This is a genomic window from Streptomyces sp. 4N509B (genome assembly GCF_052245655.1).
GTDB lineage: Bacteria > Actinomycetota > Actinomycetes > Streptomycetales > Streptomycetaceae > Streptomyces.
The window spans coordinates 1-57,273 of the sequence record NZ_JBQQBZ010000026.1 but is presented as its reverse complement, the minus strand read 5'-3'; the positions used below and the strand labels follow the sequence as shown (position 1 = coordinate 57,273).

The following is a 57,273-nucleotide window of genomic DNA, read 5'->3' as shown; positions in this document are numbered from 1 at the left end:
CCGGGTGACGGTCTCGGCCATCGCCTCCCGGAAGGTGGCGACCCTTCCGTAGACGTAGAGCGGGATCGACTCGACGCCGACGCCCGGGGCCAGCCGGAAGGTGATCCCGGAGCCGACGGGTGCCGGTTCGACGCGCAGCCCGACGGTCGCGAGGAACGGGTTGGCGTCGCGGCGCAGGATCTCCAGGGCCTCGCCGACGCCGGCCGGACGTTCCACGTGAATCGTCGTGGTCTCGCGGAACGTGACGGCGAGTCCGTAGTCGGCGGCCAGGGTGGCCTGGATGATCTCCTTCTGCACCTCGCCGTAGAGGGAGAGGGCAACCTCGCCGCGTTCGTCGTCCTGGCGGACGTTGATCAACGGGTCCTGCTCGGCGAGCTCCGACAGCGCCCGCAGCAGGGGGCCGTGGTCGGCGGGGCGGTCCGCCACGACGACGGTCTCCCACGACGGGGGCGCGAAGGCGCCGCGCGCGGGCCCGTCGGCGGGTCCGTCAGCGGACGCGTCGCCCGACACGTCGTCCGACGCATCCCCGAGCACGTCGCCGATCCGCACGCCCGTCAGGCCGCGCAGCTGCGCGATCTCCCCGGCCACGACCTCCCGCCGCTGCCGCGCCCCACCACGGTCGAACACGTGAACAGCGGTGACCTTCGCCCGCCCGCGCTGACCGCCGCTTTGACCGAAGCGGACGAGGTCCCGCACGCGCACCGCGCCCGAGAACATCCGCACGTACGCCACCCGCTCCCCCGCCGGGCCGCGCTCCACCTTGAAGACCGACCCCCGCGACGGGCCCCGGGCGTCGCCCGTGGCCGGCGGCAGGAGGGCGGCGACGCCCGCCGTCAGCGCGTCGACCCCCACGCCCGTGACCGCCGAGCCGGCGAAGACGGGGTGGATCCGGCAGCGCCGCACCTGCTCGGCGAAGGCCGCGCGCACGCGGTCGCCCTCGCGCAGGAGCGCGGCCTCGTCCTCGACGTACGCGGCGAGCATCGCCTCGTCGTGCTCGGCCGTCGCCTCGGCGAGCCGCCGCGCGAACGCGGGGTCGTCCCACCCGTACGGCGTCACCGCCGCGTCCCGCGTGCCGGCCGCGCGCACCGCGCCCATGGGCACGACGTCCACGGCCAGCTTCTGCTCGATCTCCCGCACCACGCGCGCGACGTCGGCGCCGCGCCGGTCGACCTTGTTGACGAACAGGAGGGTGGGGATGCGCAGCCGCCGCACCGTGCGCATCAGCACACGGGTCTGCGCCTGGACCCCTTCCACGGCGGAGACGACGAGCACCGCGCCGTCCAGCACGCCGAGCGCGCGTTCGACCTCGGCGATGAAGTCGGGGTGTCCCGGGGTGTCGATGAGGTTGACGGTCACGTCGTCGTCGACGACGAACGAGGCGACCGCCGCCCGGATGGTGATGCCACGCTGCCGCTCCAGCGCGAGGCTGTCGGTCTGCGTGGTGCCGTCATCGACGCGCCCCACGGCGTCGATGACCCCGGCCGCGTGGAGCAGCCGCTCGGTCAGGCTGGTCTTACCGGCGTCAACATGGGCGAGAATCCCCAGGTTCACGATGTGCACAGGGCGTCATGTCCTCCGAACAGGCAACGATTACCGTCGTCTCGAACACGAACGCCTGCCGCATGCTCGTCTCCTGTCCGCTGCGTTCGGGGACACAACCGGGCAGCAGTGCAGCAGACGCGCACCGCCGGGGCAAACGATTTGTGGCGCTTGGCCTACACGGACGGCCTACGCGGACGGACCAGGCGCGGGCGGGGCCGACCGGAGCAGCCGCTCCCGCAGCGGGGCGAGCCGCGCGGGATCGACGCCCGCCACGGGCCCGAGCCGGTCGAGGAGGTTCGCCGCCTCCCGATACGTCCAGGGCTGCGGCGGGGCCTGGAGGAACCGGTCGAGCGCGGTCGCCGCGCCGTCCCATTCGGCCCGCAGGCAGCGCAGGAGGAAGAGGTTCCCCAGGCCGACGTCGTCCGGCTCCCCGCCCGGCTCCCCGTCCGGTCCGCCGCTGGCGGCGAACGCCGTCTCGGCCTCCCGCCAGGCGTCCTCCTCCGCCGGGTCGCCGGCCCGCCGGTGGACGAGCGCGAGCAGCAGCCGCGACCACCCGACGTCCGCGCCACCCAGCTCCGCCGCCCGCGCGAGGTCCCGCCGCGCCGCGTCGAGGTCACCGAGCAGGAGGTGGGCCTCTCCCCGCTTGGTGTGGGTCCACAGGGCACGGTCGTACCCGAGGTCGAGCGCACGGTCGTAGTCACGCACCGCCCGCTCGTAGTCCGCCCGCGCCAGGTGGACGTGACCGCACTGGGCGAGGGGCCAGGGGTCCTCCGGGTCCAGGGCGAGCGCACGGTCGTAGTCGGCCAACGCCTCGGCCCACCGCCCCATCTGGTGGTACGCCAGGCCACGCGCGTTCACGATCCACTGCCCCTCGGGACCGAGGTCGAGCGCGCGGTCGAAGTCGGCCAACGCCTCCTCGTACCGCCCGGTCTCCCGGTGGACCACGCCCCGCTGGGCGAGGGGCCAGGGGTCCTCCGGGTTCAGGTCGAGCGCACGGTCGAAGTCGGCCAACGCCTCCTCGTAACGCCCGGCCTTCCGGTGGACCCTCCCGCGCTGGGCGAGGGCCCACGTGTACCGCGGGTCGAGGTCGACCGCGCTGTTCAGGTCCCCGAGCGCAGGGTCGTACCGCTCAAGGGAGGAGTGGAGCTCGCCACGATGGGCGAAGGCCCACACGTACGCCGGATCCAGGTCGAGCGCACGGTCGAAGTCGGCCAACGCCTCCTCGTAACGCCCGATCCTGCGGTGGACCATCCCGCGCAGGGCGAAGGCCCACGTGTACCGCGGGTCGAGGTCGACCGCGCGGTCGAGGTCGGCCAGCGCCTCCTCGTAGCGCTCCATGGCGAAGTAGGCGACGCCACGGCAGCCGAGCGCCCACGCGTACTCGGGGTCATGCTCGAGCGCACGGTTCAGAACGGCGACCGCTTCGTCGTGGTTCCCCATACAGCGGAGGGCGTCACCCTGGTGGGCGAGGGCGCGTGTGTGTCCGGGCACCGTCTCCAGGACGCGGCGGTGGTCGGCCACGGCATCCTCGAACCGGCCGAGGCGCCAGTGGGCACGGCCCCGCTCGTAGTACGCGTCCACCGACTCCGGGTCGAGCGCGAGGGCACGCGACGCGTCGTCGACGGTCTGCTCGTAGCGGCCGACGGTGTTGTGGCGCCGGGCGCGGAACGTCAGGATCCGGGCTCGGGCGGACGGGCTCAGGGGCGTGTGGGCCAGCAGGTGGGTCAGGGCGACGCGGACGGCGTCGGCGGGAGGCTCACCAGCTGCGTCCCCGGTTCCGTCGCCAGGAGGGTCGCCGGCCGTCGTGGGGTTCTCGGAAAGGCGTTCTCCCCACTCCGCCAGGGTCGAGGAGTCGGCGTCGCGGCCGGCCTGGCGGAGGATTCCGGCCCAGCGGCGCAGGGTCGCGAGGCCGTGGTCGCAGGCCGCCGCCGCCTCCTCCAGCGCGGGCGTCAGCGCCTGCCGGGGCGCGGCGCACAGGCGGTGGTAGGTCTCGTTGAGCCGCTGCTCGCGCCACTCCGCGTCGCGCCAGCGCTCGTCCTCGGCGATGGCCTCCTCCAGCGCGAGGCGCCGCTCGCGGAAGGCGTCGGCGAGCCGGGTGTGCTGCTCGGCCCACCGGGACGGGGACTGGGTGCGCTGGAGGCGCAGCATCAGGTCGCGCACGACGTCGTGGTAGCGGCCCCGGCCCTTGTCGTCGCTGACGAACGGCAGGCCGCGCAGCCACGCGTACCGGTCCGCGGCGCCCTCGGGTGCGAGGACGGCGCAGACGTCCTCGTCGACGCGGAGCGGCAGCGCGCAGGAGAGGGCCGCCGCCCGCCGCGCCGGGTCGTGCTCCCACTTCAGGAAGCGCTCCACCGCCGTCTCCGAGCCGTCCACGACCTCGCCGGGGCTCGCGGGGTGGGGCTGCGCCAGCATGTCCACGAGGACGGGGAGCCGGCCGGAGAGCTGGAGGACGACCTCGACGGTCGCCTCGTCGGTCACGCCGCGCGCCGTCAGCAGCTCGCGGGCCTCCTCGTCCGTGAACACCTCCAGCGGCGTCTCGGTGACCAGGTCCGCCCAGTCGGCCCAGTGCCGGGGGTTCAGCCGGCCCTGGCCGGAGAGGACCACCACGACGTTGGCCTCCAGCGAGCCGTGTCGCTCCTCGCAGACGACGTCCCGCAGCCAGGTGTCCAGCACGGGGCCGGTGCGCTCGTAGACGTCGAAGAAGAGCACCAGCAGCGTCTGCCGGCGCGCCACCTCCGCGAGGTCGGCCAGGAAGACGGGGGTGAGGACCTTCAGCGGGGCGACGACGAGCTGCACGTCCTCGTGCCCGCGCAGGCGGGAGGAGACGGCCACGCGGGCCCGGCTGCCCAGGCGGGCGACCTGCTGCGGGTCCAGCGGCCCGGTCAGCGCGCCGACGCCCGGCACCGTCCCGAGGACGGAGAGGGCGGCCTGGGCCGCCAGCGTGCCGCCGACCGAGGCCGGGGGCGCGGCCTCACCCGGCGACGTGCCCGGGGAGGCCGCCGGGGCCGGCGTCCCGAACGTGCCCGGGGGCGCCCCGGGGTGGTCCGCCTCCTGGCCGAGCGTCGCCTGGGCGCTCTCCACCTCGTGGCGCCGCTGCCGGTAGTCCCGCAGCCGCTTCTCGAACGTCCTCAGCTCCAGGCCCTGGCGTGCGAGCTGGCCGGCGATGGCCTCCATGGCCTCGACCGGGTCCTGCACGTCGTCGCTCAACGTCACGGTCACGGCGCCCGCCTCGCGGGCCGCCTGGTCCCACTGGCGGATGAGGGAGGTCTTCCCGATGCCGCCGTTGCCGTGGACGTGGAAGAGGTAGCGGAAATCCCGGTCCTGTGGGTCGCGGCCAAGGTTCTCCCGGAACCGCGCCAGCTCGCGCTCGCGCCCGACGAACCCACTGCGCCGCCGTCGCCTGTTCAACTCCTGGCGAGTCAGCCTCCGTTGCGCCACGCCGTCCGCCCCCTTCGCGCCGCCCGTCGCACCTGGCCTCCAGCCTGCCGAGGAGCGGGCGGCGAGGCAAACGTGCCGGCGGGCGGCGAGGCGTGGCGGTGCGGGAACCGGGGTCGGAGCCGGGGTCGAGGTCGGAGCCGGAGCCGGCCGGCCCGCCGGGCCGGAGTCGGCCGTTGGCCCGGCCGCTCGCCCGGTCGTTGGCCCTGTCCCGTCACAGGCGGCTATGTGTTTTGCCGATCTCCCGCCGGTCCCCTATGCTTCCTTCGCCCCCACCAGCACCTTCGGGTGCCCAGGGCGGCCCTCCCGCCCCCGTCGTCTAGTGGCCCAGGACGCCGCCCTTTCAAGGCGGTAGCGCGGGTTCGAATCCCGTCGGGGGTACACGGAACATGGGCGCACGCGTGTGAGCGGTGTTCCGCGCCGCTCGCACGTGGTGCCGCCGCCGACGTCGTGTCGGACATTCCCCCTGGTCGCTGTGGTGTCGTCGCGGTGATCCGTCCCTCCTGGCGCCTGCCACCGTTCGACGGGCGCTTCGAGCGCCCCGGAACGCTCAGGCGGACGCCGCTGAGGCAAATCGCCGCTGCGGGGAGGCCCGTGGGGATGACCGTGACGGTTCGGCTCTCCCCCGCGCGCCGTGTTCGCGTCTCCCGCGATCGGCGGCCGGACCTCTCCCTCTCCGTCAGGTGGACAAAGGGGGCGTCCTCGCCACGTAGACGGTGTTCGTCGCCGTGCCTCCCTGGAGGGGGTTGTCGAACGTCACGACGTGCGCCTCGCAGTCCACGAAGACCTCCGCGAGCACCGAGCCGAAGTGGTCGCTCGGAGGATCGTTGGACCACAGGGCGAACACCCCGCCCGGGTGGAGGTGGGCGCGAAGCCGTCGCAGCCCGTCGGCCTCGTAGAAGGCCGCGTGGCCCGGGTGCAGGACGTGGTCCGGCGCGTGGTCGATGTCGAGCAGGACGGCGTGGAATCGACGGCCCGGGGCCTCGGGATCGAAACCGCTCTCGTCAGCCGCCATCGTGAAGAAGTCGCCCCGGACCAGACGGCACCGGGGATCCGACGTCAGGCGCGTGCCCAGCGGCACGAGCCCCCGCTCGTGCCAGCCGATCACCTCTCCGAGGGCCTCGACGACGACCAACGAGCGCACGCGCGGATTGTCCAGCACCGCCTCGGCGGTGTGGCCGAGGCCGAGCCCGCCGACCACGACGTCCGGGTCGGAACCCGGCGGCAGCCGCGCGAGGCCGAGCTCGGCGAGCGCGATCTCCCCCGCGGTGAACTGGCTGGACATGAGGAACGCGTCGTCGAGCTTCACCTCGTAGACGTCGGCGCCCGACAGGGGATCTCGCCGACGTCGCAGGCTGATCTCACCCTTCTCCGTCGGGCACCAGTCGATCTCCTGGAAACGCGCGCTCATCCGGTCCCTTTCCGTCGCCGTCACGCCGTCACGCCGTCCGGCAGGCTGGGCCGACCGCGACCGCTCGACTATCTCACCCCCTCGGCGGGGTCGTGGGCGCGCGCCTGGGCCCGGATGCCGTCCAGGGCCATGGTGAGGACCCGGTCGCGTTGGGCGTCGCGCACGAAGTTCGCGCCGCTGACGCCGTTGATCAGGAAGAGCACGTCCTCGAAGCTCACGTCGTCGCGGGCCGTGCCGGCCTCCTGGGCCCGCCTGAGCAGCGGCCTGCCGGCGGCGCGGATGAGCTGGCGGCAGGAGGCGAACATCGCCTCCTCGTGGTTGAGCGCGTCGTAGATGGCCTTCTTGGTGGTCGCGTAGCTGACGAAGCGGCGCAGCCAGGTGACGAGGGCCTCCCACGGGTCCAGCTCGCCCAACTCGGTGGCGAAGCGGGCCAGCGCCTCGACCTCGTCGAGGTAGACGGCCTCGAACAGGTGCTCGCGGGTCGGGAAGTTCCGGTAGAGCGTGGCGATGTTGACCCCGGCGCGGCGGGCGATCCCCTCCAGGGAGGCGTTGACGCCGTCGGTGGCGAACGCCTCGCGGGCGGCGGCGAGGAGCGCGTCGAAGTTGCGGCGGGCGTCGGCGCGCTGGGGGCGGCGCACGGTGACGCGCGGTTCTGCCCCCGCCTCGGGTTCGGGTGCGGGTGCGGATTCGGGTGCGGGTGCGGGTGCGGTCGTGGCCATCGGACGTCCTTCCCTCCATGCCGCCGGGCGTTGACAAACGAAGGGGGCCCTTCGTTAAAGTGAAGGCACCCCTTCGATAAGCCGAAGGAACCCCTTCACTTTAGCCCGCCGTCGTCTCGGCGGCCGTCGCCCTCGGTCGCGTCGTATCTCACGTCCCGTCGTCGCCGCCCGCCCGCTCGGGGACGGCGCTCCCCTGCCCGGGGCGGCATTCCCGTCCCCCGTCGCGCAAAGGATCCTGTCATGCCCCGAACGGGCAGAGCCTCGCCCTCGCCGCGAGTCGTCTTCGCGGCACTCGCCGCCGCCACCGCGTTGGTCGCGCTGCTCCAGGCGCTGGTCACCCCCGTGCTGCCGGAGATCCAGTCGGACCTGGAGACGTCCTCCACCACCGTGACCTGGGTGGTCACGGCCTACCTGCTCACCGCGTCGGCCGCGACACCGCTGCTCGGGCGCGTCGGCGACATGGTCGGCAAGGAACGGACCCTGCTCGTCGCGCTCGCCGTCACCGCCGTCGGGTCCGCCGTCGCCGCCGCCGCGCCGACGATCGGCGTGCTGATCGCCGGCCGCGCGCTCAACGGCGTCGGGGCGGCCGTGCTCCCGCTGGCGTTCGCCATCGTGCGCGACGAGTTCCCGCCCGCGCGTGTGCCGTCCGCCGTCGGCGCGATCTCCTCGGTCATCGCGACCGGCGGCGGCGTCGGCGTCGTGCTGGCCGGCCCGGTGGTCAGCCTGCTCGGCTGGCGATGGCTGTTCTGGATACCGGCCGTCGCGGCGGCGGTGATCTGGCTCCTGGCGCTGCGTTTCCTGCCCGCGTCGCCGGTGCGCACCCCGGGCAGGCTCAACCCCGTCGCGGCACTCCTGCTGTCCGGGTGGCTGGTCTGCCTGCTGCTGCCGGTCACGAAGGGAGACGCCTGGGGCTGGACCTCGGCGCCCGTCCTCGGGCTGCTCGCGTTGGCCGTCGCGCAGTGCGCCGTCTGGGTGTGGCTGGAACTGCGCTCGGCCGTCCCCCTCATCGACATGCGGCTGATGCGGCTGCCCGCCGTCTGGACCACCAACCTCGTCGCGCTGCTGTTCGGCGCGGTCATGTTCACCCTCTACGCGTTCCTGCCGATGTTCCTTCAGACCCCGACCGCCGCCGGCTACGGCTTCGGCACCTCGGCCACGGGCGCCGGGCTGCTCCTGCTGCCCATGCTGGTCGGGATGGCCGTGCCCGGCTTCCTCAACGGCGCGCTGAGCCGGGTGATGGGCGCGAAGGCCCAGCTGGTCGCCGGCTCCGCGCTGCTGACCCTCGGCTGCGGCTGGCTGGCGTTCCTGCACGACAGCCGGTGGGAGGTCTGCTCCGCCACGGGGCTCGCGGGTGTCGGGATGGGCCTGGCCTTCTCGTCAACGGTCAACCTCGTGGTCGGCGGCGTCCCACCACACCAGACGGGCGTCGCCTCCGGGATGAACACCAACCTGCGCACGATCGGCGGCTCCGTCGGCACCGCGGTGGTCAGCTCGGTGATCGCCTCAACCCTGCTGCCTGGCGGCACGCCGGCGGAGTCCGGCTTCACCCGGGCGTTCGCCCTCCTGACCGCGCTCGGCGCGGGGGCGCTGCTCGTCGCCCTGCTCGTGCCAACGAGCGGACGACGCGATGGTGGGCGGTGGCGGACGGGCACGACGGCCGTGGTGGCGGGGGGCGGGGGCGCGTCCGGGGTGGTCGTCCCCGGGCCCGTCGGGGTCACCAGGGGCTGAACTCCCGCCTCGGCTGGCCGAGAGCGGCGGTCGGCGGCACGCGGCGCGGCGCGCGGCCGGCGCGCGGAAGGCTCGCGTCCGCGCCTGCGCCCGCGTCGGGGGACGCGTCGTCCCCTTCGGGGCGCGCACTTGCTCCACTGCTGGGCCGGGCGACCCCGAGAGAAGAACGGTCGAAACGTCTGGAGATGTGTGGGCGGCGAACCCGGATCGGAGACAATCGGAGGGCACGGAGGGGCTGCGGCTCCTAGTCTCCGAGTTGAGGTGGTTTCACGCGAGATGACCGAAGCTAGAGAAGTCAACGGAAACTGCCCGACCCACGAGTAACGCCGCAGGTCACGCCCTGTGGTCCCCGCGCACGCGGGGGTGGTCCCCGGTCAGACCACGGACCGCCGAGCACGCACCCGTGGTCCCCGCGCACGCGGGGGTGGTCCCGTGGCCACCGCTCCGGAAGGCACCTGCAACGCGTGGTCCCCGCGTACGCGGGGGTGGTCCCCGGCTGTCGAGCTGGTGGACCTTCTTGCCCTGTGGTCCCCGCGCACGCGGGGGTGGTCCCGGCCCGACGGCTCTGGACGGACGCTCGGACCGGTGGTCCCCGCGCACGCGGGGTGGTCCCAGCAGCCCCGCGGCCTCCAGCAGGCTCGCGTAGTGATCCCCGCGCACGCGGGGGTGATCCCTGCACGAAGAACGGTTCCGGTAGCAGGGTGAGGTGGTCCCCGCATGCGCGGGGGTGTCCCGTGTCGCGACCGGGGCTCATTGGTTCATATACATGAACTACGTTCTGTATACTGACAATATCGGGACACGTCTGGTAGGACAGGCCCATGTCAATGAGCCGACGGGTACTGATGGGCGCCGTTGCGGCGGGCGTGACGATGGGAGCCGGCGTGGGTGAGGCAGCCAGGGCGGCGGGGCGGACGGGCGTGCCCGCCGGCTCCGACGCACCCGCTCCCACCGCACCGCACGAGGACGACGACTACGACGGCTCAGCCCTGTGGCTGCGCTACGTACCGATCAGCGACCCGCACCTGCTCAGGCGGTACCGGCGCCAGGTCACCACCGTCGTCGTCGAGAACGCCGACCGGAACCCCTCCTACCGCCACACACCGAACCTGACCATGGCCCCCGGCTCCACCGAGCGGCTGATGGCCTCCACCCTGGAGGCCGCCCGCGAGGAGCTGGTCCGGGGCCTCAGCGGCCTGCTGGACCACCCGGTGCGGGTGCACAACGGCCCCGGCCGCGCCCTCCCCGACGGCTCCGTCGTCGTGGGCACCCGCGACAGCTCGTGGGCCGTGCGCCGCTTCGTCCCGGCCGGGGACCTGGAGGCGGTGGGCCGGGACGGCTTCGTCATCAGGTCGGTGTCCCAGGGGCAGCGGGCGTTCACCATCATCGCGGGCACCACCGACATCGGGGCGCTGTACGGCGCGTTCGCGTTCCTGCGGCGCCTCCAGACGCACAAGCCCGTCACCGGCCTGGACATCGCGGACGCGCCCCGGGTCGCGAACCGGCACCTGAACTACTGGGACACCGAGCGCCTCTACGCCGGCAACGACGCCTCGGGCACGGGGGGCCTGAACGGCGAGAACGGCGCCATCTTCAACTTCGCCGCCACCGGCGCCAGCGCCAGCCGCAACCTCCCCCTCATCCTCGACCGCTACCTCGTGGCGGCACGGGCGATGGCCTCCGTCGGCATCACCGGCATCACCATCAACAACGTCAACGCCAACAACGCCTACCTCACGCCCGAGTACATCGCCCAGGAGGCCGCGCTGGCCGACGCGTTGCGCCCCTACGGCATCCGGCTCGCGCTCTCCATCAGGTACGCGGCGCCCATGGACAGCCGGTTCGCGCCCGACACTCTCACCGAGGAGCAGATGGCGCCGGACCACCCCGACTTCCAGGACTGGTGGGCGCGGAAGGCCCGCCAGATCCAGGAGTCCGTCCCCGACCTGATCGGCTTCACCGTCAAGGCCAACTCCGAGGGCCAGCCGGGCCCCCAGGACTTCGGCCACGACCACGGCGACGGCGCCAACGGCATGGCGACGGCGGTGGCCCCGTTGGGCCTGACGATCTACTGGCGGACCTTCGTCTACAACCCCGACGTCGACACCGACCGCCTGAAGCGGGCCTACCTGGAGTTCGGCCACATCGACGACGAGCCCCAGCCCGACGGAACGAAGGGCCGTTTCCTGGACAACGTCTTCCTCCAGACCAAGAACGGCCCGCTGGACTTCCAGGCCAGGGAGCCCATCCACCCGATGTTCGGCCGGATGGAGAACACCAACCAGGCGCTGGAACTCCAGATCACCCAGGAGTACACCGGCCAGAACCGCATGCTCTGCTTCCTGGCGCCCATGTGGGAGGAGATCCTCAAGACCGACACGTACGCGACCGACGCGCAGGGCGAACTGCTGGAGCAACGCCTCGTCGGCCACGTCGTGGACGGGACCGTCCAGAACCACGCGGACACCGCCATCGTCGGCGTCGCCAACTTCGGCAACGCGGACAACCTGACCGGCCACCACTTCTCCCAGGCGAACCTCTACGCCTTCGGCCGCCAGGCCTGGGACTGGACGCTGGAGTCGGCGGACATCGCCGACGACTGGGTCCGGATGACGTGGGGGAACAGCCCGACCGTCGTCGAGGCGATCAGCGCCATGATGATGGGCTCCTGGGAGGCGCTGGTGAGCTACCAGACGCCGCTCGGCATCGGGCACCAGTTCACGGCCGACGTGCACTACGGCCCCGGCCCGTCGGAGTCCCACCTCCCGCGCGAGGACTGGAACCCCACCTACTACAACCAGGCGGACAGCGTCGGCCTGGGCTACGACCGCTCCCCCACCGGCAGCGACCTGACCGCCCAGTACTTCCCCGCGCTCGGCGCGCTGTACGCGGACATCGACACCGTTCCCGAGAACCTGATGATGTGGTTCCACCACGTGCCGTGGGACCGCCCGATGAGCAGCGGCAGGATCTTCTGGGACGAGCTGGTCCACCACTACTACTCGGGCGTCCGGTACGTCGGCGAGATGCGGCGCACGTGGGACGCGCTGGAGCCGGAGATCGACGCCCGCCGCTTCGCGGAGGTCCGGGCGAAGCTGGAGCTCCACGAGGTGGACGCGGCGGACTGGCGGGACACGTGCGTGGGCTACTGGCAGGAGTTCAGCGGCAGGGAGATCCGCGAGACGGCGTGATGGGTGATCCGGGTGGCCCGCACGACTCCGGTTGTGCGGGCGGCTTGGTGGGCCGCACAGGGCAGGCCGAACGCTCGCCGATTCCGGGGGATGATTGGCGAGGCGCCGAACCACGGTGCTGGAGCTACGCGCCACGAAGGACGGACCGAAATGTCCGAGTCTCAGGAAGTTAGTAAAAACGGCACTCCCCGCGAGTAACGCCGCAGGTCACGACCTGTGGTCCCCGCACACGCGGGGGTGGTCCCTCGACGATGGTCTCGGGAGCGACGGGGGTGAAGTGGTCCCCGCACACGCGGGGGTGGTCCCTCGCCCACCGCCGCCCGGTCCACGCCGCAACGGTGGTCCCCGCACACGCGGGGGTGGTCCCGGTGGCTTGGTCGGTCGGTTGGTCCAGCTGCTGTGGTCCCCGCACACGCGGGGGTGGTCCCATGCCCGAGACCGGGACCCCGCTGCTGCGGGTGTGGTCCCCGCACACGCGGGGGTGGTCCCGGCGGGAGGGGGTACTCGCCCTGAATCCGGTCGTGGTCCCCGCACACGCGGGGGTGGTCCCTCAGCCCACGCCGCGCCGCGCTCGCGCTGGCCGTGGTCCCCGCACACGCGGGGGTGGTCCCCTGGCCAACCTTGTCCAGCGCCAGCGGGATCGGTGGTCCCCGCACACGCGGGGGTGGTCCCGGGGATATCGTCTACGGCCCGTTGCTCGTCGAGTGGTCCCCGCACACGCGGGGGTGGTCCCCCGGTGTTGACCGCCCCCTTCAGCTCCGCAAGAGTGGTCCCCGCACACGCGGGGGTGGTCCCCGCTACCTCCGCACCGCCGAGGAATACGACCCGTGGTCCCCGCACACGCGGGAGTGGTCCCTCGCACTTGGCGGGGGTCTTGGCGCCGGCCGGGTGGTCCCCGCACACGCGGGGGTGGTCCCCACTTCGGCTTGCCCATCTGGACGCGCCAGGTGTGGTCCCCGCACACGCGGGGGTGGTCCCTCGCCGACGTACCCAGCGCAGACAGCGGCAGGTGGTCCCCGCACACGCGGGGGTGGTCCCGAGGTCCGCGCGGTGCTGCGCAACCCGGAGACGTGGTCCCCGCACACGCGGGGGTGGTCCCTCGCGGTGGCAGTGCAGGTAGGCCCGGTTGCCGTGGTCCCCGCACACGCGGGGGTGGTCCCTCCCACGTGTCCGTGAAGCGGAAGCCCTTGTAGTGGTCCCCGCACACGCGGGGGGTCCCAGTTGGGGCGACGCGTTCCTGTCCGGCCCCGGGTGGTCCCCGCACACGCGGGGGTGGTCCCGACCTCCCGTTCTGCCGGGCGAGGTCGGCGAGGTGGTCCCCGCACACGCGGGGGTGGTCCCAGGGTGGCGTCAGGGACCTGGGCAGGCATGGGGTGGTCCCCGCACACGCGGGGGTGGTCCCGGCGCACCCCAAGACCCGCAGGATGGAGACGACGTGGTCCCCGCAGACGCGGGGGTGGTTCCGCCTTGGCCGACGCCGGGGTCCCGTTCTAAATGTGGTCCCCGCACACGCGGAGGTGGTCGCTCACGGCGGCACGTGGTCAAGGCGGTGGCCTCCGTATGGGGCTCCCGGTGTAACTGGTGTCGATGGCGGGCTCGCGGGAGTATCGCGGCATGCGGATTCTGTTGCTCGGTGGCAGCTGGTTCCTCGGGCGCTCGATCGCCCAGCAGGCGCTCGGGCGGGGGTGGGAGGTGACGGCCTTCAGTCGTGGGCGGTCGGGTCGCCACGCCGACGGTGTGCGTGCTGTGCGCGGCGACCGGACCTCGACGGACGACCTCGAACGGCTCGCCGCCGAAGGCCCCTGGGACGCGGTGATCGACACCTCCTCTGCTGACTTCGCGCCTCGCCGGGTCCTGGCGGGCGCACGGGCTCTGGAGTCGGCGGCCAGTCGGTACGTGTACGTCTCCACCGTGAACGCCTACGCGGGGTGGCCGGACGAACCGCTGACCGAGGAGTCCAGGCTTCTGGACGCGCCACCGGACGCCGACGACGAGTTCGGGCGGGAGCGGGGGCCGGCCGGCTGGTACGGCGTACAGAAGGCGGGCTCGGAGCGCGCCGTTCGGGAGACGTTCGGGGAGGGCCGAACGGTGATCCTCCGCCCCGGTGTGATCCTGGGGCCGGAAGAGTACGTGGGGCGTCTGCCCTGGTGGTTGATGCGCGCACGTCGGGGCGGCACGATGCTCGCCCCCGGCGATCCGACGCGCGGCATCCAGCCTGTTGACGTCCGGGACGTGGCGTCCTTCGCGCTGGACCGGGCGGCGGCCGAAGGCGGCGGCGCCTACAACGTCGCGGCCAGGGGCAACGAGACGATGGCTGACTTCCTGAAAGCCTGTGTGGCGGCTGTGGGCGGCGGCGGCACGTTGCGGTGGGTTCCGGACGAGATGCTCGTCCGGCACGGCGTGAAGCAGTGGACGGAACTGCCGCTGTGGCGGACCGCGCCTGGTGTCTGGGCGGTCGACGCCTCCGCCGCCCGTGCGGCGGGGCTGGACTGCCGGCCGCTGGCACAGACCGTGGCCGACACCTGGACCTGGTTGCACAGCGGGGGCACCCCGGTGGAACACCCCCGCTGGACCGAACACGGCATCACACCCGAGCGCGAAGCGGCCATCCTGGCCACCCTCGACTAACGGCCCAGTGCGAGCGGCGCCGAAGCCCCGAGAACAGCACGGCGGCTGGCCGTGAAGTCCTCACACGCCGCGCCCAGTTCACGGATCACAGGTGCGTCGAGGTGGCTACACGTGAGGTCTGCGCGCAGGCTGGCCACCCGCTGCACCAGGCCGAGGCTGCTCCACTCAGAGCCGAGGGCGAGGACCGGCTGCGCGGCCTCGGCGGCTCCGTCGAGTTCCCCTCCGGCGATGCGGGCCCGCGCGAGGTCGATGCTGGCCTTCCCTCTCAGCGTCGGCTGCTCGCCGTCGGCATCGAACAGTTCCAAGGCACGAGTGGCGGTCTCCTCGGCACCATCGGCATCACGCAACAGCAGATACGTCGTCGCGGTGGACATCGCGGCGCGGGCCGGAGGCATCCCGAACTCTCCACCCACGTCGTCATGGAGGTCGTCGCGCCGACCCGTGTCGCAACGCGTGGCGTCCTGCATCGCTCGCTGTGCTCCCTCCTGGTCGCCGACGTGCGCATGCGCCCGTGCGGCGATGACCGCCAAGCGCAGCGCGCCGGTGTCGCCCAGGCCTCCGAACGACCGAGAGGAGCGGGCCAGACGCACGGCGTCGGCCGGTCGGCCGTCCCAGTACGCGAGGTAGGCCAGGGCACCGTGGGCGTAGGCCTGCAGTGGCCCGTGGTCGATGACCTCTCCGTACAGCGCCGCAGTGCGGGCGAGTTGTACAGCGGTCGGCAGGGATCCCAGATCGAACGACGCGGAAGCCATCAGGGCGGCGGTCGCGCCGGCCTGCAGATAGAGCCGCTCTCGTTGCCGCACCCGCTGGGTGCGGTCCAACATCGCCTGGCTCACGTGGAGCAACTCGGCCCCGCGACGGTACGCCTCGGCGGGGGCGGTGTGCAGGTAAATCCGAGCCAGCGTACGAACGTCGTCCTCGACCTGGTCGATCGTCAGGTCGGGCAGACTCTGTGCGGCGGCTTCTCCGGCATGGTCAGCCGCATTGCGTGCGGTCATCCTCATCTCGCTCTCGTCTGTCGCCCGTCCACAGGGCAGGGGCGCGGCTACTTCGTTCGCCGGAGGAGCGAGGATCTCGCCCACAGGACGTCCGAACATGTGCTCAAGGATCGTGGAGGCGGGCCAGTTCGGCAGCGAACGGACTTTGCCAGCCGTCCATCGGCGATACGACTGCTCTGACACCGTCGCTGTGCCGATCGAGGGATCGCCGGTCGTCGTCGCTACCTCTCGGGCGGCCTTCTCGTACGCGCGACGGAAGACGTCGTAGGTCCACCGGCGCTGTTGGACCAACAGATGCAGGAGGGTGCGGCTTTCCATCTCCGCCTCTCTGTTGAAGAACTGGGCGTGAGCGCGTCGTGTCCACTGCCAGTGTTCCCCTTTTCGCTGACACAGCGGAGACGAGCACGCACGTGGCACCCAGGTGAGACCCCAGCGACAGGGCGTGTCGCCCGTCCGGGGACCAGGTGAGGTGTTCTGCGACATGGCCCTGATCGCTGTCAGGCGCGAGGCTCGGTGCCCTGGTTGCCGCCTGTGCGAAGGGACGGACCGTGATCGATCCGCATGCACCACCTTCTCCCACCGTCGTTGCTCTGCGTGCGTGGTTGCCGCCTGCCGACGTGAGTGTCCGGATCGTGCCGTGTCGGGTGTGGTTCGGCGACACGGCGGCGCGTCGCAGCGCGCTGGCCGGGGTCGGGGCGGGTCTGGGGTGGGGGTGGTGAGGGTGGTGGTGCCGTACTGCGGGTGGTGTTGGACGGGGGTGGTTGACCTGGTGGTGGTGGGGTTCGTCGAGACGAACTCGGGGGCGGGCTGGTCACGTCACGCCTGCGCGTCCTGCGTCGACCGTTACCGCATCGTGCCGGCCACCGAGCAGCCCGAGGGCTGGCGGGGCGAGGTCACCTACCGGACCTCGACGCAGGACACGCCGTGATCGGGGGTCTGGGTGGCGATAAGGAGGTGTTGCGGGACGTGGCGCATCCGTGGATCGGGCAGCGGGTCGTCGAGCCGCGCACCGGGAGGGCGGGGTGGCTCGGGTTGGTCGTCGAGCACGTCTCCTATGACGTGCTGGGGCGGGAGCGGGTGTTGTGGACGGAGGCGCATCTGCGGCCCGTGGACGGGTCGGGGTGGGAGTGGCGGGCCGACCTCGACAGCCTCAGCCTCAAGCCTGCCGAACAGTCGCCTCCGGCCGAGGAGAGGCCGCCGTCGATGACCTGAAGGATCCCGAGCCGCCGCCCGAAGGCCCCTGCACCGGCCAGGCGGACGGTGGTTCGGGTAAGTCCCCCGACCGGACCAGCCCCGAGCGGCAGCGGACGCTCTGCCGCTCCCGCCCCGGTCCGCCCCTTCGCTGGGGTGCCGCACCGCGGTGAGGGACAACCGCCCACCCCGGGACAGCTGATTCACACCCACACCCCGGGGTGGGCGGACGCACGTCACAGCTTTGCAAGAGAGCGCGTCCCCCCGTTGGGGTTGCCGGCCGAAGCAGGGTGGTATGTCATCACGCTGCCGACAACACGCGGGTAAACGAGGGGAGAGCCGGTGCACGGGCTGGAGGGGACGGATCCTCGGCGGATCGGACGGTACCGGATCACCGGGCGGTTGGGGGCCGGTGGGATGGGCCGGGTCTACCTGGGGCGTTCGCCCAGCGGGCGGCTGGTGGCGGTGAAGGTGGTGCGGCCGGAGTTGGCCGAGGATCCGGGGTTCCGGCGCCGGTTCGCGCGGGAGGTGGCGGCGGCGCGGAAGGTGACGGGGTTCTTCACCGCGGCCGTGGTCGACGCCGACCCCGACGGTTCGCCGCCGTGGCTGGCCACCGCCTACGTGCCGGGCCTGGCGCTCGACGAGGCCGTCGCGGCGCACGGCCCCTGGCCGGCGCACGCGGTGCGGGCGCTCGGGGCGGGCCTCGCGGAGGCGTTGGAAGCCGTCCACGCCGCCGGGTTGGTGCATCGGGACCTCAAGCCGTCGAACGTGTTGATCGCCGCCGACGGGCCCCGCGTGGTCGACTTCGGTATCTCCGTGGCGGCCGAGGCGACGGCCCTGACCCGCACCGGGACGGTCGTCGGCACGCCCGGGTTCATGGCGCCGGAGCAGCTCACCGGGGCGCCCGTCACGCCGGCCACCGACGTGTTCGCGCTGGGCGCCGTGCTGGCCTACGCGGCCACCGGCACCGGCCCGTTCGGGACCGGCTCGGCGCAGGCGCTCAACTTCCGCATCGCGTACGAGGAGCCCGACCTCGGCGCGCTGCCGACGGCCGAGCGGGACGTCGTCGCCCGCTGCCTGGCCAAGGACCCCGCCGCGCGGCCGGCGGTCGCGGCGCTCGTCGAGGAGCTCGCCCCGGCCGGGGCGGAGGAGGACGACGGACAGCAGGTCGGAGGGGCCGCCGTCACCGCCGCGCCCTGGATACCCACCGCCGTCACGCGCGCGATCGCGACCACGGTCACCGCGGCCGCCGCGCCCACCCCGACGGAGCCGGTGGTCGCGCCCGTCGCCACGCCGCAGCCCACCCCACAGCCCGCCACGCCACAGCCCGCGACGCCGCCCACCGCGGCACCCGCCGCCGCGCCGGCCGTGACCGGCGAGTCCGCGGCGCGGCCCGGCAGCGCGTTCTCCCTCCGCCTGGCGATCGTGGCCATCGCGGCCTCCATGGCCCTGCCCGCGGTGTACGGAAACGTCGCCCTGAACAGCATGGCCGAGGGCTCGTTGCCGTACGTCCTGGCCGCGGCGCTGAGCGTCGGCAGCTGCGTGGCGGCGCTGGTCACCTCACGTCCCGGCCGCACGCGGCCCGTGCCCCGGTGGCCGAGGTACCTGCTCCTCACCTCCACCGTCGTCAGCATGCTGCTCTTCGTGATACTGGCGTTCGCCGTGCTGGAGGAGGAGGGGAACCTCACGCCCCTGGGGCCGGGCGTGTGGGTCTACGTCGTCGCGTGCGCGGTCATGACCTACAGCGCGGACCGGTTCCCGGCGGCGCGGCGGGGGTCGCCCCGCTGAACCTCGGCCCTCCGAACGTGGGTGTGGTGAGACGCGCCCGTCGGCCCGGCGGTGTGGACGACCGTCCTGAACGTGGCTGTTGCCGGTTCGGCCCGCCCCCGGGCCCACCATCCCCGGGGGCGGGCCGGGCAGCTGGTGCCCGTCCTGCTGTTCGCTGTTCCGTCCTGGGCTCAGGCGCCGTTCGTAGGGCGCCGCGTCAACGCCAGGAGCCGGCGAAGATACCGCGGCCGAAGTCCCCGATCGCCTCGTTGACGCCGATCTCCGTGATGAGGTTCGTCGGGACGCAGTTGCTGAACGCGTAGATCTCGCGCGTGTCGCGGGTGAGGTTGACCGCCGAACTGGCGGGGTCGATAGCGCCGCAGACGTCGGGAGGCGCGGGGTTCGGGATGACCTGCACGTCGCCGGTGTAGTTCTCGCCGCTCCAGAAGCACATTCCCTGAAGGGCCTCGTGCTTGTTGAGCTCCGCCCGGCACAGCAACTCGGGGTCGTTCTGCTGCTGCGCCTCGGCCGCGACGACGGGCATCGTCAGCGACGCGCACGCGACCATCACCGCCACGGCGACCCTCGCCAGGTTCTTTCTCATTCAACCTTCTCCGTTCTCTCCGGTGAGGAGGGGCGGGCCTTTTCCATCGGGAAACAGAATCCGTCGCCCGCTCTTTCGCCCCCTCAGCATCCCGATGCAGCCGAGGGCCGTCATCACCCACAGGGAGGGATCTCGAAACGCCGTCACCGGCGCGTGGCGAAAGAAAGAACTCGCCTCTTCCCGCCCTCGCTCCTCATGCGCGGGAAAAGAAACGTCACGGCCCGAGGGAGAGGTTCACGCGCGCCGGTATTCCCGAATCTGTTCGCGAAGAGGAAAGAACACGAAGGCTAATGCGGTGAACGATTACCGCGGGGCTCGGTGAGACGTACTGCTTTCCGGAGAGGTCGCGCCGCCGGGTCGGGGAGGCACCCTCGACGTCCTGTGCCGGCGTGCCGCGGCGGCGCGCCGGACCGGAGCCCCACGCCCGGCGCGATGGGCGCGCCGAGGGGGTGGCGCGGACGGAGGCGGGAGAATGGGGGCGTGCTGGAGATGACGCGCGAGGCGTTCGAGGAGCTCGTCAGTGACGGGCTGGACCTGCTGCCGACGGAGCTGACGCGGCTGATGGACAACGTCGCCGTGTTCGTCGAGGACGAGCCGCCGCCCGAGGACCCCGAACTGCTCGGGCTCTACGAGGGGATACCGCTCACCGAGCGCGGCGAGTGGTACGCGGGGGCGCTGCCGGACCGGATCACCATCTACATGGGGCCGACGCTGCGGATCTGTGAGACGCGCGAGGACGTGGTGGACGAGGTCGCGACCACGGTGGTGCACGAGGTGGCGCACCACTTCGGGATCGAGGACGAGCGGCTGCACGAGCTCGGCTGGGGCTGACCGGAGCGGCGGGCTGAGGGGTCGCCGGAGTGGCCGGGCGGCCGGGGGTCACGGTGGGAGGACGGCGCGGAGGTCGTCGGCCGGGTCCGGGGCGCCGGCCAGCGCGGTGAGGCGCTGACGGGCCGTGTAGCGGCCGTGCGTCAGGCACCACCGCAGCCACGTGTCGAGCGCCTTCGCGTCGACCGTCTCCCCCGGCAGCACCGCAGGCCAGCCCAGGGCGCGGGCCTGCGCCGTCACCTTGGCGCCGCCGCGCACCGGGTCCACGGCGATCGGCGGCACGCCGACGCGCAGCGCCAGCACCAGGCCGTGGAGGCGGTCGGTGACGACGACGTCCATCCGTTCCAGCGCGGACAGCAGCTCCTCGGCCGTGCCGCACAGCCGCCCGTCGGCCGGGTCGAGGCGGGTCTCCAGCACCACCGGCGCGCACGCCGCGCCGGCCAGCCAGTCCGTCACCGTCCCGGCCACGGCGTCGTGGAGGCGGCGCCCGCCGTACTCGCCCTGGCCGTGGGTGAGCAGCACGCCGACCACGGGAGGGCGGCCGGGAGCCGGGCCGCGCAGCGACAGGTCGCGGCCCGGGACCGCGCCGGCCCGGCCGTCGCGGGCGAGGACCGTGTGGAAGCCGGTGGCCGCAGGGTCGGCCGGGTCGACGAGGGAGGTTCCGACGGCGACGCGCCGGCAGCCGGCGAAGCGGCGGTGCAGCTCGGCCAGCTGGGGTCCGTGGAGGGGGCCGCAGACGAAGAGCAGCAGCGCGTAGTCCTCGGGGCGGGCGTCGTCGAGCGTCAGCCCGTCGGGGACGAAGCGGGGGCTGAACGCCACGTCGTAGGGGACGCCCCGCTCGTCGAGGACCTGTTCGACGCGGCGCAGCGCGAGCACGTCACCGGCCGTGGCCTCGCCGTCGGCGAAGCTGAACCACCCGGTGAGCAGCGCCCGTCGCCCGCCTCCCGGCATCCCGCCGTGTCCCATCCGCAACGGGTCTCCCTGCGGCGTCGCGCGAAACGTCCCCGGCGTTTCGCCGGGCCGGTCGCGGGCACTCGCCGCGGGTGCCCGAGACGAGCCCGCCCAGCTCCCGTGTCGGGGTGGTGATCGCCACCCGGAACCGCGCCGCGCGGCTGGCCGGGACGTTGGAGCGGCTGACGGCGCTGCCCGAACGGCCGGACGTCCTCGTCGTGGACAACGCCTCCGGTGACGACACGGCGCGCGTGGTCGCGGACCGGTTCCCCGACGTGCGGCTCCTGCGGCTGCCGACGAACCGCGGCGCGCTGGCCCGCAACGACGGCGTCCGCGCCCTGCCCCACCACCCCTACGTGGCCTTCAGCGACGACGACTCGTGGTGGGAGCCGGGCGCGCTGGCCGAGGCGGCGCGGCTGCTGGACGCCGAGCCGTCCCTCGGGCTGGTCGCGGCCCGCACGCTCGTCGCCCCCGACCGGTTCCCCGACCCGCTCAACGCCGCCCTGGCCGGCTCGCCGCTGGGCCACGGCCGTGGGGCGGGCCGGCGCGACGGGCTGCCGGGGCCGCCCGTCCTCGGCTTCCTCGGCTGCGCGGCGGTGGTGCGCCGTTCCGCGTTCCTGGCCGTCGGCGGCTACCACGCGCTGCTGTTCTTCGGCGCCGAGGAGACCCTTCTCGCCTACGACCTGGCCGCCGCCGGCTGGGTCTCCTGCTACGCGCCCCAGGTCACGGCGGTCCACGAGCCGGCGGAAGGGGGCCGACGACCGGGGCGCGGGGCGCTGGTGCTGCGCAACGAGACCCTGACGTCCTGGCTGCGCCGCCCGCTGCCCGTGGCGCTCCGCGCGACCTGGCGGCTGGCGCGGCGGGCCACGGCGGACCCGGCGGCGCGGCAGGCGCTCGGCCAGCTCTCCGTGCGGCTCCCGGCCGCGCTCCGCGCGCGCCGCCGGCTGCCGCGGGACGTGGAACGCGACATCCGGCTGCTGGAGGCGTGGCGTGGGGCCTGAGGACGACCACCGGGGCGGTGCCTGGGGCAGCGACGGGGACGGCGCCTGGGACGAGTCGGTCACGGTCGTGGTCATCACGCACGACCGGCGCGCGGAGGTGCTGCGCACCCTCGACCGGCTGGCCGGGCTGCCGGAGCGGCCCCGCGTCGTCGTCACGGACAACGGCAGCCGCGACGGCACGGGCGAGGCGGTCGCCCGGCACGCCCGGCACCGGCCCGGGGTGCGGCTGCTGCGGCCCGGCGCCAACCTCGGCGCGCTCGGCCGCAACCTCGCCGTCCGCTACGTCGCCACGCCCTACGTCGCGTTCTGCGACGACGACACCTGGTGGGAGCCGGGCTCCCTGGCCCGCGCCGCCGCGCTGCTCGACGCGCACCCCACGGTCGCGGCCGTGACCGGGCGGATCGTGGTGGAGCCGGGCGGCGCGGAGGACCCCATCGTGGCGGAGCTGCGCGACTCGCCGCTGCCGAGGCCCGAGGCCCTGCCGGGGCCGGCACTCGGCTCGTTCCTCGCGGGGGCGACCGTGCTGCGCGTCGACGCGTTCCGCGCGGCGGGCGGCTTCTCGCGCCGGCTGTGGCTGGGCGGCGAGGAGGAGCTGCTGGCCGCCGATCTCATGGCGGCCGGGTGGTGGCTGGTCTTCGACGAGGGGATGACCGTGCACCACGCGCCGTCGGTGGCGCGGGACGCGACGGGCCGCCGGGCGGACGGCATCCGCAACACGCTGTGGACGACGTGGCTGCGGCGGCCGGCCGGCGTGGCGCTGGGCCGCACGGCGCGGCTGCTGGCGGGGGTGCCGAGGGACGCGGTGTCGGCCGGGGCCGTGCTGCGGGCGCTGGCCGGGCTGCCGTGGGTGGTGCGGGAGCGTCGCGTCGTGCCGCCGGAGGTGGAGAGGCGGCTGCGGCTGCTGGACCGCCGGCAGCTCTCCTCGCGGGCCCGCCGCTACGTCGGCTGAGCGGACGGCCGAGCGGACGGCCGAGCGGACGGACGAGCGGACGGATGAGCGGGAACCGCCCGCGGGTCAGGTCACAGGACGGTGGCGAGGGCGGTCAGGACCTCGTCGTGTGTGATGCGCAGGAGTCGCGCGTCCGGGCTGTCGCCGTGCGGATCACCGCCGTCGGGGCCGCCGCCGTGCGGGGCGCCGTCGTTCCCGGGGTGCCACAGGACGCGGTGGCGCGGCACGTCGGGCGGACCCCACCGGGCGGGGGACACCGGGCCGAACAGGGTGACCGACGGCGTGCCGAGCGCCGTCGCGAGGTGGGAGACACCCGTGTCGCCGACGACCACGGCCTGCGCCCCGGCCACCAGCGCGGCCAGGCGCGGCAACGGCAGCCCGGTCAGCGCCGCGTCCGGCGGCAGCCCGGCGAGGGCGGCGACCCGCCGCGCGAGGGGCGCCTCGACGGCGTCGGCGGTGACGACCACCGGCCAGCCGAGGCGGCGCAGCGCCCGCCCCACGGCGGCGAAGCGCTCGGCCGGCCAGCGGCGCGCGCCCGCGTCGGCGCCGGGGTGCAACACGACGGCGCCGGGCGCCGGGGAGGGGAGGGCGGGCGGCGTCAGGTGCAGGTCGTCCGGGTCGGCGGGGACGCCGTACCAGGCGAGGAGGCGGCACCAGCGGAGCCGTTCGTGCTCCTCGGGCCGCCAGCGGGGGCCCAGGGCGTAGGAGGACAGCCGGCGCGGACCGAGCTTCCGCAGCGGGCTGAGGCTGACCGCGTCGCGGCCGTGCATGTCGACGGCCCACTCGGGCGGCTCGCCCGTCCACGGGATGCGGCGCGGCACGGCGCGGCCGGGCGCCGCGGCGGGCAGCAGGCCGTCCACGGTGCGGGTCATCGCCACCGCCGGGGCGAGCCAGGGCGGGGCGGCCAGCAGCAGGCGGCGGCCGGGGGTGGCGCGGCGCAGGGCGCGCAGCGCGGGCACGGCCGTCAGCAGGTCGCCGAGTCCCAGGGCGCGGAGCACGAGGACCGTCATGGCGCGGACACCGTCATGGCGCGAACACCGCCCGCCGCTACGGGCGGACGCCGGCGGCGCGGCGGGCGAGTTCCGTCGTGGAGCGGCCGTCGAGGTAGGGCAGCACGAGGGTCTGCCCGCCCCACTCCCGCATCGTCGCCGCCTCCGGCAGGTCGCGGACGCTGTAGTCGCCGCCCTTGACCCACACGTCGGGCCGCAGCCGGCGCAGCAGCCGCTCGGGGGTGTCCTCGTCGAACACCGCGACCGCGTCGACGCAGCCGAGCCCGGCGAGCACGCGGGTGCGGTCCGGGGCCGGGTTGAGGGGGCGTCCCTCGCCCTTGAGGCGGCGCACCGAGGCGTCGGAGTTGATCAGGACGATCAGGCAGTCCCCGGTCCGCCGGGCGTGTTCGAGGAACTGCACGTGTCCGGCGTGGAGGAGGTCGAAGCAGCCGCCCGCCGCGACGACCGTGCCGCCGCGCGCCCGCACCGTGTCGATGAGGGTGGTGAGGGCCGACAACTCGCCGGGCGTCCCGCCGTTCACGCCGCCGTGCGGCGGCTGGAGCCGGGCGGACGGCCGGGGCGCGGGGTCCGCGCCCGCGGGCGCGCCGCCCGCGTGCGCGCCGCCCGCCTGCTGGCCGTCGGCCTGCTGGCCGTCGGCCCGGCGGCGCCAGGCCGCCTCGGCGAGGCCGCCCGCGGCGACGAACGAGGAGGCCGCCTCGGTGGCGCGCCCGACCGCGTCCGAGGGCAGTCCGCCGTCGGCCAGCACGGTCGTGGCCGTGGCGGCGAAGCAGTCGCCCGCGCCGCACGGGTCGCCGTCGCTGGCGGCGGCGACGGGGACGTAGAGCGGGTCGTCGCAGTCCGCGCGCGCGAGGACCGCGCCGCGCGCCCCGAGGGTGACGGCCACCGCGCCCGCGCCCCAGCGCTCCGCCAGCAGGGCGCCGCGGCGGCTGTGGGCGTGGAGCGTGTCGTCCCGCGCCTGGGGGGCGGCCACGGCGGAGCCGAACTGGCGGACGTAGCCGCGGGCCTCCCGTTCGTTGGGCGTGACCAGCCGTGCCCCGGCCACCGGGGGGCCTCCGCGCGGATGGGGGTCCCACACCAGCGGGACGCGGCGCGCCGCCGCCGCCAGCGCGGCGCGGACGGCCGCGACGGTGCCCTGCCCGTAGTCGGCGACGAGGATCGCGGTGGCGTCCGCGATGGCCCTCCGCACGCCCGAGCCGGCGGGCCCCGGCGTGCCGCCGCCCCGGTCGTAGCGCAGCAGCGGCCGGCCGCCGGCCATCACCCGCGACTTCACGGGCAGGGCGCCGTCCAGCGGCACCTCGACCAGCCGCACCGTGGGCGGCAGCAGGCCGCGCACCGCCTCGCTGGCCCAGTCCTCCGAGCCGCCGAGCGCGGTCACGAGCACCACCTCGCGGCCGTCCCCGGCAGCCAGCGTGGCGGCGAGGCCGGCGCCGCCGGGGCGGTGCCGCTCGGCGCCCACCTCGACGACGGGGACGGGCGCGTCGGGCGCGAGGCGGGTGGCGTCGCCCTCGACGTCGTGGTCGAGCAGCACGTCCCCGACGACGACGATCGGCTGGCCGCGCCCGCGTGACCTGCCGCGCGGGCGGTGGGAGCGGTGGGGTCGGTGGGGCGCCGTCATGACGCGCCCGCCAGCCGACGGGCGGAGGCCTCCCGGACCAGGGCGTGGTCGAACGCCTCGCACACCACGTGGACCGCGACGAGGTGGGCCTCCTGCACGGTGGCGGTGCTCGCGGACCGGATGCTGAGCACCGCGTCGGCCTGGGCGGCCAGCGGGTTCGGCACGGGGCCGGTCATCGCGCACACCCGGGCGCCGGCCGTGCGGCCGGCGGTGGCGGCGCTGAGCAGGTTGTCGCTGCGGCCGGAGGTGGACAGCAGCACGAGCACGTCGCCTGGGCGGGCGTGGGCGGCGACCTGGCGGCCGAAGATCTCGTCGAAGCCGTAGTCGTTGCCGATGGCGGTGGTGGCGGAGGTGTCGGCGTGGAGGGCGATGGCCGAGTACGGTCGCCGGTCGCCGTCGTAGCGGCCGACGAACTCGGCGGTCAGGTGCTGGGCCTGGGCGGCGCTGCCGCCGTTGCCGGCGGCGAGCAGCCGGCCGCCGGCCGGCAGGATCCTGGCCAGCTCCCGGCCCCAGGCCGCGGCCTCGGCGAGGCCGTCGTCGCAGAGGCGGGCGAGCGCCTCCTGGAGCGATCGGCAGTGCGCTCGGGCCTCCGGCGGGGCGAGGGGGGAGGTGCGCGGGTGGCGCATGAGCGTGCTCCTTACCTGTCGGCGCTTCAGGGGGTCTGGTGTGTCTGGTCGTCTCGGGGCGTCTGGGGTCGAGGGGTCTCCGGAGGCGGGGGGCCGGGGGGTGTCGGGAGGGTCAGGGGGCCAGCGGGTCGAACGCCAGGGGGTCGAACGCCAGCGGGTCGCGGGCCAGGGGGTCCGCGGCGGGGACGCCGGGGACGCGGACGGGGGCGGGGCCGTCGGCGGCGGGGACGGGAGCGCGGGTCAGGGAGGCGTAGACCCGCTCCGTCTAGGCGGCGACGGTCGCCCAGCGGTACCGGTCCAGCACCCGCCGCCGCCCGGCCGCGCCGCACGCCGCGCGCCGCGCCGGGTCGGCGAGCAGCTCCGCCGCGGCGCCGGCCAGCGCGCGCGGGTCGCCCGGCGGCACCAGCCGGCCCGTGCCGGGATCGACCGTGTCGCGGTGCCCGCCCACGTCGCTGGCGACCACGGGCACGCCGCAGGCCATCGCCTCCAGCGGCACGATGCCGAACGGCTCGTACGCCGCCGGGCACAGCACGAGGTCCGCGCCGCGCAGCAGCGGCGGCACCTCCTCGCGCCCCACCCGCCCGGTGAAGCGGACCCGTTCCTCGACGCCCAGCCCCCGGGCGACGGCGTGCAGTCGGCGGACCTCCGGGTCGGCGAGCAGCCGCTCCGGCGGGCCGGGCGGCGGGCCGCCGGCCACGACGAGCTCGGCGTCGGGCAGCCGGGCGAGCGCCGCCAGCGACACCCCCGTGCCCTTGCGGGGCACGAGCCGGCCCAGCTGGAGCAGTCGGTGCCGGTGGGGCCCCGGGGCGACGGCGGGCCCCTCGGGCGTGAAGCGGTCGGCGTCCACGCCGCAGGGCACGACGCTGACCTGGCGCGGCGACAGTCCCATCGCCATCAGCTCCGTCACCTCCTCCCGGCAGGTCGCGACCGTGCGGTCGCTGCGCAGGCCGACGTAGCGCTCCCACGGCACGCGGCCGGGCGGGCTGGTGTCGGCCGCGCCCTGGTGTCGGCGCTTGACGACGCCGAGGGCGTGGAAGGTGTGGGCAACCGGCACGCCCAGGGGCACGGCGGCGGCGAGCGTCGCCACGCCGGACATCCAGAAGTGCGAGTGGGCCACGTCGGGCCGCGTCCTCGCCCACTCCCGCCGCAGCCACCGGCCGAAGGCGGGCATGAACGGCCACAGCCGGTCCTTGGGCACCGGCTCCGCGGGCCCGGCCGGCACGTGCCGGACGACGACGCCGGGGCCGAACGGCACGGTGGCCGGCTGCGTGGTCGCGTCGGCGTCGCGGCGGGTGTAGACCGTCACGGCGTGGCCCCGTTCGGCGAGGGCCGTGGCGAGCTGCGCCACGTGGACGTTCTGCCCGCCGGCGTCCTCGCCTCCCAGGACGGCGAGGGGGCTGGCGTGTTCGGAGACCAGCGCGATCCTCATCGAACCACCTCCTCCAGCAGCAGGTCCCAGTCGTGCAGGAAGCGTTTGAGGCCGTAGTGGGCGAGCGCGGCCTGGCGGGCGGCGCGGCCGGCGGCGTGCGCCGCGTCGGGGTCGCGCAGCAGGGCGGCGGTGGCGGCGGCGAGCTCGTCGGGCCGGGTGGTGAGCACCCCCGCCTCGCGGGGGACGGCGACCGCGGCCTCGGTGGTGGCCAGGCCCACGACGGGCATGCCCAGGTGCATCGCCTCGACGAGGGAGAGGCCGAGGGAGGTCCACCGGACGGGGTGGAGGTAGACGCGGCGGCGGGCCATGGCGTCGTGCAGCGCCCGCTGCGGCAGCTCGTGGGAGCGGCACCGGTCGGGCGGCACGCCGAGGGAACGCGCGAGGTCGGCGGTGGCCATGCCGAAGACGTCGAGGGGCGCGGCGCGGGCGAGGCCCGGCAGCAGGTCGGTGCCGGTGACCCGGCCCCGGCGCAGCGGCTCGTTGACGACGACGGCGGCGCGGGCCAGCTCGCCGGTGTACCGGTGGCCGGGGTCGACGACGCCGTGCTCGACGACGGCGGTGGCGGTGGTGCCGCTGTCCCAGAAGAGGCGGTTGAAGTGGGTGACGTGGACCAGCAGCAGGTCGTCGCGGTCGGCGCAGGGGTGGCGGGTGGCGGGCACGTCGCCCACGGGCGCGTTGTGCTCGACGTAGACGGCGGGGATGTCGCGGCCGGGGCGGCGTCCGCCGAGCCAGCGTTCGGCGAGGGCCGCCTCGTGGGGCCGTTGGAGGAGGACGACGTCCACCTCGGCGTCGCGCAGCCGCTCCGGCGGGAGCTCGGTGACGGAGTCGGGCCAGTCGAAGGTGCGGGCGCGGCCCAGCCCGTCCGGGCCGCGGTCCGGCAGGACGGGGACGGTGTAGGAGTGCCCGCCCTGGACGAACGCGGTGGTCCAGGAGCCGTGCACGTGCCACAGCAGGATGTTCAGGACGCTCACGGCGTGCTCCTCCCGCTGGTGAGGGCCCCGTACCTGCCGCCGCCCGCCGCGCCGTCCTCGGGCGTCAGGGCGGCGACGGCGGCGAGGACCTGCTCGTCGGTGACGGAGTCCAGGCAGGGGTGGCCGGGGACGGGGCACAGGCGGGCGCGGGTGCCGACGCAGGGCGTGTCCTGGCGGCCGAGCCGCAGGTGGGGGACTCGGTAGGGCAGCCAGCGTTCGGCGCTGACGACCGGCGAGAACAGGCTGATGACGGGCGTGCGCACGGCGGCGGCGAGGTGGGCGGGGCCGGTGTTGCCCGCGATGACGACGCGGGCGCGGGCCAGCACGCCCGCCAGCTGGGCGAGCGTGGTGCGCCCGCCGAGGTCCAGCGCGTGGCGGCCGGCGACGTCGCCGGTCAGGCGCTTCTCGCCGGTGCCGCCCGTGACGACGACGCGGTGGCCGGCGGCGGTCAGGGCCGCCACGGCCTGGGCGGCGCGCTTCGGCGTCCACATGCGGGAGGGGACGGCCGCGCCGGGGTGGACGACGAGGTAGGGGTCGGGGCCGGTCAGGTGGGTGGCGTCCTCGACGTCGGTGACGCGCAGCCCGCCGTCGTCGCCGGGCGGCAGCCGGAAGCCGGCGGCCTCGGCCAGCGCGAGCGCGGCGGCGGCCTCGTGCCGGTAGGGCACGCGCCGGTGGCGGAGCTGGAGCAGGGAGCCGGGGTAGTGCTCGCTGTCGGCCCCGACCCACGGGACGCCGGCGAGCTTCAGCAGGAGCGCCATCGGCAGGGGGCTCTGGTGGTGGGAGGCGAGGACGAGGGCCCGGTCGACGCGGGCGGTGGTGAGCCGGTGGACCAACGCGGCGACGTCCGCCGGCCGCAGGGCGGACGGGGCCAGGCCGACCCACGGGGCGTCGTAGACCATGACCTGGTCCACCCCGGGCAGCAGGCGTCCGGCGTCCTCGCCGCGCGGCCCGCACAGCAGCGTCGTGCGGGCGGAGCCGGCGGCGACCGCGCGGACGGCCGGTCCGGCCAGGAGGACGTCGCCGGCGCTGTCGAGCCGGACCACGAGGGTGTGGGGTGCGGCGCTCATGAGGCGTCACGTCCTTTCGCCGGGGCCGGGTCGCGGAGGGCTGCCGCCGGGCCGCCGTGGACCGGGTCGCGGCCGGCCGGGTCGAGGGGAGCCGGGTCCCGGTCGGCGAGGAGGAGGTGGGCCGCGGTGAGGAGGTCGGGGGCGCAGGCTGCCGAGCGGCGCGCGGCGGCGACCTCCTCCGGGCGGGTCACGGGGGTGGGGACGAGGACGCCACGGGCGCCCGCGGCGCGGGCGGCGGCGAGGTCCGTGCCGATGTCGCCGACGACGGCGGCGCGGGCGGGTGGCACGCCGAGCCGTGCGCAGGCGACGTGGACCAGCCCGGGCGCCGGCTTCCGGCAGGGGCAGCCGTCGTCCGGGCCGTGGGGGCACACCGCCCAGACCTCGAAGGGGCCGAGCAGGGACTCCACGCGCCGCCTGATCGCCTCGACGCCCGCGCGGGAGACGCGGCCGTGGGCGACGCCCGACTGGTTGCTCACCACGCCGAGGCGGACGCCGCGCGAGCGCAGCAGCGCGAGGGCGGGGCGGCTCAGGGGGCGGGGGCGGACCAGCGCCGGGTCGTCGTTGTAGGGCACGTCCTCGATCAGGGTGCCGTCGCGGTCGAACAGGACCGCGAGCGTCGGGCCGGCGGCCGGGGCGGGCACGGCGGGGAGGGCGGGGAGGGCCCGATGGGCTGGGAGGGCCGGATGGGCCGGGAGTATCCACGGCTCCCGTCGTGCGCTCGATGACGTGGCGCTGTCAGTCATAGTGCGTCCAGTTACCCGATATGCCGGATTAAAACCGGTTTAGGGTGGCGGCTCGACGGTGGCGGAACCGCCCCGCCAGCCAGTGCGCCGTCGCCACCGGCGGTATGACGGCGCTGGTCAGCGCCATGCGGCGCAGCTCGCTGCGGGTGCGCGGGCCCGGCAGGATCCGCGCCAGGCCGAACTCGGCCGTGCCCGCCGCCCACAGCGCCGCGCACCCGGCGGCGGCGCGCGTCCGCCCGGCGACGGCGCAGGCCGCCGCCGCGAGCCCGGCCGCCGTCACCGCCAGGTGCAGCGGCAGGCGCCCGCGCGGCGCCTCGGCCCGCGCCCACCAGTCGCGGCCGTGGAGCCGGGTCATGAGGACGTCGTCGGCGTTGCCCGCCTGGCCACGGACCGACACCCAGTCGTCGGCCGGCCGCACCGGGTGCGTGGTGCGTCGCGTCCCCGTCGCCAGCGTCCAGCCGGAGGCCAGGACGCGCAGCGCGAGGTCGGCGTCCTCCCGGAACGCGCGGGGGAAGCGCTCGTCGAAGCCGCCCACCGACGCGAGCGCCGCGCGCCGGTAGGCCATGTCGGCGGTGATCCAGCGTGCGGTCGCGAGCCCGGCGGTGGTGCGTTCCCAGTCGGTGGGGCGGCGGTCGGTGGGCAGGGGGACGACGATCCGCGCCTGGACGCCGGCGGTCCGCTCGTCGACCGAGGCGAGGTCTGCGGCGAGGTCGGCGGCCCACGTCGGGCCGGGCACCACGTCGTCGTCGAGGAAGGCGATCCACTCCTGCGACACCGCGCGCCACCCCGTGTTCCGGGCCGTGGCCGGCCCGAGCGCCCGGCCGGGCAGCACCTCGACGAGGCCGGCCAGCGGCTCGGGGACGGTGAGCGGGAGCGGCGTCGGGTCGTGGGGCGGCCGGTCGTCGACGAGCACGATTCGCGCGGGGAGCGGTCCCGGCCCGTCCGCCAGGGCCGCCAGGAGCCGGCTCAGGCTGGGCCGGCCCACGGTGGGGACCACGACGGCGACGGTCCGCAGCAGCCGCGCCACGTCGTCCGGCGCGGCCCCGGCGGTCGCCCGCCGGGCGGCGCCTTCGCGCGCGGAGCCCGGCACGGGCTCGTTCCCCACGGCGCCGCCCCGCGCGGCGCCGCCCCGCGTCGTGTCGCTCATGACGCGGCCCCCTGGGGCCCGCTCCGGGCGAAGAAGTCCGCGCGGCGTACCAGGAAGGGGCCGATCGCCAGCACGTCCACCGGCGAGGAGCCGAAGCACTCCAGCGCGTCGCGCGGGTCGTCGACCATGGGCCGGCCCGCCGTGTTGAGGCTCGTGTTCACGACCACCGGCAGGCCGGTCAGCCGCTCGAACGCGGCGAGCATCCCGCCCGTCAGCGGGTCGTCGTCCGGGTCCACCGTCTGGATCCGCGCGGTGCCGTCGACGTGGACGACGGCGGGGATCCGGTCGCGCCACTCCGGGCGCACCTCGTGCACGAAGAGCATGTACGGGCTCGGCATCGGCCCCTCGAAGACGGCGGCGGCCCGGTCGGCCAGCACCATCGGCGCCACCGGCCGGAACTGCTCGCGGCCCTTGATGTCGTTGAGCCGCTCCAGGTTCCCCGACTTCCCCGGGTGGGCCAGCAGCGAGCGGTGCCCCAGCGCCCGGGGCCCGTACTCGGCCCGGCCCTGGAACCACGCCACGACCGCGTCGCCCGCCAGCTCCGCCGCGACGGCCGACGCCACGTCGGCCGGCCGTTCGAACGGCACGGCGGCCGTCTTCAGCCACGCCTCCAGCTCCGCCTCGGACCAGCCGCGCCCCAGGTCGGCGCCGGGCGGCGGGAGGGTGGGCGCCGGGTCGTGGCCGGCGGCGTGCAGCAGGGCGCCGCCCAGCGCCGTGCCGGCGTCGCCGGCCGCCGGCTGGACCCAGACCCGGGCGAACGGGCCCTCGCGGGCGATCCGGGAGTTGGCGACGCAGTTGAGCGCGACCCCGCCCGCCATGGTGAGCAGCTCGGCGTGGGTCTGGCCGTGGAGCCAGCGCACCAGGTCCAGCAGGGTCTCCTCCAGGCACGCCTGGGCACTCGCCGCGACGTCGGCGTGCCGCCGGCTCCACGCCTGGCCGGGTAGGCGCGGCTCGCACAGCTCGTGCCACGGCACCCCGGCGGCGCGGAAGCCGCCGTCGCCGGTGGGGTGGACGTGGCGGCGCAGCTCGGGCAGGTACCGGGGGGTGCCGTACGCGGCCAGCGCCATCACCTTGTACTCGTCGCTGGAGCGCAGGAAGCCGAGGTGCTCGGTCAGCTCCTCGTAGACCAGGCCCAGGGAGTGCGGCAGCTCCTGGCCGCGCAGCGGCTCCAGCTCCCGGCCGGCCCGGCCCGTGCGGCGGGCCGCCAGGTGGGAGGTGGCCTCGCCCCGGCCGTCGAGCACCAGCACGGCCGCGTCCTCCGCCTCGGGCGCGGCGAACGCGGCGGAGGCGGCGTGCGCCATGTGGTGCGGCACGAAGCGCACGCGGGCGGGGTCGAGGCCGGGCAGCGCCTCGGCGAGGAACGACGGCGCCTCGCGGGCGTAGGTCAGCCGCAGGTGGTCCCACGGGTCGTGCAGCCCCATCCGCTCGGCGGGGTGGGCGAGCTCGGGGTCGAAGGAGTAGGTGACGGCGTCGAGGTCCTCCGGCCGCAGGCCGGCCTGTTCCAGGCACCAGGCCGCCGCGCGCTCGGGGAGTTCCCAGGCGGAGAACGGCACGGGGCGCTTGCCGTGCTTGCGGCGGGAGAGACGTTCCTCCTCGGTGGCGGCGACGGTCCGCCCGTCGATGACGAGGGCCGCCGCGGGGTCGTGGAAGAGGGCGTTGATACCGAGTACGCGCATGGGTCGTCGCCTCCCGCCGCTCAACCGGCGGTCAGGCCGGGCTGACGGGCCTCGCGGGCCTCGCGGGGCCCGTGCGCCTCGCGTGGCTCGCGCGGGTCGCGCGGGTCGCGCGGGTCGCGGGAGCGGTACCAGTCGATGGTGCGGGCCAGCCCCTCCTCGGCCGGCACCCGCGGCTCCCACTGGAGCTTGCCGCGCGCCAGGGTGATGTCGGGGCAGCGCACGCCGGGGTCGTCCGTCGGCCGCTCGACGAGCCGCACGGGGGAGTCGGAGCCGGTCAGCCGCAGGATGGTGCGGGCCAGCTCCAGCATGGTGATCTCCACCGGGTTGCCGAGGTTGACCGGGCCGCGCAGCTCCGAGGCGGCCATCGCGAGGATGCCGCGGACCGTGTCCGCGACGTAGGTCAGGGAGCGGGTCTGCCGCCCGTCGCCGGTGACGGTGAGGGGCTCGCCGGCCAGCGCCTGCCGTATGAACGTGGGCACGGCGCGGCCGTCGTAGCCGCGCATGCCGGGACCGTAGGTGTTGAACAGCCGGACGATGCCGACGTCGGTGCCGTGCGCCTCCGCGTCGGCGACGGTCAGGGCCTCGGCGAACCGCTTCGCCTCGTCGTAGACGCTGCGCGGCCCGACGGGATTGACGTTGCCCCAGTAGGTCTCGGGCTGTGGGTGCTGCCGCGGGTCGCCGTAGACCTCGGAGGTGGAGGCGAGGACGAACCGGGCGCCGTGACGGCGTGCCAGCGCGAGGGCGTTGCGCGTGCCGAGGCTGCCGGTGTCGAGGGTGTGCAGGGGCATGCGCAGGTAGTCGGCGGGGGATGCCGGGGAGGCGAGGTGCAGCAGCAGGTCGACGGGGCGCTCGGCGTCGAAGGGTTGGCAGACGTCGGCGTGTGTCACCGTGAAGCCGGGGCGGTCCGCGAGGTGGGAGATGTTCTCGGGGTCCGCCGTGCACAGGTCGTCGACGCAGGTGACGGCCGTTCCCTGGTCGAGCAACGCCGTGCACACGTGCGAACCCAGAAAGCCGGCTCCTCCGGTGACGACCGCATGACGAAACGGCATGTCATCTCTTCCTTCCTCTCCGTCCCCGTGTGGTGGCACCCCAGTACCCTTGACAAAATTCACTAAACGGACGATTGGTCGCGCTCCGTTCGGGTACGCGGGGCCAGTCCGGACCACACGGACCAGAGCACCACGACCGACCGGGAGGGGTACGGAATGCGTGTTGTCGTGGTCGGCGCGACCGGCAACGTGGGCAGCGCGCTGGTGCGCGCACTGGCCGCCGAGCCCGAGGTGACCAGCGTCCTGGGCCTCTCCCGCAGACCGCCCGACTGGACGGTGGAGAAGACCTCCTGGGCCGCAGTGGACCTGCGCAGGGAGAGCGCCGACACCGAACTCGCCGAGCACTTCACGAACGCCGACGCCGTCGTCCACCTGGCCTGGCTGATCCAGCCCTCACGCGACCCGGCGCTGACCTGGCGGGTCAACGTGGTCGGCACCGAACGGCTGCTGCGGGCGGTCGCCGCCGCCCGCGTGCCCACCCTCGTGTACGCCTCCTCCGTCGGCGCCTACTCCCCCGGCCCCAAGGACCGCGCCGTGGACGAGAGCTGGCCCACCCACGGCTGGCCCACGGCGGCCTACTGCCGGGAGAAGGCCTACGTGGAACGGCTCCTGGACTCCTTCGTCCCCGACCACCCCGAGGTGCGCGTCGTGCGCCTGCGCCCGGGCTTCGTCTTCGGCAAGGAGGCCGCCGCCGAACAGCGCCGGCTCTTCCTCGGGCCCCTCGTCTTCGGGCCGATGGTCCGGCCGGAGCTGAGCCCGGTGATGCCCGACATCGCGGGGCTGCGCTTCCAGGTGGTGCGTGCCAGCGACGCCGCCGAGGCGTACCGGCTGGCGCTGCTGCGCCCGGCGCACGGGGCGTTCAACATCGCCGCCGAACCCGTCGTCGACGCGGAGATGCTGGGCGGGCTCTTCCACGCCCGGCCGATGCGGCTGCCGCAGCCACTGGCCCGCAGGGCCGCCGCCGTCGCGTGGCGGACCCGGATGGCGCCGGCGCCGCCGCAGCTGTTCGACGCGCTGCTGCGGCTGCCGGTGATGGACTGCTCGCGCGCGGAGCGCGAGTTGGGCTGGCGCCCGAAGCACACCGCGCAGGAGGCGCTGCTCGACCTCGTGTCCGGGCTGCGCCAGGGGTCGGGCGGGCGCACGCCGCCGCTGGCGGCGCGGCTGCGGCACGGCCGGCGGGACGAGTTCTCCACGGGCGTGGGGCGCCGGCCGTGAGTGCCGTGAGGCGGCCGTGAGTGCCGTGAGGCGGCCGTGCCCGTGGGCCCCGTAGGCCCCGTGGACCCCGCTTCTCCGTCCGGCCCGCCCAGCCCGTCAGCCCGCCCTCCGGCTCCGGATCCAGATCCGGCGGAGGCCGGGCGCTGACGCTCGCCCACGGGCTGTGGCGCCGTGGCTGGTGACCGTCGGTCAGCCCGGCCGGACGGAGAAGCGGAGCGCGAAGTGGTCGATCGTCGCCGGGATCGGCCGGTGGGGACGCAGCGGCGTCGGGGGCCGCGGCAGGTACGTGTGGCGGGCCAGGAGTGCCGCGAGCCAGGTGGTGGCCGTCAGCAGCACGACGTTCTCGCCGGGGCAGCGGCCGGGCCCGGCGCTGAAGGGCACGAGCACCGGATTCCGCTCGGCGCGGCCGTCGAGCCAGATGTCCGGGACGAAGGCGTCACCGTCGCCGTGGGTGGCGACCGACGGGTCGGCGCGGTGGAAGTAGGGCGTGAAGACCGCGAACGCGGTGCCCGCCGGGATGGTCGTGCCGTACCAGGCCGTGTCGGCGGTGCTCTCCCGGAGCAGCAGCGGCGTCGTGGGCCACAGCCGCACGGCCTCCAGCACGCAGGCGCGCAGCAACGGCAACGGCTGCGGCTGGTCGAGGTCCACGCCCCCCACCTCGGCGCGGACGCGCGCGGCCTCGGCGGGGTGGGCGGCCAGCAGGGCGAGGGTCCGCAGCGTGGCGGCCCCCGCCGCGTCGAAGGCGAACAGCCAGTGCGGGATCTGCCCCACGGGGTCGGCGAGCGCGTCGTCCCCGCCGCGCGCCGCCGCCTCCGCCTCGCGCGCCGCGGCCTCCGCCTCGTCTCCGAGCAGCCGCCCGGCCAGGGTGTCCGGCGGCGCCGCGAGCGCCAGGGCCCGCAGCCGCCGCAGGAACTCCGCCCGCCGGCGGCGGTGCACGGGCACCAGCAGCGACCAGTTGGCCGCCGCCCGCAGCCGGTCCAGACGGTCGGTCAGCGCCCGTTCGTCCGCCGCCGCGTCGCCCAGGACGATCCGTCGCACCGAACGCCACCACGCGTCGGAGAACTCCTCCCACCCCAGACCGCGGGCCGCCGCCCGCCGCGTCAGCCCCGTCGCCTCCCGCCGCACCCGGGCCACCACGGGCCCTGCCAGCGCGTGCATCGGCCGCCCGCTGTCCAGCGCCGCCTCGTTGACCCGCCGCCGGACGGCCCGCGCCTCGCCGCGGCTGATCAGGACGCCGTGGGGCTGGAACTGCTCCAGCGCCCCGCGCTTCTCCCGGGTGGCCGGGCTGAACGGCTCGGGCGTCGCGCGCAGCACCCGCGCCACGTCGTCGGCGGCCAGCAGCAGCGCGACGGAACGGCCCGGCACGGGCAGCCGCAGCGGGCCGTCGCCGTGGCGGGCCCGCAGCCGGCGCACCACCTCGATGGCGGCGCGGTCGGCCTGGCGGCGCTGCGCCCAGGCCATGGCGCGGGGACGCCGCGCGATCAGGCCCTCGGCGAGGGCCGGCAGCACCACGCGCGTCAGCACGCGGGCCGCGTCGCCGGGTCCCGCGCGCGGCAGCGGTGTGGGGCGTGCGGGATGTGTGGGGGGCGGCGTCGGCGCCGCGCGCTCACCGCTCATGCGTCTCCACCTCCCGTGGCTCCCGCCTCCCGTGGCTCCCGCCGGCGCCCGCAGGGGCACCCCTCGGGGTGCCCCTGGCGGAACGGCGGCGCTCCGAGGAGCCGCACCTACCGGAATATCTCCTTCTCCACCTCGTTCGGCCCGTCGTAGCGATCCCGGTTCAGGTGGGAGAACCTGTCCACCAGGTCCTGCTTGGCGTGGTTCTTCTCCGCCGTCCGCACCAGGGAGTCGCGGTCCGCCGGGTAGCTCGCGCCCTTGAGGGCCTTCTGTACCTCGATGGGGTTGGTCTTGGCCATGATCAGACCTCCAATCGAAGCCCGGGTACCCGCCGGGGCCCGCCCCTCACGCGGGCCCGGACGATCGATCACCCCGGCGGTCACCGGCGTGTGAGGAACGGCACTCGGCCGCCAACCTCCCTGCGGCGACAGGGCGTTGGCCGCCCGCGCCCCTCCGGTAACGATCTTGGTCTTCTCGGGTGGCGGGCGGTCTGTCAGGGTGGTCTGCGCACTCAGCGGAGCAGAGTCGCCCGCTTCCCCTCCGTGACCTCCGTCACCCTTCTCCGCCCGGCCGACACCAGCCGACGTCCTGCCGCGCCGCCGGCCGCGGGCCCCACGCCGCCATGCCTCTCTCCCTCCCTGCCGGGCGCTCGCCCTGGCGCTCGCTGCGGCACCGCAGCATGCGCTGGTGGTCCGTCGCGAACCTGGTCTCCAACGCCGGCACCTGGATGCAGCTCACCGTGCAGAACCTGCTGGTGCTCCAGGTCACGGACTCCCCGGCGATGGCCGGCCTGTCGCTGGCCGTGCAGGCCGGCCCGGGCCTGCTGCTCGGCGTCCTCGGCGGCGCGGCCGTCGACGCCTGGCCGCGGAAGCTCACCGCCGCCGTGAGCCAGGCCGCGCTCGGCCTCGTCGCGTTCGCCACCGCCGCCCTCGTCGCGTTCGACCTGCTCACCACGCCGACGCTGCTGCTGCTCGCCGCCGTCACCGGCACGATCGCGACCGTGGACGGCCCGGCCTGCGCGCTGCTCGGCAACGACCTCGTGCCGCGCCGGGACGTGCCCTCGGCGATCGCGCTGGGATCGACCGTCCACAGCGTGGGACGGCTCGCCGGCACCGGCCTGGCCGGCGGCACGGTGGTGCTCTTCGGCACGGCCTCCGCCTTCGTCGTCAACGGGCTGTCCTTCCTGTTCGTGACGGCGGTCATCCCCTTCCTGCGCCTGGTCAACGACGAGCAGGAGGCGCCACGCGAGGCCCGGCGGGAAGCGCCGCCGGAAGTGCCGACACCGTCCGCGCGCCGGCCGGCGTGGCGCCGCGCCCGCCGCGACACCAGCACCGGCACCAGCACCAGCACCAGCACCGGCACCCGCGAAGGGCTGCGCTTCTTCCTCGGCCGCCCCCGGCTGGTGGCGCTGGCGGCCGTCACGTGCCTCAGCTCGGTCTTCGGCCGGAACTACGCGCTGACGCTCGCGGTGCTGGTCACCGGCCCGCTGGCCGCCGGCGCGGGAGCGTTCGGCACCGTGTCCACCGCGCTGGCCGTCGGCGGCATCGCCGGGGCGGTCCTGGCCGGCGTGATGCAGCGGCCGTCCGTGCGGATGGTCGCGACGATGGCGAGCGTCGGCGCCCTGCTCCAGATCGGCGCCGGGCTCTCCCCGACCGTGTCGCTGCTCCTGCTGCTGGTCGTCCCGATGGCGGTCGTGGAGTCGCTCTCCGACACGGCGGGCACCACCATCCTCCAGACCGACCCCCCGCCCCACCTGCGCGGACGCGTCCTCGGCGTGTGGCGCAGCATCAGCACCGGGTGGGGCCTGGCGGGCCCGCCGCTGGCGGGGCTGCTGATGGAGGTGCTGGGGGCCCGGGCGGCGTTGGTGCTGGGCGGCGCCGTGATCGCCGGGAGCGTGGCGGTCTCGGCCGTGGTGCTGCGCGTGCGCCGCCCGGCCCCCGTGCCGACTCCCGCCGTGCCGACACCCGCCGTCCCGACCGCCACCGCCACCGCCACCGTCACCGTCCCGACGGGATCGACGAGCCCGACGGCGGGAGCCGCGTCGCCGCCCTCCCCGGTGGCCACCGGCCCGGAGCTCGCCACGGTCTCCTGAGGGACGTCGACGCCGCGACGCCGCGCCGACTTGCCCGATACGTACCCGTCGGGCTATGCCACACGAATGGCACCCCTACGACGCTTCCTCAAGGACAACGGACTCTCGCTCGCCTTCGGCGCGGCGTTCCTGCTGGTGCTCGTCGGGCAGAGCGTGGCCGGGCACGCCGAGTTCAACAACCAGCGGGCCACCGAAGGGCTCGGCCCGCTGTCCTACCCCAGCTACCTCACCACCGCCGACTTCGCCGTGGACGTCACCGAGAACTGGCAGTCGGAGTACCTCCAGTTCTTCCTCTACATCACGGCCACCGTCTGGCTGCTCCAACGCGGATCGCCCGAGTCCAAGCCGCTGGACCGCGCCGGGCGCGGGACCGACGAGGAGCAGATGGTCGGCCGGTACGCGCGGCCCGACTCCCCCCGCTGGGCCCGCGCGGGCGGCTGGCGGCTGTCCGTGTACGCGCGCTCCCTCGGCCTGGTGATGGGCGGGCTGTTCGTGCTGTCGTGGCTGGCCCAGTCGGTCAGCGGCGTCGCCGCGTACAACGAGCTCCAGCGCATGCAGGACCAGAGCACCATCGGCTGGGCGCAGTACGTGACGTCGGCCGACTTCTGGAGCCGCACCCTCCAGAACTGGCAGTCGGAGCTGCTGGCCATGGCGTCCATGGCCTTCCTCTCCGTCTACCTGCGCGAACGCGGATCGCCCGAGTCCAAGCCCGTCGGCGCCTCCCACGGCGCGACCGACGTCGAGGGGTAGGCCGGGGGTCAGGCCGGGGGTCAGGCCGCCCGCGCCTGGCCGTGGTCGCTCTCCGCCTCCCCGTAGGGCCACCTCAGCAACGCCCCGAGGCCGCCGACCGGCGTCGCCGTGGGGCTGTCCCCCACACCGTCGGCGTCGGGCCGCACCAGGACCACCTCGACGTCCGTGGCCACGGCCGCCCGCAGCAGCGCGTCGTCCGCCCGCGCCGCGAACGGCTCCCCCGAGCCGAGGTACGCGGCGTCCGTGCGGCGCACGGCCAGCTGGTCGGGCTCCGGCCCGGCCCACACCTCGCGGCCCAGGTCTCCCCCGCCCGGCCGCAGCAGCAGCGTGGCGAGACGGTGCTCCCGCGCCGCCTCGACCAGCGCCGGCACGCCCTCGGCCGCGTCGTTGCCGAGTCCGGCGAGGAAGCGGTCGACCACCTCGGCGGTCCGCCGCCTGGCGCGCTCCGCGCGCGCCGCGTCGACGTCCTCGTCCAGCGATCCGCTCCCCGCGCCCGGCCCGCGCCCGCCGTGCTCGGTCTCCGTGGCCGCCTCGCGCAACGAGACGGGCAGGCGCTCGTGGACGGCGCGCCGCTGGCGCGGGTCGCCGGCCAGCACCAGCACCTCGGCGCCGGTCCGCCGCGCGTCGGCGGCGATCGCCTCGGCGACGAGGTCCGCGTTCTCCTCCAGGCTGTTCGGCACCTCGTCGGTGCCCTCGCCGGGACCGCGCCCGGGGAGGTCGGTGCCCCTCCCGACGCGGCTCAGCGGCGTGGTGCCGGAGACGTGCCCCGCCGACTCGGTCCGGTCGCGTCCCTGCCAGCCGCTCGGGCCGCCGCCGTGCCGCAGCTCCAGGTCGGCGCCGCCGCGGTCGACGAACGCCACCAGGCAGGCCGGCTCGCCGGCGGCGTACTCCACCAGCGGCGCCAGGCGGGGCAGCGGGCCGAAGAAGCCGAGGCCCCGGGGCGGCGCGGTGGTCAGCGGCACCGTGAGGACCACCTCCCCGGCCGTCGCGAACAGGGCCTGGCCCTGCCGGTCGGGTCCCAGCGCGAGCATCGCCTCGTACAGGGCGCGGCGGGTGGCGTCGTCCGCGCCCTGCTCGCCCAGCAGGTCGCGGATCTCACGCGCGTGCAGTTCCTGGACCTGGGCGTCGTCCCGCGCGTGGCGGGTCGTGGCGAGGTACGCCGACGCCCACGGCCCCGGGCGGCGCAGCAGCGGCTCGAGCACGTCCAGTCTCATGAGCGGCTACCGCCAAACGCGTCGAGCATCGCCTCCGTGAAGTGCTTCAGGTCGCCCGGCTTGCGGCTGGTGACGAGGGTGTTCGCGCCCTCGTCGACGACGACGGGCTCGTCGACCCAGTCGGCGCCCGCGTTGCGCAGGTCCGTCTGGAGGCTCGGCCAGGACGTCATGCGCCGGCCGCGCACGACGTCGGCCTCGATCATCGTCCAGGACGCGTGACAGATGGCGGCGACGGGCTTGCCCGCGTCGAAGAAGGCCCTGGCGAACGCGACGGCCTTCGGGTCCGTCCGCAGGAAGTCGGGGTTGGCGACCCCGCCGGGCAGCACCAGGGCGTCGAAGTCGTCCACGGACGCGTCGGCGACGGTCTGGTCGACGGGGAAGGTGTCGGCCTTGTCCAGGTGGTCGAAGGCCTGGATCCTCCCCTGCTTCGTGCTGATCAGCTGTGGGGTCTCACCCGTCGCGGTCAGGGCCTCCCACGGCTCGGTCATCTCGATCTGCTCGACGCCCTCGGGCGCCACGAGGAACGCGACGCGCATGGTGACACCTCTTTCCTTCCTGTTTCCCGGTCCTTGTCCTGCTGTGGCTGTGCTGCCGGCTCCTGGCCCTGGCCCGCCTTCCGCCGGGCTTCCGGCCTCGGCCGGTCCTCTGCCGGGCTGCTGGCCTCGGCCCGTCCTCCGCCGGGCTCCTCACCGGTGCTTCCGGCCCGGCAGCATGTCCTGCACCATCGCCCGCAGGCCGTGGCGCACCGCCCCGCCGGCCTCGGTGTCGCCCTTGAGGATCGCGGCGGCCGTGGACTCGATCTGCTTCCAGCTGGCGTGCGGCGGTATCGGCGGCACCGCCGGGTCGGTCAGGAACTCCACCACCGCCGGCTCGCGCGCCGCCATCGCCTCCCGCCAGGCCGCCTCCACCTGCTCGGGCTTCTCCACCCGGATGGCGTTCAGGCCCAGCGTGCGGGCGAAGTCGGCGTACCGCACGTCGGGGATGCGCTGCGAGGGCAGGAACTGGGGGGAGCCGCCCATCGCCCGCATCTCCCAGGTCACCTGGTTGAGGTCCTGGTTGTTCCACACCGCGACCACGAACCGCGGGTCGCTCCACTCCTGCCAGTACTTGGCGACGGTGATCAGCTCGGCCAGCCCGTTCATCTGCATGGCGCCGTCGCCGACCAGCGCGACCACCGGCCGGTCCGGGTGGGCGAACTTCGCGCCCACGGCGTACGGCACGCCACAGCCCATGCTGGCGAGCGTCCCGGAGATCGAGCCGCGCATGGTGCCGCGCATCCGCAGGTGGCGGGCGTACCAGGTGGCGACCGAGCCGGAGTCGGCCGTCAGCATCGCGTCCTCGGGCAGCAGCGGGTCGAGCACGTGGGCCACGTACTCGGGGTTGATCGGGTCGCCGTCCATCTCCGCGCGCCGCGCCAGCACCTCGTGCCAGCGCTCCACCGACGCCACGACGCCCTCCTGCCAGGTCCGCCGCTTCTTCCGTTGCAGCATCGGCGCCAGGCGGCGCAGCGTGGCGGCGGCGTCGCCGACGAGGTTGACCTCGTACGGGTAGCGCAGGCCGACCATGTGGGGGTCGATGTCGATCTGGACAGCCCGCGCCTGCTCGAAGTCCGGCAGGTACTGGCCGTAGGGGAAGTTGGAGCCGATCGTCAGCAGGGTGTCGCAGTCCCGCATCAGCTCGTAGGAGGGGCGGGTGCCGAGCAGCCCGATGGCGCCGGTGACGTAGGGCAGCTCGTCGGGCAGCACGTCGAGGCCGAGCAGCGCCTTGGCGACGCCGGCGCCGAGGAGGTCGGCGGTCCGCTCCACCTCGGGGCGCGCGCCGGCCGCGCCCTGGCCCACCAGCATCGCCACGCGCTCGCCGCTGTTGAGGACCTCGGCGGCCCGGTGCAGCGCCTCGTCGGTGGGTGCGAGGGAGAAGTCGCTGTGGTCGAGGCTGGAGGGCACCATCCGGAACTCGTGGCCCGGCGGCTCGTAGTCCAGCTCCTGCACGTCCTCGGGGATGATCACGGCGGTGGGGGCCCGGCGCGCGTAGGCGGTGCGCAGGGCGCGGTCGAGCACGTTGGGCAGCTGCTGGGGGACGGTGACGGTCTCCAGGAAGTCGGAGGCCACGTCCTTGAAGAGCGTGTGGAGGTCGACCTCCTGCTGGTAGGCGCCGCCCATGGCGCTGCGGTGGGTCTGGCCCAGCAGCGCCACGACGGGGACGTGGTCGAGTTTCGCGTCGTAGAGGCCGTTGAGCAGGTGGATCGCGCCAGGGCCGGAGGTGGCGGCGCACACCCCGACCCGGCCGCTGAACTTGGCGTATCCGGCCGCCGCGAACGCCGACATCTCCTCGTGCCGCGCCTGGACGAAACGCGGGCGGTTGTCCGCGCGCTGCCAGGCCGCGAGCAGGCCGTTGATGCCGTCGCCGGGGTAGCCGAAGACGTACTCGACGCCCCACTCACGGAGTCGGGAGAGAACGAAGTCGGCGGTGTTGTCCGTCATGGCGCCCGAGTAACCGCCTCACTGAGCCGAAAACCCGCCCCGGCTCCTCCCGCGCCCCCGCCACGACGTTTCTCCCCGTGAGGAGGGGTACCCGGAGCGGACGAAGCTGTCAGTCGGGACGAAGCTGTCAGTCGGGACACAGTCGGGAAGAGAGCCGGTCATGGCTTACGGAGAATTCATGTCGACCGTGCGTGAGCGGGGCGGCTACCCCTCGGCGGACGCCCAGCGGGTCGTCGAGGCCGTCCTCACGACGCTCGGCGAACGGCTCCCCCACCGCTCGGGCGAGCACCTGGCGGACCAGCTGCCGAGCCCGTTGGACGAGGTGCTGCGGAACGCACCGGACGGCGAGGGGCGCGGCTGGGGGGTGGGGGAGTTCGTCCACCACGTCGCCGCGTACACGGGAGAGGACGAGGACGCCGCCCTGACGCACACCCGGGTGGTGTTCTCCGTGCTGGCCGACCAGGTCGCCGGCGGCGAGATGAACAAGCTGCTCAGCCAGCTCCCCTCCGGGTACGCCGAGCTCTTCGGCTACTCCGAGCTGGCCTGAGGCGACGAGAGAACGGGACGAGAGACGCGACGAGAGACGGGATGGAAGCCGTGGCGGTCAGACCGATCCTGATCCGACGCCCGCCCGAGCGGGTGTGGTCCGTGCTGTCCGACCCGGACAGCTACGCGCGGTGGGTCGTGGGCACCGAGGACACCGAGCTGGCGGCCGGCGCGTGGCCGGAGGTCGGCTCGACGTTGCGCTACTCCGTCAGGACGGGCCCCCGGGGCAGGGCCGAGGGCACGACCGTGGTCCGCGGCTGCGAGCCGCGCAGGCTGCTCGAACTGGAGGCGCGGGCTCCCCGGCTCGGCAGCGCGCGGATCAGCATCAGGATGCTGCCCTGGGGCGACGACACGCTCGTGATCGTGGACGAGCACCCGCTGACCGGCGCCGTCGGCTGGCTGCACAACCGTGCCGTCGACGCGGCGCTCCAGCTGCGCCACCGGCAGATGCTGCGGCGCCTCGCCCGCGCCGTCGAGGAGCCCTGACGCCGCCCAGGCCGCCCAGTCCGCCCAGTCCGCCCCGCCCGTGCCCCGCCCGCCCAAGCCCGACGCCACCCGAGCCACCCGAGCCACCCGAGCCCTCAGCCCTACTCGATCGACAGCCCGACGCCAGGAGGCACCCGATGACGCGGGTCGACCGGATCGCCGAGCCGTGGGGAACGCGCACGCCCTACGCCGCCGGACAGGCGTGGCCCGTGCGCGTGGACACCCACCTGGAGGACGGCGTCCACGAGGAGGACGTCGACCGCTGGGTGCGCTCCGCGTCGATCCTGCACTCCAACGGGGACGCCATGGACATCGCCGTCCGCGGCTCCCGGATCGTCGGCGTGCGGGGTCGGGCGACGGACCGCGTCAACCACGGCCGGCTGGGCCCGAAGGACCTCTTCGGCTGGCAGGCGGGCGCCTCGCCCGACCGCCTGACCGAGCCGCTCGTCCGCGAGGGCGGCGAGCTGGTGCCGGCGTCGTGGGACACGGCGATGGACCGGATCGTCGCGAGGACCCGGGAGCTGCTGGAGGAGCAGGGCCCGAGCGCGCTCGGCTTCTACACCACCGGCCAGCTCTTCCTGGAGGAGTACTACACCCTCGCGGTCATCGCCCACGGCGGCCTCGGCACCAACCACCTCGACGGCAACACGCGGCTGTGCACGGCCACCGCCGCGGCGGCCCTGAAGGAGTCCTTCGCCTGCGACGGCCAGCCCGGCTCCTACGCCGACATCGACCACGCCGACACCATCGCCCTGTTCGGCCACAACATGGCCGAGACGCAGACCGTGCTGTGGGCCCGCGTGCTCGACCGGCTCGCCGGCCCCAACCCGCCCGCCGTCGTCTGCGTCGACCCGCGTTCCACGCCCGTCGCGCGGGCCGCCACGGTCCACCTGGCGCCCCGCCCCGGCACCAACATGGCGTTGATGAACGGGCTGCTGCACGAGATCCTCGCCCACGACGACTGGGTGGACCACGACTACGTGGCGCGCCACACCGTCGGCTTCGACGAGCTCGCCGCCCAGGTCAGGGACTTCCCGCCGGAGCGGGCCGCGGAGATCTGCGACGTGCCGGCCGCGCGCCTTCGCGAGGCCGCCCACCTCCTCGGCACCTCCCGGCGGCTGCTGTCCACCGTCCTCCAGGGCTTCTACCAGTCCCATCAGGCCACCGCCGCCGCCGTGCAGGTCAACAACGTGCACCTGGTGCGCGGCATGCTCGGCCGCCCGGGATGCGGCATCCTCCAGATGAACGGTCAGCCGACCGCGCAGAACACCCGCGAGTGCGGCGCCGACGGCGACCTCCCCGGCTTCCGCAACTGGCACAACGAGGACCACGTCGCGGACCTGGCCCGCGTGTGGAACGTCGAACCCCTCCAGATCCCGCACTACGCGCCGCCCACCCACGTCATGCAGCTGATGCGGTACGTCGAGGAGGGCTCCGTCCGCATGCTGTGGGTCACGGGCACCAACCCCGCCGTCTCCCTGCCCGAACTCGCCCGGGTGCGCTCGATCCTGTCCCAGGAACGACTCCTGCTGGTCGTCCAGGACCCCTTCCTGTCGGAGACGGCGCAGCTCGCGGACGTGGTGCTGCCGGCGGCCACCTGGGGCGAGAAGACGGGGACCTTCACCAACGCGGACCGCACCGTCCACCTGTCGGAGAAGGCCGTGGAGCCCCCCGGCGACGCCCGCCCCGACCTGGACGTCTTCCTGGACTACGCCCGCCGGATGGACCTGCGGGACCGGGACGGAGACCCGCTCGTCGGGTGGCACGACGCCGAGTCCGCCTTCGAGGCGTGGAAGGAGTGCTCCCGCGGCCGGCCCTGCGACTACACCGGCATCACCTACGACCGGCTGCGCGGCGACAGCGGCATCCAGTGGCCCTGCGACGACGCGCACCCCGACGGCACCGAACGGCTCTACGCCGACGGCCGGTTCTTCGCCGCGCCCGCCGAGTGCGAGAGCTACGGCCGGGACCTGGTGACGGGCGCGCCGTGGGAGCCGGAGGCGTACCGCGCGCTGAACCCGGAGGGCAGGGCCGTGATCAAGGCCGCGCCGTACCTCCCGCCACACGAGCCGCCCGACGACGACCATCCCCTCGTCCTGATCACCGGCCGGACGCTGTACCACTTCCACACCCGCACCAAGACCGCGCGGGCCCCGCAGCTTGAGGCCGCCGCACCGGAGGTGTGGGTGGAGGTCTCGGAGGCCGACGCCGCGGCCCACGGCATCGCCGAGGGGGACCTGGTCGAGGTGACCACGCGCCGCGGCTCCGTCCGGGCCGCGGCGCGCGTCTGCGACATCCGCGACGGGGTGGTGTTCCTGCCCTTCCACTACGGCTACTGGGACCGGCCCTCCGGCAGCGGGCCGGACGGCGACGGGGAGGGCCGGGCGGCCAACGAACTGACGCTCACCGACTGGGATCCGGCCTCCAAGCAGCCCCTCTACAAGACGGCGGCGGCCCGGATCCAGCGCCTCGCGGCCGGCCGGGGCCCGGCTCCCGCACCGACGACGACGGCGTCCGCGCCCCTGACCCCGGGCGTGCCGGCCACGCGGGGTGGGCCGGCGGGCGGCGCCGAGGAGTCGTCGCCGACGGGGGGTGGGGAGGCGTGAGGATCGGCCTGCTCCTGCGGGAGCTGCACCACAGCGAGAACGCCCTCGTCACCCAGCTGTTCCACGTCTCGGAGCGGCACCGGGCCGACCACGACATCCACTATCTCGCCCGGGACCTCGCCGGCTGGTCGCAGCGGCACGTGCGCGAGATCGCCGACGTCGGGGACCGGTTCGGCGTCGCGCTGGACGCCGAACCGGCCGGCGAGCCGGCCCTGGCGGGGCGGCTGAGGGAGAAGGGCAGCGTGCTCGCCGGCCGTCGCGGCGAGGTGGCCCTGCTGGTCCTGCGTGACCTGCGACGGATCTACGTCGAGGCCGCCGGGGTGGTGGCCGACTGGGACATGGTCGCCCAGGCCGCCCAGGGCACGAAGGACACCGAGCTCCTGGCCCTGGCGCGTCGCTGTGAGCCGGACACCGTGCGCCAGATGCAGTGGGCCAGGGCCAAGCTCAGGGAGTCCTCCCCCCAGATCCTGATCAGCACCTGACCCATGATCCGGAAGGATTCCGGAAGTTTTTCAGCCTGACGGGCCCGCGGTCGTGATCTTCGCGCAGAGCCCTCACCCAACGGCCCCGCGTCCGATCGCAGCGGCACGACAGTGACCAGCCCCGATGGCGCCCTTCACGAACCACCTCGCCGCCTCCACACACCTCCACATCTTCCGGAATCTTTGCGGAAACCGTTGACACTCCATCGCCTCAGCTCCACACTTCAGGGCATCGACAGACGCCCCACCCGCTGTCGGTCCGGGTCGACCAACAGGACCTGGTCATCCGGTCGTTGGCCGCACGACCGCATCAACCGCCCCGGCGTTGGACGACGCCGACGTGCGGTCAGCACTGCTCTCCCAGCAACAGGCCCGAACGGGCCACGTCACGCTGCCTGGCCTCCGCCAGCCATCACGAGGAGGAAGCATGCACGAGCAAGAGAACACGACCCCCCACTCCGTGAACCGCCGGAGTCTGCTGTTCGGTGGCGCCGGCGCCCTGCTGCTCGGCGGCGCCGGCGCCCTGGCCCTGCCCGGCACCGCCCAGGCCCAGACCATCACCAACAACCAGACGGGCAACCACGGCGGGTACTTCTACTCGTTCTGGACCGACGCGCCAGGCACCTGCTCGATGGCCCTCGGCTCGGGCGGCAACTACACGGTCAACTGGAGAAACACCGGCAACTTCGTCTGCGGCAAGGGCTGGAGCAACGGCAGCCGCAGAACCGTCAACTGGTCGGGCAACTACAGCCCCTCCGGCAACAGCTACCTGTGCCTCTACGGCTGGACCTCGAACCCGCTCGTCGAGTACTACATCGTGGACACCTACGGCACCTACCGGCCCACGGGCGAGCACCGCGGCAGGGTCTCCAGCAACGGCGCCACCTACGACATCTACCGCACGATGCGGTACAACGCCCCGTCCGTCGAGGGCACCAAGACGTTCCCGCAGTACTGGAGCGTCAACACGGGCAGGCGGAGCAGCGGCTCCATCAACACCGGCACCCACTTCGACGCCTGGTCCCGCGCCGGCATGAGCCTCGGCAGCTTCAACTACTACATGATCCTCGCGACCGAGGGCTACCAGAGCAGCGGCTACTCCAACATCTGGATGAGCTGACCCCCGCCCGCTCGGCCCTCCCACACCGACCGCCCTCCGGGCCCCTGCCGTCAGGGCCCGGAGGGCGCAGCGAGAGGCCCACCACCGCGCTCACCGCGGCTTCACACCATCAGCACTCTCGCGCCACTGTAGGATGATCTCCTTTTTCGATCAGGGGAGATCGTGAAGCATCGTGTGCGAGGCACGGGCCTCGTCGGCGTCGCACTGCTGACGCTGGCCGGCTGCGCGTCGACAGACAGCGACCCACGCCCGACCGAGGGCCGCACCGAACCGTCGGCACGGCCCAGCGAGACACCGACCACGGGGGAGACGGACTCCGAGGCGACGGCGGAGGAGTGGGTCCGCCGGGCCCAGGACGCGGTCGCGGAGGTCACGGCGGCGCGAGCCACCGGCACCATGGAGTCGCAGGGCCGCGCCATCCACTCGGAGGTCGTCCGCAACGGCGACGCCTGCGCCGCCACCCTGGACCTCGCCCAACTCGGCGTCGCCGAGTTCGTGCAGATCGGCGACGAGGCGTGGATCCGACCCCCGGACACCTCCTGGCTGCTCACCGAAGGCGGCCGCGAGACCCTCGACACCTACGCCGACCACTACGTGCACGGCGACGCCAGCCACCCCGGCTTCCAGGAGGAGAGCTTCGGCTGCGACGTCTCCCTCGGCGTCCTCGACGCCGGCAGTCCCGACAGCGAGTACCGCTTCCGCATGGGCGAGGACACGACGCACGACGGACAGCCCGCCGTCACCGTCCTCCTGGAGGAGACGAACGAACTCGGGACCTCCACCCTCACGGTCCTCATCGCGGCGGAGAACGAGCCCCTCCTCCTCACGGCCAACGGCGAGATGACGTCGGAGGACGGCGAGAGGGTCACCGTCACCTCCGAGTGGACCGACTACGGCGACCCCGTCCCCGTCACCCCACCCCCCGCCGACCAGGTCGTCGACATCGACACGCTCGCCCCCGAACACAACCCCTTCGGCCCGGGAACGAGCATCGGGTCCTGACGGCCCTCACGCGCGCCGGGGATGGCCGAAATGTGACCGTAGACCGGCGGGCGTCCCGAACTTACGATCTTCGCAAGCGACACGAACGTGTGCTGATTGTGGAGCTACGAGGGAGGGGCAGTGGCGACACTGCGTGGCGGGGTGGTGTGTGGCCTGGCGCTGGTGCTGACGGCCGGCCTGTTCGGCGCGGGCACGTCCGGGGCGGTGGCGGCCACGCGGGCCTCGCTCCCGCCGCCCCAGCTCCTCGCCAGTCAGCTGGCGCTGGACTACGGCGGGCCGTGCGCGCCCCCCACCGACCCGGCCATGGCGCGTTCGCAGGGGCTCGTCCACGCCCACGACGTCGTCGACCCCGACGGCGACCGGGTGAGTGTCGAGTTCCGCGCGTTCTGGGACACGGGCGACGGGCAGGGCCACGTCGTGCGCTGGCGGTCGGGGCTGACCGACGAGAAGGCGTCGGGCTCCAGCTTCTCCGTGCGGTTTCCCGCCGCCCCGTCCGGTGTGCGCGTGCAGTGGGAGGCGCGCGCCTTCGACGGCGGCCAGTACTCCCCCTGGTCGGGAGCCGGCTCGGCCACGCGGTGCACCGTCTACTACGACGCCGACCCCCCGGCCGCTCCCAGCATCGTCTCGCCCGAGTACCCGGAGGCAAACCCGGCGAATCCGCTGGACCCCTGGCACGACGGCGTGGGCAAGTACGGTTCGTTCACCTTCGACAGCCCCGACGCGGACGTGACCCGGTACCGCTTCGGCCTCAACGAGGGCCCCGCGGCCGGCGACGAGATCGCCACGTCCAACGGTGCGGCCCGCACGGTCCGGCTCGTGCCCCCGGAGCCGGGTAGTTACGTGCTGACCGCCCAGGCGTTCGACGCGGCGGGCAACGCGTCGCCGGAGCGCACGTACCACTTCTACGTGCAGTCGGGCACGGCGGAACGCATGGCCTGGACCCTCGACGAGGACGCGGACGCGAGCAGCGCCCTCGGCCAGGGCGAGCCCTGGGACGCGACCCTCACCGGTGACGCGGCGCCCGGGGGAGGCGGCGTGCTCGGCGGCGGCCTCCGGTTGGACGGGGAGAGCGGCCACGCCGTGACCCGGGCGCCGGTGCTCGACACCTCCAGGAGCTTCTCGGTCTCCCTCTGGGCCCGGCTGCCCGAGGGCGGCGTGGCGTCCACGGCCACCGCGGTCTCCCAGGCCGGCAAGACGGGCAACGGCTTCCGCCTGGCGGTCGACCCCGACGGCGGCTGGTCCTTCTCCCGCACCGCGTCCGACGCCGGCGACGCCGAGGTGACGGCCGCCGGGCAGGGCCAGCCGGCGGCGCTCGGCGAGTGGACGCACGTCGTGGGGGTCTACAAGCGGACCGGTGGCGGCCAGCTCCTTCTCTACGTCAACGGGCAGCCGGTCGGGGCCGCCCCGTTCGCCGACGGCTGGGAAGCCCGTGGGCCGGTCGCGCTGGGCGCCGCGCTGACAGGGCAGACCGCGGAGGAGTTCTTCACCGGGGAGCTGGACGAGGTCCACTTCTACGACCACGGCCTGACCGAGGCCCAGGTCGCCGGCCTCCACACCCACGAGCTGATCACCACCGGCGGCCGCCCGGCCGTGGCGGTCTGGTCCTTCGACGAGGGCGCCGACGCCACCACCGTGGCCGGCCACGTCCAGCCGGTGCCCGCCCACGCGCAGGGCGAGGTGACGTTCGGCGACGCGGGGTTCCGGGGCAACGCGGCCTCGTTCACCTCGGGCGGCGGCTTCGCGGCCACCACGCAGCCCGTCCTCGACACCTACCAGTCCTTCACGGTCGCCGCCTGGGTGAGGCTCCCCGACGACAAGCCCAACCAGGACATGGTGGTCGCCGCGCAGAGCGCCACCACCACCTGGGGGTTCTCCCTGCTCCACGCCTCGGACGGCCGCGGCTGGACCCTGCGCCGCTGGACGACGGACGGCGACGACGCCTCGCTGGTGGAGGCCAGCGAGTCGCCCTGCACGGCCGAGGAGCCGGACTGCGCCGCGGCCAGGCTCGGGGCCTGGACGCACGTGGCCGGTGTCCACGACATCGACCGGCGGCAGATCAGGCTCTACGTCAACGGCGAGCTGGTGGCGACCGAGTCCTTCACCGGCCGCTGGACGGCACCGGGCCGGCTGACGATCGGCGCCGCCGACGGCCCCGACGGCACGACCGTCGGCGCGCTCACCGGCCAGATCGACGAGCTGCGGACCTTCGACCGCATCGCCACGGCGGACGAGCTGCGGCAGCTCTCCCAACAGCCCGCGCACATCACCGGGCGCTGGCAGTTCGAGGAGGCCGACCCCTCCGGCTCCACCACTCCCGACTCCTCGACCGTCGGCACGCCCCTCCACCTGAGCGGCGGCGGCGCGATCGGACCCGGTTGGATCGACGACGGCGCGCTGATCCTGGACGGTGTCGACGACCACGCGGCGACGGCCACCGGCACGGTGCCGCTGGACACCTCGACGAGCTTCTCCCTCACGGCCTGGGCACGGGCCGACGCCCTTCCGGAGGGCCCCACGACGGTGCTGAGTGTGACCGGTCAGCACCGCGACGCGGTCGCCGTGCGGTACGTACACGACCCGGAGAGCGGCCACGGCGCGTGGCAGCTGGTGGTCGCCGGTCAGGACACGGACACCGCCACCCCCGTCACCGCCCCCCACCGAAGGTTCCACGACGTGCGCGAGTGGAACCATCTCGCCCTCGTCTACGACGGTGTCCGCCGGCACGTCCAGCTGTACGTCAACGGCATGCCCTACGAGGCGAGCTGCCTACCGGACCTGGACCAGTACTGCGGCGACGTCTCGTCGGCCCACAACGTCACGACCTTCCCCGCCACCCACTCCCTCCAGATCGGCCGGGCCCGCACCGCCGGTGGCGCGTGGGGCGAGTACTGGGGGGGAGCGGTCGACGACGTGTGGACCATCCAGGGGCCCCTCAGCCGCGACCAGGTGAGCTATCTGGTCTCGCGATTCAACGGCATACCCACGGAGCTCCCCCCGGTCTCCTGAGACAGCCACACCCCGGGACCCGCTGTCGGGTCCCGGGGCCCGTTCGGGGTTCGACGGTTCCCTCCTCTCGGAGACGTCGAGAGGACAGAAACTCGTCGCGGCGGCTTCTGGTCCTGGCGGTCGATCGCCGCTCCACGCGACGACGCGAAGCGCCGCAGGCCGGCATCCGCCTTCCGCGTGGACTCGCCATCAAGGCGATCGGGCTTGACGGCCCCGCCCGGGCGGCTGCGACGCGAGCCCGTCGCGGTGGGCGGGCACTCGCCTCCGGCCAGCCGGAGTGGCACGCGATGGCACCATGTAGCACCACGGCAAACGCCTGGGTATGCTCGATGGCATGACAGCGCAGCCTGAGATCACGCAGCGCGATCTGCGGAACAGGTCGAAGGAGATCATGGACGCCGTCCAGCGAGGGCAGTCGTTCACGGTCACCCGCGACGGGCACGAGATCGGCGAGCTGATCCCTCTGCGTCGGCGGAGGCGTTTCGTCACACGCGCCGAGTTCACGGCGATGTCCCGCACCGCGCCCGACATCTCTCTCGCGTCCTTCCGAGCCGACCAGGACGCCACGGCCGTCCAGGAGACGGACGACCCCTATGCCCGGTGAGCACGCGGCGGGACTGATCGACACGAACATCGTGATCCTTCGCAGGTGGATCGACCCCGAAGAGCTGCCCGACGCGATGGCGATCAGCGCCATCACCCTGGCGGAGCTCTCCGCCGGCCCTCATGAGGTGCGCCGGAACGACGAGCAGAACGACTACGACGAACACACCGAGCGCGCGAAGCGGCTCGACGTCCTCCAGCGTGCGGAGAACGAGTTCGACCCTGTTCCCTTCGACGCCGAGGCGGCCCGCATCTACGGCAGGGTCTGCGCCGGTGTCATCGGTGCCGGGCGCAAGCCCCGGCGCCGAGTGGCCGACCTCATGATCGCCGCGACCGCCATCGCCGAGGAGCTTCCCCTCTTCACCACCAACCCGAACGACTACGCGGGACTGGAGCACCTGCTCACCGTCGTCCCCGTGACCCGCCCCCGCCCGTAGCCCGGCCCTGCCCTCCGTGCCGTGCCGGAACCGGTCCCGGCACGGCCGGGCCGGCGTGCCCCGGAGGACACGCCGCCAGGCACCACCCGTCAGCCGGCCGACGCCAGCCACGTCCGCGTCGCCGCGGCCGTCGTCCGTGCCCTCGTCGCCGCGTCTCGCGCGGTGGCCGCCGACGCCCCCGTGTGGCGCTCCGGCCGGAGCAGTTCGGCGATGGTGTCCGCGTCGAGACGGTCCGAGACGCGCGGGTCGGCGGCCAGCAGGGCGGTGAAGGAGCCGTCCTCCGCGACGGCCGCCGCCTGGGCGGCCTCGTACACGACGTGGTGCGCCTCGGGGCGGCCGATCACCCGCCCCAACTCCAGCATCAGCGCCTCCGCGGAGATCATGCCGCCGGACAGCTCCAGGTTCCGCCGCATCCGCCGCGGGTCCAGCCGCAGGCCCGAGACGATCAGGTCGACGCGTTCGAGCGCCTCACCGCTGAGGGAGCAGGCGCGCGCCAGCGTCTCGAACACCAGCGACGGCGCGTGGTCCGCCTCGTGCTCGCTGTGCATCCCCTCCAGCGCCAGCGGCACCAGCGCCCTGATCTCGGCCGTGATGCCCAACACGTCCTGCGAGAGCTGCGGGTTGCGCTTCTGCGGCATGGTGGAGCTGCCGACCGTCCCGGCGGGCACCGGCTCCTCCACCTCGCCGAGCTCGGTCGTCATCAGCTGGTAGACGTCGCGTGCCAGCCGGCCGCAGGTGCCGGCCAGCAGCCCGAGGACGCACACGAACTCCGCGAGGTGGTCGGTGATCGCCCGGGACGGCACGGCCATCGCCGTCAGCCCCAGGCGCCGCGCCACCGCCGCCTGGAGCTCGGGCCCCTCGTCACCGAGGGAGGCGAACGTGCCCGCCGCGCCCCCCAGGAGCGCGACGGCCAGCCGTGGCCGAAGCTGCCGCAGCCGCTCGACGTGCCGCTCGGTCTCGTCGATCCAGCTCGCCACCTTCAGGCCGAAGGTGATCGGCACGGCGTGCTGGCCGTGGGTGCGCCCGGCCATCACCAGCTCCGCGCCGCGCTCGGCGAGCGCCGCCAGCGAGTCGAGGACGCGGGCGAGCGTGTCCAGCAGCAGCCGGTGGGCGTCCCGCAGCAGCAGGACGTCCCCGGTCTGGGTGATGTTCTGGGTGGTGGCCCCCCAGTGCACCCAGCCGCCGTGCGGCTCGCCCACCACCCGGCTGAGCTCCGTGATCAGCGGCATCAACGGGTGGCTCATCCGGTCGACGTCCGCCCGGACCCGGTTGAGGTCCAGCCGGTCGACGTGGCAGGCGGCGGCTATGGCGTCGGCGGCCTCGGCGGGGACGATGCCCGCCGCCGCCTGGCAGTGGGCCAGCGCCGCCTCCACCTCCAGCCACCGCTGCCACCGCTGGTTCGTGTCGAACAGCTTCTCCAGCCCCGTCGCCGGTACGCGTCCTGCCGTGAAACGGCCGGTCATCTGTGCTCCGTCTTCCTGATGTTCGTGGGGGTGATCGTGAGGGGAGTGGTGGGTGTGGGTCGCTTCGGCCGCGTGCGCGGTCACCGTCCTCTCATCCGGTCGGAGCCGCCGTCAGGGAGGCGCCGGCGGGCGGGACGGACGCCGAGGACGACCGCTTCCTGCGCCGAGGCGACTCCAGCCGCGTCGAGACCGTCAGCACGAGGAAGATCAGCACGATCTGGAACGTGCCGTACGCGGCGGCGGTGCCGAACTCCGAGGAGTAGATCCGGTTGTAGATCTCCACCGAGATCGGGGCGTAGCCCGCCGGGTAGATCACGACGGAGGCGACGTACTCCCCGACGCCGTCCACGAAGGCCAGCAGCGCGCCCGCGATCACGCCGCGCGCGACGAGCGGGAAGGTCACCGTCCGCAGCACCCGCAGCGGGGAGGCGCCCAGGTTCCTCGCCGCGTCCTCCAGCGAGGGATCGACCTGGTCGAGCGAGGCCGCCGTGGACCGGAAGACCAGCGGCACGTACCGGACGAAGTACGCCACCGGCAGGATCAGCAGGGTGCCCACCAGCGTCAGGCCGAGGTTGGAGACCTGCGCCTCGTTGAAGCTCTGGGCGAGGTTCACACCGATGACCGTGCCGGGCAGCGCCCAGGGCAGCATGATCATGATGTCCAGCAGGGTCCTGCCCCGCGCCGGCCAGCGGGCGATCACCCAGGCCGCCGCCGCGCCGATGAGGATCGCGCCGGCCGTCGCCAGCAGGCTCATCTGCACGCTGACCGAGATCGGCAGCAGGCTGTCCTCCTCGGAGAAGATCCGTTGGAAGTTGTCGAAGGTGTAGTCCGGCGGCAGCACCTGCGTGGTCCAGGCGCCGTCCACCGAGAACGACACCAGGATGATCACCAGGATCGGCGCCATCAGGACCAGGCTCAGCACCGCGCTGCCGAGGAAGGCCGCGACGCGGGCGGGGCCACGGCTGACCGCCCGGTCGTGCTGCGCGCCCCGCGACATGCTGTGGTGCGTGCGCCGGCTCTGGTACCAGCGCATCGAGACCAGGAAGAGGATCGACACGATCGACAGCACCGTCACCTGCGTCGCGGCGAGCTCGTCGTCACCCGAGGTGCGGGTGGAGACGATCCGCATCGTCAGGGTCTGCACGTCGTACAGCTGGGGCGCGGTGAACGACGCCATCGACATCATGAACGTCAACATCGCGCCGGAGACCAGGGCGGGCGTCAGCATCGGCAGGATCACCGTGGCCCACACCCGTGCCCTGCCCGCCCCCAGGTTGGACGCGGCCGACTCCAGCGAGGAGTCCAGGCCGGCCAGGCCCGCCCGCACCGTCAGGTAGAAGAACGGGTACATCGTGAAGGTGTGCACCACCAGCACGCCCATGACCCCGCCGACCGCCACCGAGCCGGGGTCGATGCCGAACCAGGACGCCAGGGTGCGCGGCACGATGCCGGTCTCGCTGTAGAGCAGGACGAAGGAGACCGCCCCGATCAGCGGCGGCAGCGCCATCGGCAGGATCGCGAAGATCTCCAGCGCCCGCCGCCCGGGGAAGTCGAAGCGCGCGAGCAGGATCGCCAGGAGCGTACCGACGAGGCCGCAGGTGATGACCGAGCCCACCGAGACACCGACGGACAGCAGGAGCGCCTCGCGGGAGGTGCCCGACAGGAAGGACCGGTAGTTCGGCCCGATCCCGTCGCCGCCGAGGCTCTTGATCGCCGTGTTGGCCATCGGCACCACGACGAACAGCAGCAGCACGAACACGACCGGGGCGGCCAGCACGTAGACGAAGCGGTCGCTCGCCACGGACAGCCGGCGCGAACGGCGTCGCCTCCGCTTCGCGGCCGGCTGCGAGGGAAAGGCCGGGGACGAGGCGGCGGGGGAGG

At 74.5% G+C, this 57,273-nt stretch carries 44 protein-coding genes, 1 tRNA gene, 1 pseudogene and 2 CRISPR repeat arrays (1 of these 48 only partly in view); of the genes and pseudogenes, 22 read left to right on the top strand and 24 right to left on the bottom strand.

The annotated features are described in order from the left end of the window. Positions 1-1,560, bottom strand: partial view of a GTP-binding protein gene (locus ACTWP5_RS22270; protein ID WP_443222828.1) — the 5' portion only. The gene continues 534 nt to the left of window position 1, outside the view; only the first 1,560 of its 2,094 coding nucleotides appear in the window; its start codon is at positions 1,558-1,560; the stop codon falls past the left edge of the window. A gap of 168 nt (positions 1,561-1,728) precedes the next feature. Continuing rightward, positions 1,729-4,980 (bottom strand): tetratricopeptide repeat protein, encoded by a 3,252-nt coding sequence (locus ACTWP5_RS22265; RefSeq protein WP_443222827.1) that lies wholly within the window; start codon positions 4,978-4,980, stop codon positions 1,729-1,731. 305 nt (positions 4,981-5,285) lie between these two features. Here ACTWP5_RS22265 and ACTWP5_RS22260 point away from each other — a divergent pair. Continuing rightward, positions 5,286-5,358: transfer RNA gene (locus ACTWP5_RS22260), tRNA-Glu, on the top strand. A gap of 298 nt (positions 5,359-5,656) precedes the next feature. On the opposite strand, the gene ACTWP5_RS22255 is transcribed toward ACTWP5_RS22260, so the two are convergent. Together ACTWP5_RS22255 and ACTWP5_RS22250 are read right to left on the bottom strand one after the other, a co-directional pair. Continuing rightward, on the bottom strand, positions 5,657-6,388 hold the full coding sequence (locus tag ACTWP5_RS22255) for a spermidine synthase (RefSeq protein ID WP_443222826.1): 732 nt from the start codon (positions 6,386-6,388) through the stop codon (positions 5,657-5,659). A 68-nt stretch (positions 6,389-6,456) separates the two neighbouring features. Beyond that, positions 6,457-7,107, bottom strand: a complete 651-nt coding sequence (locus ACTWP5_RS22250; protein WP_443222825.1) for a TetR/AcrR family transcriptional regulator — start codon at positions 7,105-7,107, stop codon at positions 6,457-6,459. Positions 7,108-7,347: 240 nt separating this feature from the next. Between ACTWP5_RS22250 and ACTWP5_RS22245 the strand changes: the two genes are divergently transcribed. The 3 genes from ACTWP5_RS22245 to ACTWP5_RS22235 all read left to right on the top strand — a co-directional run bounded on the left by ACTWP5_RS22245 (position 7,348) and on the right by ACTWP5_RS22235 (position 14,654). Further along, positions 7,348-8,835, top strand: a complete 1,488-nt coding sequence (locus ACTWP5_RS22245) for an MFS transporter (protein ID WP_443222824.1) — start codon at positions 7,348-7,350, stop codon at positions 8,833-8,835. Positions 8,836-9,662: 827 nt separating this feature from the next. After that, positions 9,663-12,026, top strand: a complete 2,364-nt coding sequence (locus tag ACTWP5_RS22240) for an alpha-glucuronidase family glycosyl hydrolase (protein WP_443222823.1) — start codon at positions 9,663-9,665, stop codon at positions 12,024-12,026. A 216-nt stretch (positions 12,027-12,242) separates the two neighbouring features. Next, positions 12,243-13,186: direct repeats of the CRISPR family, unit length 29 nt; unit sequence GTGGTCCCCGCACACGCGGGGGTGGTCCC. 90 nt (positions 13,187-13,276) lie between these two features. After that, positions 13,277-13,551: a CRISPR direct-repeat array (repeat unit 29 nt; unit sequence GTGGTCCCCGCACACGCGGGGGTGGTCCC). A gap of 89 nt (positions 13,552-13,640) precedes the next feature. Next, positions 13,641-14,654 (top strand): NAD-dependent epimerase/dehydratase family protein, encoded by a 1,014-nt coding sequence (locus tag ACTWP5_RS22235; protein WP_443222822.1) that lies wholly within the window; start codon positions 13,641-13,643, stop codon positions 14,652-14,654. Here the strand turns inward: ACTWP5_RS22235 and ACTWP5_RS22230 are convergent. Beyond that, positions 14,651-15,970 (bottom strand): hypothetical protein, encoded by a 1,320-nt coding sequence (locus tag ACTWP5_RS22230; protein ID WP_443222821.1) that lies wholly within the window; start codon positions 15,968-15,970, stop codon positions 14,651-14,653. The genes ACTWP5_RS22235 and ACTWP5_RS22230 overlap by 4 nt on opposite strands. 439 nt (positions 15,971-16,409) lie before the next feature. On the opposite strand from ACTWP5_RS22230, the gene ACTWP5_RS22225 reads away from it, so the two are divergent. From ACTWP5_RS22225 to ACTWP5_RS22215, 3 genes are all read left to right on the top strand, one after another. Next, entirely contained in the window at positions 16,410-16,580 is a 171-nt protein-coding gene (locus tag ACTWP5_RS22225) for a hypothetical protein (protein WP_443222820.1), read from the top strand. A 38-nt stretch (positions 16,581-16,618) separates the two neighbouring features. Beyond that, positions 16,619-16,864: a hypothetical protein gene (locus ACTWP5_RS22220; RefSeq protein ID WP_443222819.1), complete on the top strand. Its 246-nt coding sequence runs from the start codon at positions 16,619-16,621 to the stop codon at positions 16,862-16,864. Between the two features lie 321 nt (positions 16,865-17,185). Continuing rightward, the gene (locus tag ACTWP5_RS22215; protein ID WP_443222818.1) at positions 17,186-18,631 is read left to right on the top strand and encodes a serine/threonine-protein kinase; all 1,446 of its coding nucleotides are present in this window, start codon (positions 17,186-17,188) and stop codon (positions 18,629-18,631) included. Positions 18,632-18,827: 196 nt separating this feature from the next. On the opposite strand, the gene ACTWP5_RS22210 is transcribed toward ACTWP5_RS22215, so the two are convergent. Further along, entirely contained in the window at positions 18,828-19,214 is a 387-nt protein-coding gene (locus ACTWP5_RS22210; RefSeq protein ID WP_443222817.1) for a peptidase inhibitor family I36 protein, read from the bottom strand. A 480-nt stretch (positions 19,215-19,694) separates the two neighbouring features. Between ACTWP5_RS22210 and ACTWP5_RS22205 the strand changes: the two genes are divergently transcribed. Continuing rightward, a complete protein-coding gene (locus tag ACTWP5_RS22205) occupies positions 19,695-20,045 on the top strand; it encodes a metallopeptidase family protein (RefSeq protein ID WP_443222816.1) in 351 nt (116 codons plus the stop codon). Between the two features lie 48 nt (positions 20,046-20,093). On the opposite strand, the gene ACTWP5_RS22200 is transcribed toward ACTWP5_RS22205, so the two are convergent. Continuing rightward, positions 20,094-21,008, bottom strand: a complete 915-nt coding sequence (locus tag ACTWP5_RS22200; RefSeq protein ID WP_443222815.1) for a polysaccharide pyruvyl transferase family protein — start codon at positions 21,006-21,008, stop codon at positions 20,094-20,096. Positions 21,009-21,121: 113 nt separating this feature from the next. Between ACTWP5_RS22200 and ACTWP5_RS22195 the strand changes: the two genes are divergently transcribed. Further along, positions 21,122-21,994: a glycosyltransferase family 2 protein gene (locus ACTWP5_RS22195; protein ID WP_443222814.1), complete on the top strand. Its 873-nt coding sequence runs from the start codon at positions 21,122-21,124 to the stop codon at positions 21,992-21,994. After that, positions 21,984-22,943, top strand: coding sequence for a glycosyltransferase family 2 protein (locus ACTWP5_RS22190; protein ID WP_443222813.1), 960 nt, complete (start codon positions 21,984-21,986; stop codon positions 22,941-22,943). Before ACTWP5_RS22195 ends, ACTWP5_RS22190 begins: the two co-directional genes overlap by 11 nt. A 71-nt stretch (positions 22,944-23,014) precedes the next feature. Here the strand turns inward: ACTWP5_RS22190 and ACTWP5_RS22185 are convergent, their stop codons facing one another. The 10 genes and pseudogenes from ACTWP5_RS22185 to ACTWP5_RS22140 all read right to left on the bottom strand — a co-directional run bounded on the left by ACTWP5_RS22185 (position 23,015) and on the right by ACTWP5_RS22140 (position 34,276). Beyond that, on the bottom strand, positions 23,015-23,953 hold the full coding sequence (locus ACTWP5_RS22185) for a glycosyltransferase family 9 protein (RefSeq protein ID WP_443222812.1): 939 nt from the start codon (positions 23,951-23,953) through the stop codon (positions 23,015-23,017). Between the two features lie 37 nt (positions 23,954-23,990). Further along, positions 23,991-25,568, bottom strand: a complete 1,578-nt coding sequence (gene rfaE2, locus ACTWP5_RS22180; RefSeq protein WP_443222811.1) for a D-glycero-beta-D-manno-heptose 1-phosphate adenylyltransferase — start codon at positions 25,566-25,568, stop codon at positions 23,991-23,993. Next, positions 25,565-26,194, bottom strand: coding sequence for a D-sedoheptulose-7-phosphate isomerase (locus ACTWP5_RS22175; RefSeq protein ID WP_443222810.1), 630 nt, complete (start codon positions 26,192-26,194; stop codon positions 25,565-25,567). Before ACTWP5_RS22175 ends, rfaE2 begins: the two co-directional genes overlap by 4 nt. Before the next feature lie 268 nt (positions 26,195-26,462). Beyond that, a pseudogene (locus ACTWP5_RS22170) lies at positions 26,463-27,623 on the bottom strand (glycosyltransferase); the annotation flags it as partial. Next, positions 27,620-28,585, bottom strand: coding sequence for a glycosyltransferase (locus ACTWP5_RS22165; protein ID WP_443222870.1), 966 nt, complete (start codon positions 28,583-28,585; stop codon positions 27,620-27,622). The pseudogene ACTWP5_RS22170 and the gene ACTWP5_RS22165, both read right to left, overlap by 4 nt. Positions 28,586-28,590: 5 nt before the next feature. Further along, positions 28,591-29,661, bottom strand: a complete 1,071-nt coding sequence (locus tag ACTWP5_RS22160; protein WP_443222809.1) for a glycosyltransferase family 9 protein — start codon at positions 29,659-29,661, stop codon at positions 28,591-28,593. Continuing rightward, positions 29,658-30,302, bottom strand: a complete 645-nt coding sequence (locus ACTWP5_RS22155; protein WP_443222808.1) for a D-glycero-alpha-D-manno-heptose-1,7-bisphosphate 7-phosphatase — start codon at positions 30,300-30,302, stop codon at positions 29,658-29,660. The genes ACTWP5_RS22160 and ACTWP5_RS22155 overlap by 4 nt, the downstream gene beginning before the upstream one ends. Before the next feature lie 130 nt (positions 30,303-30,432). Beyond that, a complete protein-coding gene (locus ACTWP5_RS22150; RefSeq protein ID WP_443222807.1) occupies positions 30,433-31,551 on the bottom strand; it encodes a glycosyltransferase family 2 protein in 1,119 nt (372 codons plus the stop codon). Next, positions 31,548-33,227 (bottom strand): carbamoyltransferase family protein, encoded by a 1,680-nt coding sequence (locus tag ACTWP5_RS22145; protein WP_443222806.1) that lies wholly within the window; start codon positions 33,225-33,227, stop codon positions 31,548-31,550. The genes ACTWP5_RS22150 and ACTWP5_RS22145 overlap by 4 nt, the downstream gene beginning before the upstream one ends. Before the next feature lie 20 nt (positions 33,228-33,247). Continuing rightward, positions 33,248-34,276, bottom strand: a complete 1,029-nt coding sequence (locus ACTWP5_RS22140) for an NAD-dependent epimerase/dehydratase family protein (RefSeq protein ID WP_443222805.1) — start codon at positions 34,274-34,276, stop codon at positions 33,248-33,250. Between the two features lie 156 nt (positions 34,277-34,432). Here ACTWP5_RS22140 and ACTWP5_RS22135 point away from each other — a divergent pair, with 156 nt between their 5' ends. Further along, the gene (locus ACTWP5_RS22135; protein ID WP_443222804.1) at positions 34,433-35,491 is read left to right on the top strand and encodes an NAD-dependent epimerase/dehydratase family protein; all 1,059 of its coding nucleotides are present in this window, start codon (positions 34,433-34,435) and stop codon (positions 35,489-35,491) included. Positions 35,492-35,680: 189 nt separating this feature from the next. On the opposite strand, the gene ACTWP5_RS22130 is transcribed toward ACTWP5_RS22135, so the two are convergent. Then, on the bottom strand, positions 35,681-37,108 hold the full coding sequence (locus ACTWP5_RS22130) for a cytochrome P450 (RefSeq protein ID WP_443222803.1): 1,428 nt from the start codon (positions 37,106-37,108) through the stop codon (positions 35,681-35,683). Positions 37,109-37,215: 107 nt separating this feature from the next. Next, a complete protein-coding gene (locus ACTWP5_RS22125; protein WP_443222802.1) occupies positions 37,216-37,404 on the bottom strand; it encodes a DUF2795 domain-containing protein in 189 nt (62 codons plus the stop codon). Positions 37,405-37,727: 323 nt separating this feature from the next. On the opposite strand from ACTWP5_RS22125, the gene ACTWP5_RS22120 reads away from it, so the two are divergent. Beyond that, the gene (locus ACTWP5_RS22120) at positions 37,728-39,197 is read left to right on the top strand and encodes an MFS transporter (RefSeq protein WP_443222801.1); all 1,470 of its coding nucleotides are present in this window, start codon (positions 37,728-37,730) and stop codon (positions 39,195-39,197) included. Positions 39,198-39,263: 66 nt separating this feature from the next. Continuing rightward, positions 39,264-39,947, top strand: a complete 684-nt coding sequence (locus ACTWP5_RS22115) for a DUF6766 family protein (protein ID WP_443222800.1) — start codon at positions 39,264-39,266, stop codon at positions 39,945-39,947. A 20-nt stretch (positions 39,948-39,967) separates the two neighbouring features. Here the strand turns inward: ACTWP5_RS22115 and ACTWP5_RS22110 are convergent, their stop codons facing one another. The 3 genes from ACTWP5_RS22110 to ACTWP5_RS22100 all read right to left on the bottom strand — a co-directional run bounded on the left by ACTWP5_RS22110 (position 39,968) and on the right by ACTWP5_RS22100 (position 43,641). Beyond that, entirely contained in the window at positions 39,968-41,161 is a 1,194-nt protein-coding gene (locus ACTWP5_RS22110) for a baeRF2 domain-containing protein (protein ID WP_443222799.1), read from the bottom strand. Beyond that, entirely contained in the window at positions 41,158-41,697 is a 540-nt protein-coding gene (locus ACTWP5_RS22105; RefSeq protein WP_443222798.1) for a type 1 glutamine amidotransferase domain-containing protein, read from the bottom strand. The genes ACTWP5_RS22110 and ACTWP5_RS22105 overlap by 4 nt, the downstream gene beginning before the upstream one ends. Before the next feature lie 150 nt (positions 41,698-41,847). Then, complete coding sequence (locus ACTWP5_RS22100; protein ID WP_443222797.1) at positions 41,848-43,641, bottom strand: thiamine pyrophosphate-requiring protein; 1,794 nt, start codon at positions 43,639-43,641, stop codon at positions 41,848-41,850. A gap of 178 nt (positions 43,642-43,819) precedes the next feature. Here ACTWP5_RS22100 and ACTWP5_RS22095 point away from each other — a divergent pair, with 178 nt between their 5' ends. The 9 genes from ACTWP5_RS22095 (at position 43,820) to ACTWP5_RS22055 (ending at position 53,929) form a co-directional block, all read left to right on the top strand. Next, positions 43,820-44,188 carry a DUF2267 domain-containing protein gene (locus tag ACTWP5_RS22095; RefSeq protein ID WP_443222796.1) on the top strand — a complete coding sequence of 123 codons (369 nt, stop codon included), beginning with the start codon at positions 43,820-43,822 and terminating at the stop codon, positions 44,186-44,188. A gap of 50 nt (positions 44,189-44,238) precedes the next feature. Next, a complete protein-coding gene (locus tag ACTWP5_RS22090; protein WP_443222795.1) occupies positions 44,239-44,673 on the top strand; it encodes an SRPBCC family protein in 435 nt (144 codons plus the stop codon). A gap of 137 nt (positions 44,674-44,810) precedes the next feature. Further along, the gene (locus tag ACTWP5_RS22085; protein ID WP_443222794.1) at positions 44,811-47,279 is read left to right on the top strand and encodes a molybdopterin oxidoreductase family protein; all 2,469 of its coding nucleotides are present in this window, start codon (positions 44,811-44,813) and stop codon (positions 47,277-47,279) included. Then, positions 47,276-47,761: a hypothetical protein gene (locus ACTWP5_RS22080; protein WP_443222793.1), complete on the top strand. Its 486-nt coding sequence runs from the start codon at positions 47,276-47,278 to the stop codon at positions 47,759-47,761. The genes ACTWP5_RS22085 and ACTWP5_RS22080 overlap by 4 nt, the downstream gene beginning before the upstream one ends. A gap of 427 nt (positions 47,762-48,188) precedes the next feature. Then, on the top strand, positions 48,189-48,881 hold the full coding sequence (locus ACTWP5_RS22075; RefSeq protein ID WP_443222792.1) for a glycoside hydrolase family 11 protein: 693 nt from the start codon (positions 48,189-48,191) through the stop codon (positions 48,879-48,881). Positions 48,882-49,043: 162 nt separating this feature from the next. Continuing rightward, positions 49,044-49,883 carry a hypothetical protein gene (locus ACTWP5_RS22070; RefSeq protein WP_443222791.1) on the top strand — a complete coding sequence of 280 codons (840 nt, stop codon included), beginning with the start codon at positions 49,044-49,046 and terminating at the stop codon, positions 49,881-49,883. Positions 49,884-50,003: 120 nt separating this feature from the next. Further along, positions 50,004-52,889, top strand: a complete 2,886-nt coding sequence (locus tag ACTWP5_RS22065) for a LamG-like jellyroll fold domain-containing protein (protein WP_443222790.1) — start codon at positions 50,004-50,006, stop codon at positions 52,887-52,889. Positions 52,890-53,223: 334 nt separating this feature from the next. Continuing rightward, a complete protein-coding gene (locus ACTWP5_RS22060) occupies positions 53,224-53,493 on the top strand; it encodes a type II toxin-antitoxin system Phd/YefM family antitoxin (protein ID WP_443222789.1) in 270 nt (89 codons plus the stop codon). After that, a complete protein-coding gene (locus tag ACTWP5_RS22055) occupies positions 53,483-53,929 on the top strand; it encodes a type II toxin-antitoxin system VapC family toxin (RefSeq protein WP_443222788.1) in 447 nt (148 codons plus the stop codon). The genes ACTWP5_RS22060 and ACTWP5_RS22055 overlap by 11 nt, the downstream gene beginning before the upstream one ends. Before the next feature lie 89 nt (positions 53,930-54,018). Here the strand turns inward: ACTWP5_RS22055 and ACTWP5_RS22050 are convergent, their stop codons facing one another. Beyond that, positions 54,019-55,392, bottom strand: a complete 1,374-nt coding sequence (locus ACTWP5_RS22050; RefSeq protein ID WP_443222787.1) for a class-II fumarase/aspartase family protein — start codon at positions 55,390-55,392, stop codon at positions 54,019-54,021. Between the two features lie 91 nt (positions 55,393-55,483). Beyond that, a partial coding sequence (locus ACTWP5_RS22045; RefSeq protein ID WP_443222786.1) for an ABC transporter permease occupies positions 55,484-57,273 on the bottom strand: 1,790 nt, incomplete at its 5' end.

Bases quoted from the DNA above. Each gene is read 5' to 3' on its own strand.
- ACTWP5_RS22255 (WP_443222826.1), bottom strand. From the start codon at position 6,388: ATGAGCGCGCGTTTCCAGGAGATCGACTGGTGCCCGACGGAGAAGGGT.
- ACTWP5_RS22250 (WP_443222825.1), bottom strand. From the start codon at position 7,107: ATGGCCACGACCGCACCCGCACCCGCACCCGAATCCGCACCCGCACCC.
- ACTWP5_RS22245 (WP_443222824.1), top strand. From the start codon at position 7,348: ATGCCCCGAACGGGCAGAGCCTCGCCCTCGCCGCGAGTCGTCTTCGCG.
- ACTWP5_RS22240 (WP_443222823.1), top strand. From the start codon at position 9,663: ATGAGCCGACGGGTACTGATGGGCGCCGTTGCGGCGGGCGTGACGATG.
- ACTWP5_RS22235 (WP_443222822.1), top strand. From the start codon at position 13,641: ATGCGGATTCTGTTGCTCGGTGGCAGCTGGTTCCTCGGGCGCTCGATC.
- ACTWP5_RS22230 (WP_443222821.1), bottom strand. From the start codon at position 15,970: ATGGAAAGCCGCACCCTCCTGCATCTGTTGGTCCAACAGCGCCGGTGG.
- ACTWP5_RS22210 (WP_443222817.1), bottom strand. From the start codon at position 19,214: ATGAGAAAGAACCTGGCGAGGGTCGCCGTGGCGGTGATGGTCGCGTGC.
- ACTWP5_RS22200 (WP_443222815.1), bottom strand. From the start codon at position 21,008: ATGGGACACGGCGGGATGCCGGGAGGCGGGCGACGGGCGCTGCTCACC.
- ACTWP5_RS22185 (WP_443222812.1), bottom strand. From the start codon at position 23,953: ATGACGGTCCTCGTGCTCCGCGCCCTGGGACTCGGCGACCTGCTGACG.
- rfaE2 (WP_443222811.1), bottom strand. From the start codon at position 25,568: ATGACGGCGCCCCACCGACCCCACCGCTCCCACCGCCCGCGCGGCAGG.
- ACTWP5_RS22175 (WP_443222810.1), bottom strand. From the start codon at position 26,194: ATGCGCCACCCGCGCACCTCCCCCCTCGCCCCGCCGGAGGCCCGAGCG.
- ACTWP5_RS22160 (WP_443222809.1), bottom strand. From the start codon at position 29,661: ATGAGCGCCGCACCCCACACCCTCGTGGTCCGGCTCGACAGCGCCGGC.
- ACTWP5_RS22150 (WP_443222807.1), bottom strand. From the start codon at position 31,551: ATGAGCGACACGACGCGGGGCGGCGCCGCGCGGGGCGGCGCCGTGGGG.
- ACTWP5_RS22145 (WP_443222806.1), bottom strand. From the start codon at position 33,227: ATGCGCGTACTCGGTATCAACGCCCTCTTCCACGACCCCGCGGCGGCC.
- ACTWP5_RS22140 (WP_443222805.1), bottom strand. From the start codon at position 34,276: ATGCCGTTTCGTCATGCGGTCGTCACCGGAGGAGCCGGCTTTCTGGGT.
- ACTWP5_RS22135 (WP_443222804.1), top strand. From the start codon at position 34,433: ATGCGTGTTGTCGTGGTCGGCGCGACCGGCAACGTGGGCAGCGCGCTG.
- ACTWP5_RS22130 (WP_443222803.1), bottom strand. From the start codon at position 37,108: ATGAGCGGTGAGCGCGCGGCGCCGACGCCGCCCCCCACACATCCCGCA.
- ACTWP5_RS22125 (WP_443222802.1), bottom strand. From the start codon at position 37,404: ATGGCCAAGACCAACCCCATCGAGGTACAGAAGGCCCTCAAGGGCGCG.
- ACTWP5_RS22120 (WP_443222801.1), top strand. From the start codon at position 37,728: ATGCCTCTCTCCCTCCCTGCCGGGCGCTCGCCCTGGCGCTCGCTGCGG.
- ACTWP5_RS22115 (WP_443222800.1), top strand. From the start codon at position 39,264: ATGGCACCCCTACGACGCTTCCTCAAGGACAACGGACTCTCGCTCGCC.
- ACTWP5_RS22110 (WP_443222799.1), bottom strand. From the start codon at position 41,161: ATGAGACTGGACGTGCTCGAGCCGCTGCTGCGCCGCCCGGGGCCGTGG.
- ACTWP5_RS22105 (WP_443222798.1), bottom strand. From the start codon at position 41,697: ATGCGCGTCGCGTTCCTCGTGGCGCCCGAGGGCGTCGAGCAGATCGAG.
- ACTWP5_RS22100 (WP_443222797.1), bottom strand. From the start codon at position 43,641: ATGACGGACAACACCGCCGACTTCGTTCTCTCCCGACTCCGTGAGTGG.
- ACTWP5_RS22095 (WP_443222796.1), top strand. From the start codon at position 43,820: ATGTCGACCGTGCGTGAGCGGGGCGGCTACCCCTCGGCGGACGCCCAG.
- ACTWP5_RS22085 (WP_443222794.1), top strand. From the start codon at position 44,811: ATGACGCGGGTCGACCGGATCGCCGAGCCGTGGGGAACGCGCACGCCC.
- ACTWP5_RS22075 (WP_443222792.1), top strand. From the start codon at position 48,189: ATGCACGAGCAAGAGAACACGACCCCCCACTCCGTGAACCGCCGGAGT.
- ACTWP5_RS22060 (WP_443222789.1), top strand. From the start codon at position 53,224: ATGACAGCGCAGCCTGAGATCACGCAGCGCGATCTGCGGAACAGGTCG.
- ACTWP5_RS22055 (WP_443222788.1), top strand. From the start codon at position 53,483: ATGCCCGGTGAGCACGCGGCGGGACTGATCGACACGAACATCGTGATC.
- ACTWP5_RS22050 (WP_443222787.1), bottom strand. From the start codon at position 55,392: ATGACCGGCCGTTTCACGGCAGGACGCGTACCGGCGACGGGGCTGGAG.